Genomic DNA, 57,671 nt, shown 5'->3' with positions numbered 1-57,671 from the left:
CGCGATCCCAAAACTCACAGGAACCGCAATCACAAGTGCAATGACAGATGTAATAATGGTGCCGTAAATTGGAACGAGCGCACCAAATTGATCCATGGGCGCATCCCACTCTTTCTCCCAAAGGAAACGTAGACCAAATTCTTTAATACTCGGCAAGGACGCAATGATCAGCGAAAGCATAATGCCGGATAAGAGAATAAGAACAAAAATTGCCGCAGATTTCACGCTGAGCGCAAAGATCGTATCGGGAATTGCAGATTGTGGGTTTTTAATACTTTTCATTAAATCTCTTCTTTTAAAGTCTAATTTAGAGTCTGATTTTGAAGTGATATTTCTTGAGTAACACTTACTATTTTTTAATGATGGTGACTGAATTTCCGGATAAATATTGAAAAATCGTCACCCTCATTTTATGCCGAAAACCCAACCGAGAGTGACTGGCTCAACGATTGGGTTTAGGGACTAAATGGCTCTTGCTTTGCAGAGCATCATTCTATTTTATCTCAAGGTCTGATTTCAAAGACGATTGGATAATTTGTACAACATTTTCTGGTAATGGCGCGTAATCAAGACCTGTTACAATCTCTTGACCTTGCTTACCAAAGCCCCAGTTGAAGAAGTTTACGATCTCGTTCGCAACTGCTGGTTTATTTTGCTCTTTGTGAAGCAAGATAAAAGTTGTTGCCGCTAAAGGCCATGCGTTCACACCTGGTTTATCTGTTAAGTCTTGCGCAAAAGATTCTGTCCATTTCACTTCTTTTGCAGCAGCACTGAATGAATCAATCCCTGGGCTTACGATTTCGCCATCTTTAGAGATTAATTTTGTGTAGCTAAGGTTATTCTGTTTTGCATAAGCATATTCAACATAACCGATTGATCCTTCGATACGTTGAACGAATGCTGTTACGCCATCATTCCCTTTACCACCGATTCCGATTGGCCAGTTCACTGTTGAACCGCTTCCTACATTTTTGCTCCACTCATCATTCACTTTTGCAAGATAACCTGTGAAGATAAATGAGGTACCTGAACCGTCTGCACGACGAACTACCGAGATTGCTTGATCAGGAAGCGCTAAGTTTGGATTCAATTTTGCAATTGCAGGATCATTCCACTTTTTAACTTTACCTAAGTAGATATCACCAAGTGTTTCACCATCAAGCACTAATTCATTCGTTTTAATGCCTTCCACATTCACCGCTAATACCACGCCACCGATGAGTGTTGGGAATTGGATAAGACCTTTCTCTGCTAATTGCTCATCTGTTAAAGGCGCATCGGATGCACCGAAATCTACTGTACGAGCATCAATTTGCTTCACGCCTGCTGATGAACCGATTGATTGGTAGTTAATGCGATTTCCTGTTTCTTTCGCATAATCAGCTGCCCATTTTGCATATACTGGCGCTGGGAATGAAGCTCCGGCACCTGTTACAGATACGGAATCTTGCGCCATTGCTGTACCGCTGATTGCTAAACCAAGGGTCACTGCTGAAGTTAATTTTACGATTTTGCTCGTGATAGTTTTCATAATAGAAATGCTCCTAAGTGTACAAAGTTAAAATGGTTTTAAAGTTCATGATTTAAGGAGACGGGGCTGAATGTTGTACCCTCATTCCCGTGACTGAAGCTAGTATATAAACCGATTATGACAATGATGTAACAAAGGAGAAACATTCTATAATTTTATTGAATCAATCTATTTTATCTAAAAATTTATGAGGCAAGATCCATTTCAATATTATCGAGAAGCCTTGTATTACCCACCTTTGCGGCAACTAGGATAATAAGATTTCGATCTTTCTCTGTTGCGAGTTTTAATAACGATTGTTCCCTTATAGTGAGATAATCCACCTCAAAACCACTCGTTTGTAACAATTGTGACATCTTATTTTCTAACGCTTGATACTTTTGTGACACCATTTCTACCGTGGATTGATCTTGAGATTGATGAATATTCTGATGAATCGCTTCAATCTCCGCTTTCATCGCTTGTAAGGTTTGTGATAATTGCAAAGCATGGTTTTTCTCAGCATCGCTTAAATAGCCATTACGACTTGAAAGCGCTAACCCAGCCGCACTTCGCTCAATATCTACCGGTACAATTTGAATATTGAAGTTCAAGGCTTTCACCATTGCTTCTAGCACTTTAAGCTGCTGATAATCTTTCTTTCCAAAACAAGCAACTGTCGGATTCACAATATTAAAGAGCTTCGCCACAACCGTTGCAACGCCCTCAAAATGCCCGGGTCTATCTTTTCCGCATAAATCTGCGATCAAAGATTTTGGTGGCACAATGATAAACGGCTCATCTTCCCCATATAAAATCTCAGCAGTTGGCAAAAAGAGCGCTGAAACGCCGGCATTTGTGAGCTTTTCAATATCGACATCAATGGTTCTAGGATAGTTCTCTAGATCTTCGCCTTCCCCAAATTGAAGGGGATTGACAAAAATAGAAACAATCACGCTTGGTGCGCAACTGTGCGCTTTCGCCACAAGGGAGAGATGTCCTTCATGCAAGTTTCCCATCGTTGGCACAAATGCCACGTCCGATTGCGCATCTCTCCAAGCTCTTACTTCTTCAACAGTTTTTAAAATTTCCACAATGATTACCTTTTTTAAATCCTTTTAATATTCTGTTCATTTTAATCTAGTCATTTTGAATCATGTCGTCTGATTCTAGCTTTCTAAAGACACAAAAAAGGGATCTTTCAATCCCTTTTCCAAACGCCTTCTTTAAAATTTCTTCACTTAAAAGCTTTCCGCTTCTGAAGGGAAAATGCCGGCTTTTACTTGAATCACATAAGTTCTAAAAGCGCCTTGAATCGAAGCGCTTCCAAGTTTTGCACTTTCTGCGAGAAAGTTTTTCACAAATTTCGGAGAAACAGTACCTTTAATACCGAGCATATCGTGCATGACGAGCACTTGCCCATCTGTTTGTGCGCCAGCGCCAATCCCTATCACAGGAACAGAAAGTGCAACACTAAGCGCTTCGCCCACTTCTGTTGGCACACATTCCACCACGACTAATTGTGCGCCTGCCACTTGATGCGCTCTGCCATCTTCAATGAGTTTTGCCGCCATCTGTAATTCTCTTCCCTTTACAGAATATCCGCCATTAATATGCACAGATTGTGGTAAAAGACCAATATGAGCACAGACAGGAATTCCTCTCTCTGTTATGAATTGAGTAATTTCAGCGCTCTCTTTACCACCTTCAAGCTTCACCATTTCAGCACCCGCTTTCATCAAACGGCTTGCCGCATGAAATGCTTCCTCTTTTGAAGCTTCGTAACTTCCAAATGGTAAATCAGCAATAATGAGCGTTGATTGGTTTGCCCTTACCACATTTTCCGTATGGTAAATCATCTCCTCCAATGATACCGGCAATGTTGTTGAATGCCCTTGCACAACCATTCCTAATGAATCTCCCACCAAGACCACTTCTACACCCGCTAGATTCATCTCCTTCATAAAACTTGCATCGTAACAAGTGAGCATTGAAATTTTCTCTCCCGAGTGTTTCATTGCTTGAAGGTCTGTGACCCTAATTTTCTGCATATACGTATTCCCTAAATTCAGTTAGTTTTAGCGCTTTCATTATTGAAAATAGATTTCTAACGATTATTCTCAATAATTATGGCTACCCAATACTTCCCTTTTCTACGATTAATCTCTAATCGATTCCGTATAAATCTATTTTTATATCAGTTTTATCAATTAATACGGATCGTTATTATACACTATGAACGCTCTCCTGATAAGGGAAAGCAAGGAATAGAAATAGGAGAAAATATGCATAAAAAAGAGCCAAAAAGATTGAAAGAAAACTCAGCTTAGAACTTATAAAGATAATAACAAGTAAGATTAACCGCACGATTGTGATGTATGTTCTTTATAGGCGATATAGGCGATGAATATTTGCTACAATTTATCTTTCTTCCCCATCTCTTATTTCCCATTAATACGAATATACCGGTCATCTATAAAACAGTTATGCGTTATCAATACTTAAACTCTATTCATCCGCTCATTGATCAATATTTAGATCTTTTTATCAAACCTGATTCTGTCGTCATTGATGCAACACTCGGCAATGGCAACGATACTTTAAAAATTGCCCATAAAATGAATCATAAAGGCAAGATTTATGCGTTTGATATTCAAGCTTTAGCTATTGAAACGAGCCAACAACGATTAGCAGAATTGATTCAAAATGCCGAGCATTCCCCTGAAATAATCTTTATCCAAGATAGCCATGCGAATTTCAAAGCACATATTCAAGAGCCGATTGATTTTATTATCTATAACTTAGGATATCTTCCAAAAGGCGATAAAGAGATTACGACTTTGGCAGATACCACACTTGAAAGCGTGATTGCCGGCTTAGAGCTTCTAACGGGAAATGGTAAAATGCTGATCGCCGTCTATCATGGGCATGATGCCGGCAAGGAGGAAAAATCTGTTCTTGAAGCGTATCTGCAAGCGTTGGATCAATCTCAGTTCCATGTTTTTAAACAGCAATTTATTAATCAGAAAAATACGCCGCCCTTTATATATCTGATCGAAAAAGCAAAAACTCAGGTAGAATGCTAAGTTGCTTTTTTAAATTCTCCTGACAATGGATACCTTAAAACCATCATTGAAATATTTTTATTGCTGTGACACGTAACTTCATGAATCATAAAATTATCTTTATCATAGCGGTATTTTTAGTACTACTGCTACATTCTGGTACCGGAATTTTGATGATTCAGGATGAAAAAAATCGCATTAAAAAACACCAAACCATTGCGAACGTTACGCTGATTCCTACGGTTCCTGATTCTACAGAAGAAATAATTGCTGAAACTGAGCAAGAAAAAACCGAACAAGAGCAAGAACAAGAATTTGATATAGAACTTCCAAAAGAAGCGCAAACCTCTCCTCAAGCCGAAGAAACATCTGAAGAGAGTTCGGAACAAAAGGCTGAAGAGGAAACACAGGAACAAGAAGCTGAAAAGCCAGAAGATGTTCAGGAGGAAGAAACACAACAAGAACCAGAAGTAAAACCTCCTAGTTATCAGCAAAATCTCTCTCAAGAAGGCGAATCTTTAAAAAACAGCCTGCTTCCTCCTAGAGAAGATGGTGGATTTAGTCGTACTGTTTCTACAGAGAAAAATCCTTATGGAAAGATGGTTGATGAGGCGATTGCGCTATTAGCAGATACGCCATTTTTAGATGGAGATTGGAATCAGGAGCCGATTGGCGTAGAAGATTCTACCTATTTTTCTCCTGAGTTTTTAGATCATATTCGCAAAAGCAATATGGATGAGCCGATCAACAGAGAGGAGGTTGTAAAAGATGAACCGCCGGCACCTACGGAAGCGGAAATTGCAGAAGAAGATATTTTTGGAAGTGATCAACCCGTCACGATGATTGTCCATCATGTTTTATCGCCAGAAGAAAAAGCAACATTAGAGCAAGAAGCAAAAAAACAAGAAGAACTGCTTGAAGCCAAAAGAAGCACGAATATTATCAATACTGCCGGAAGCCAAATTCGCCGATTAGAATATAATCTCTCATTAGCATCAAATCAGTGCTTCGAAAAATATATTCGAAAGAGTAATCGAAGACATAGTATTACGCTCATTATCTTTGAATATCCCACCGGTGTCACAGTCAGAGTCGGAAGTGGAAATGCTGGATTAGATCAATGTATTGTTGAAATGACGGAGCAATTTATCGCTATTCCTGCTGAAATGGATCGCATTCGTAAATATGCACCAAGACTTACGGAAAGATCCTATCTTTTAAATGCGAATTTCTAAAATGACCTCAAAAATGATTACGATATTTATAAAGATATCTTATTGAAACACTTGATATGCACTTGAGTGATACTGACTTCCGCAATATTCTCTCTTCATACACAAATCTCTTTTGAATGAGGATAATCGAGTGATTCATCCGCATGATCATAGTGTCATGATTGATTTTAATGTACCAAATAAAAAAGGTTACGATTCAATATCGTAACCTTTTCATATCTACTCAAGAAGAGAATATTAGATTAACCCTCTGGCCAAATAAACCAACCTTTGGTTTCAGGATCATTTTCAATAAAATCTCTCATCTCATCAGATTGGAATGCTTTTCTCACATCTTCTGTCCATGGTTTATTCTCATCTGCTTTTTTAACTGTGACCATGAGCTCAAGATCAGGTAAAAATGTTTCATAAGCCAATGCATATTCAGAACCTACACCTGCTAAAAGCGCTACACCACCAGGCATTACTCCATAATCAATCTCATCTAATAAACGAGGAATAAGTGCTGAATCTACCTCTTTAAACTGAAGATTTTTAGGGTTACTTGTAATATCTCTTTTTGTAATCACGGCGAGATCAACATCTGGATTTAACGTAATCCAACCAATCTTTTGCAATAGCGCATAAGAACGTGCGGCATTCGATGGATCGTTAGGAATTAAAACCGTTTCCCCATTTTGAATACCGTCGATAGATTTTTCTTTGATGGAATAGATAAATGCCGGAATAGATGGCGTATGCACAATGGATACTAAGTCCTGTCCTGTTTCTCTGTTATATACATTCAAATACGCCTGATGTTGCGCCGTATGAAAATCAACACCACCTTCCACTAACGCCGTATTTGCATCTCGAAGTGTACTAAAATTCAAAAATGATACTTCATAACCCTGCGCTTCTAATTGTGGTTTGACCACTTGTTCTACCAAGACATTATGCGCACTGGGTGGCATTCCAACTCTTAATTTTTTCTGCTCTTCTCCACCATCATCTTGACCACATGCCGTTAATACGATACCGACACAAGATACGAGTAATAATTTCATGATTTTATTCATTATTTAAACTTCCTCTTATTGTTTTTATTTTCAAACACCATGCATGTCATCATGCTTTCAATAAATCATACCTAAAAAACATGTTAAGTATGATTTATTTTCGGAGAAACATCAATAAAAAAGTCTTAGACATCTCTATCTAAGACTTTATTTTATAATTTTAGAACTAGCAAATTATTCAGATTATCTTTTTTGTGGTTGATGCAAGATATCGATATATTGATTTTTATTATATTGAGATGGGTATAAACGGTATACATAATCCGTTGGTGTGACAGATGTATTTTCTACATCACGAGTAAATAGAACTTTACCATCTTTATCTTTAGCGACTAATGTTCTTGTTTTACCATCTTCACTAATGCTCCAATCCCCTTGGAGTTTTTGCACTCCTTCTGGTGTATGCATTACAAATTTACCATTGCGGTAATAATTCGCGGTTCCATAATATTGACTGACACGTGAATCATTTGCGCCAATACTACGAATATTATGATCTATTGCGTTAGTAGTCACCCAAGTTTTACCAACCATCACTTTTTCATGTTCATTTAAATCTTTGGTTGCACAAGCTGCTAAAACGGAACCCATTAATGCAACTGCGATAATATTCTTCATTTTTATCATATTGATTACCCTTAAGGACTGATTAATTAAACAATTTACTGTTCTAACTTACATCAAAAAGACATATCAAGCAACTGATTAAGCTTGTAATTTACTGATAAAAATGATAACAGTCAGATATTTTAGGATGTCTATGAAATTAGAAAAATAACGCCACTCAAATAAATGCCGGCATTTATCAAAATACGTGATTTCCAAAAATATTAAAAACTCAAAATCCTATTAGATATTATTGGATATTCATAATAACCACCAAAAATCGGCGCAAGATCTGCCAAATTCTTTATCTGCCTATTGCCAATTTTTGAATGTTTTAACTTTGTATTTTACTCCACCAAATACTGCCATAAATCATGGAATTGCTCTCGGCTCTCATCGATTCGATATCCTTGATTAATATCCATTTTCTCTCCTTTACTTTGAGCGTTTAGAATAAATTGACGATAGCTTTTAAAAGCTTTACTTAATTCATCTTCACTCATCTTATAAGAGTTTGTAATGCTATTCATAATGGAGTATTTCTGTGTATTAAAGGCATAACGAAGCGTATATTGCTCTAATCCTTCGGGATGTTCTCGAGGGTCTCTTCCCATATCTATAGATAGCAATAAATCATTATTCCATAATTTAAATAGAAGTCGCCTTTTGCTACGCCATTCCTCGAAAGTTAATATATAAGTAGGATCAATCACATTTCCAACCTGCTCTTGAATATGTTTTAAGTTATCCCGTACATCTATTCGAGAACCTCCGCTCGTTAAATCGTGCTGCCAGCCCTTTCTGTTAATCTCTTGCATCAATGCCACATATGCTTCATACGCGACTTCTTGCGTGACAAATTCTGCTTCATGTAATCTAGAGTTAATATCGATCCCCATGATGCCATCTTCTGCAAAGCGTCCATATTGAACGCCCATTGCCCTCATCACATTCGGAATTTCGATCTCGGCATTCTTACCAATGATCCGTAAATTCCCGGGATTCTTCTCGGAAAAATAGATACTGATAAAGCCCACTCCTGAAGGATGATTGTCGGCATTGTAGCTATAACACTGAAAATCCTTCACGCCTTCTTGTCCAAAATGCAATTCAACAAAGCCTTCCTGTTTCATCGATAGCTTGCAAAAAGGGTTTTTTCCTTCATATAAAATAATGGCGGCAAGCAGCGCCAAAACCCCTAATCCTAATAACAAATACCGTTTCATTGCGCTCCTTATAACACTTAAATCCCGCAAGCTCTCAGACAATTACTCCACCAAATACTGCCACAAATCATGGGATTGCTCTCGGCTCTCATCGATTCGATATCCTTCTTTCAGATATCTAGTTTCTCCCTTTTTTCTCGCATTTAGTAAAAATTGTCTCTTTTTTTCAAATGCTTCTCTTAACTCATCTTCACTGATTTTATGAGAATCTGTAATGCCATTCATCATGTAATACTTCTGCGTATTAAAGGCATAACGAAGCGTATATTGCTCCATTTCTTCTACATTATTTTTAGGCCTTCTATTAATTGTTATTCCTAAAAGTAAATCGTTATTCCATAAATCAAAAAACATCGTTCTCTGATCTTTCCACTCTTCAAAAGTTAAAATATAAGTAGGATCAATCACTGTACCAACCTGCTCTTGAATATGTTTTAAGTTATCCCTCACATCTATACGGGGTCTTCCGCTCGTTAAATCATGCTTCCAGCCTTTCTTATTAATCTCTTGCATCAATGCCACATATGCTTCATAGGCGACTTCTTGCGTGACAAATTCTGCTTCATGTAATCTAGAATTAATATCGATCCCCATAATGCCATCTTCTGCAAATACCCCGTATTGAACGCCCATTGCCCTCATCACATTCGGAATTTCGATCTCGGCATTCTTACCAATGATCCGTAAATTCCCGAGATTCTTCTCGGAAAAATAGATACTGATAAAGCCCACTCCTGAAGGATGATTGTCGGCATTGTAGTTATATCGCTTGAAATCCTTCACACCTTGTTTTCCAAAATGGAGCTCGATCTCTTTGGAAGTGCTGATGACATTTCCCGAGAAAATATCTCTTCCTACGAAGAATAACCAAGCAACAGTGACAAGAATACCCAATATGCCGTAACCAATTTTGTGTTGAAGTTTCATATCTTCCTTTCATACCTTTCAATATTTTTAGAAGGGATTTCTACTCGAAATTATTCCCAATATTCTGTGAGATACGATACGCTGTTTTGCGTTTTAATTAGTCAAGATATGAGAGTTTTCTCTCAATAAAAATTCTCAGAAAACAAAAAAGCCCTTAAAAAGGGCTTTTTATACGTTTCTTTTAATACTTCTTCAGAAAGATTTAAATCTCTGAAACTTTTGATGTTGAAAGATTAATTTACTCTAAAATAATTCTTTCGATTTTCGCACCTAAATTCGTAAGCTTCTGTTCAATAGAATCATAACCACGATCTAAATGATGGAGTGCGCCAATTGTCGTTGTACCATCGGCAACTAATCCTGCGAGAATCAGTGCCGCAGATGCTCTTAAATCTGTTGCCGTAACACTTGCGCCGGAAAGCTTTGGAACGCCTTCAATAAAGGCGATACGGTTATCAATTTTGATATTCGCACCCATTCTCACGAGTTCATTGGCATGCATAAAGCGATTTTCAAAGATAGTTTCCATAATTGTGGACGTACCTTCTGAAATCGCCGCCATCGCCATAAATTGCGCTTGCATATCTGTTGCAAAGAGCGGATATGGCGCTGTTTTGATGCGAAGTGCTTTGAGCTTTGGAAGGTTTGGATACACACGAATCGTATCTGTACCAACCTCCACATTCACGCCCGCTTGTTTCAGCATATGCGTTACAGATTCTAAATGCTCCGGAATACAATCTTCGATCACGATATCGCCAAATGTCATCGCACCGGCAACCATATAGGTGCCAATTTCGATGCGATCTGGCATCACGCTATATTCACCGCCGCCGAGTTTATCAACGCCGGTAATGGTTAAGCGATCTGTACCAATTCCTTCGATTTTCGCACCAAGCTGATTGAGCATCAGCGCAAGATCACTCACTTCAGGTTCTTTCGCACAGTTATCAAGAATCGTCACGCCATCAGCTAATACTGCAGCCATGAGTACATTTTCAACGCCGGTAACAGTGACCACATCAAATGCATGATGACAGCCTTTGAGTTTTGATCCATTCTTCACGGTTGCGTGCACGTAACCATTTTCAACACGAATATCAGCGCCTAATGCTTCCATTCCTAAAAGATGCTGATCGACAGGTCTGCTTCCAATGGCACATCCGCCCGGAAGCGATACTTCTGCTTCCCCAAATTTTGCTAATATTGGTCCTAAAACCAAAATAGAGGCGCGCATTTGGCTCACTAAATCGTGATTTGCACGTGTTTTATGAATGCCGGAAGGATCAATCGTCACTTGATCCCCTTTGATTTCCACTTTCGCACCCAAATCTTCTAAAATTTGGCACAAAACGAGAACATCTTGCAGTTTGGGAACATTCTTTAAAACAACCGGTTCACTTGCTAAAATCGTTGCTGCTAAAATGGGCAATACCGCATTTTTAGCGCCACTTGCACGAACGGTTCCTTTTAAAGGTCCATTTCCCTCAACTAATAGTCGTTCTTTATCAGCCATTATTTGCTCCATTCATCTGGAGTATAGGTTTTTAGCGCTAATGCATGAATCTCTTCAGTTTCAAGACGATTTCCAAGTGTTGCATAAACGAGTTTATGCTGTTTTAACATTGAAATACCTTCAAACTCAGGGCTTACCACAACCCCTTCAAAATGTACCCCATCTTCGCCTTTAATCTCGATGAAATCACACTTTAAACCTGCTTGAATTAATTCTTGAACTTTTTCTTTAGTCATCATGATGAGATATTCCTTACTCCAAATTGATTTAGTACGTTACATATCGTCTTACAAATTTTCTTCTTGAAATAGTAGATAAGCGATATACAACTTGGATAGCACAAAGATTAAAACGATCTAGCATTGTCCTTTCTACAAACGTTTCAATCTCCGAATTAATGTTCGTTATTATGCCATGATCTTAGAGAGATTTTCATATATTGATCAATTTGCCTATCAATTGTCTATCAATTTCGCTAATTCACGATTTCTAAAGCCTATTTGAGAAAAATGACAAGATTACTTCTACGAAAACGCTTCAAAATAGCGCCAAATATCACGCACAAAAAAAGCTCAAATGAATGAGCTTTTTTATGAATTGTCATTTTTCTACATGACGACTGTATATCGAATATCCGTCTTACGGTATATCGCAACTAATTAATAGTTTGTAATACCATCTTTAGAATTCTTCTGAATTCGATGGGCACTATACGCACTCACACAGCCTACGAATAGAACAAAAAGACAGATATAGATTGGGAAACCATCACTCCATGTCAACATAATTGCTGAAAGCATCGGCACGATACCGGCAACTAAGAAGCTTGGGAATTGATATACCACAGAGATTCCTGTGTAACGTACTTCTGGTCTAAAGAGTCCCGCATAAAGTGGCGCTTGTGGTCCAAAAATTCCCGCATAAAGTAGTCCAATTGGAATGATAAATGCCGGCCATAATAACCACGGATTATCCACACTCATATCCATGAGATAGAATGCCGGGAATACGCTAATTCCCGCTAATAAACTTGCTGTACTATAAACACGCGCACGACCAAATCTATCTGCAAGCTTGCCGCAATAGAGAATTGCCGGCGCCATCACTAATGCCGCAATCGTAATAGGAATAATCGCGCTCGTGCGATCCATGCCTAATCTTTGCGTTAAATAGCTGATCGAGAAAACCGCAAGAACGTTGAAGAAAACCCCATCAATCCAACGGCAACCTACGCCTAAAAGGATATTTTTTGGATAGTTTTTCAAAACAACCATAATTGGAAGTTTGACTTCTTCTTCCTCTTTTTTCTCTTGCGCTTTCACAAAGTCCGGCGTTTCAAGAATATTGAGGCGAATATACATCGCAATCGCAACAAGTACGATACTTCCTAAGAATGCAATTCTCCAGCCCCATTCCATGAACGCTTCATCTGTTAAGAAGTAAGAGAGCGCTGCTACTACTGCCGTTGCTAAGAATAGACCAATTGCTAAACCCATTTGCGGGAATGCCGCATAGAATGAACGCTCTTTCTCATCCGCATGCTCATACGCTAAAAGTACAGCACCGCCCCACTCTCCGCCTAAACCAAAGCCTTGTAATAAACGCATTAATTGCAACAAAATAGGTGCTGCGATACCAATGCTTGCATAACTTGGAATTAAGCCAATTCCAACAGTTGCCACACCCATAATTAAGAGTGTAATCACTAACACACTTTTACGACCATATTTATCGCCATAATGTCCGAAGATAAATGCGCCGAAAGGTCTTGCTAAATATCCAATGGCAAAGGTTAAATATGCCAAAATCGTTGCCGCTGAGTTACTAATATCAGGCGAGAAGAAGAGATGGTTAAAGACAATCCCGGCAACAACGCCGTAAAGGAAGAAGTCATACCATTCAATCGTTGCGCCTAGTAAGCTCGCAAGTGCGACTTTACGCATTGAGTTTTTAGGAGGTTGATTACTCATAAATAATTTTTGTACCTTTCTAATTTAAAATAAAATAAAGCATCAATTACAGCGCTAGTTATTGTTATTACTATCTATATCTATATCGCTATCTATATCACTGATCTGAATGTTCAGATCAGTAGGATATTCAGGTTTATTCAGGATTGACGGAGCCTACAAATTTATAAGGGCCCGCAAATGTGGCTTGTGAAGGGATTTGGCAAACATGAGAATTACACTGCCCTTCATGCCAGTGATGAATCATATATCCCGGCGTTTCCATTCTAAATGCATCGCCCCCTTCCGGCGTTAAATCCATGGCAATTTGCATAGAAACCGCCGGTGCCGTCACCATCACGTTATTCCCAAATGTGGAAGTAATCGGGCGATGAATATGACCACAGCAGAAACGAACATTCGAGTATTTCGTTAAGATCTCTTTTAACTGCTCGCTATTCTCATAAGGCTCATCCATTTCACCAAAGCCTGTTAAAAATGGGACGTGATGAGAAAAGAGTAATGTCGGCGTATCGGGTTTTTCCGCTAAGGTTTTTTCTAACCAAACGGCCACTTCCGGATGCAGATGCCCTGAATGGGAACCCGGATGCGTGCTATCAAATACCACAATACGCATCGGCAATTCTTCATAGGTATAACAGATATACGGCGCCATCTCTGACTCAGTTGGGCAATACTCTGAAAGGTATTTCAAAATCCCTTCTCGTCTATCATGATTTCCCGGAAGCACAAAAAGAGGTGCCGGCAATCTTTTTAATTCTTCTTGTAATAACTCATAAGCATCCGGCGCACCGCTATCTGCTAAATCTCCGGAGATGACAATCGCATCCGGCGTCCAATCTAAATTGCAGATATGATCAATACAATCACGAAGCATTTTCGGCGTATCAACCACACCAAAAGAGAGTTTTCCATCACCTCGAACATGAGGATCTGAAAGTTGTATCACTTTCATAATTTACCTACCCATAAAACTTTATAAGTTTATTTAACGTTTATTACCGCAGAATCACGAATTATATCAAATAAAATATTATCCTTATATTTCGCCAATTATTTGCGCCTCTTTTTCCGTTTTAATATCTCTCTGCAATCTATCTAAATACCGATCAGATGGCGCCGTTCAGCTCCTTAAAAAGGAGCAAAGCGTAGTATCACAGGCGAATAAGACAAAAAGATAACAGCATTCTAAATTTGTAAAAATTGCGTAAAATATTCTCATTGATAGACAGAATTTCAATCACTTCATCGTGACAACAGATGTTATAAACCTTATACAAAGCTTATGTAACGCTTATATAAAACTTACATAACACTTTTGTAACATTCCTTATCACGACAAACTTCCCCTATATATATCTATTCTATAAAATCGTTATCACGCGCCCCATAAAACGACTACAAAACTCTGATGAGATTACTATAAAACACCTCATAAAATATCTGTAATTGTTGTTTTTTATGAATGATAAACAGAAAGATTCAATATCTTAAATTAATCATTTTCAGGGCCATTTTCCCATATAAAATGTCTGTCACATTACCTCTTTACAATTTTATAATTTATTTTCAGTTGTCATAAATTCGTCACATATCCTTTTTATACTGCCTTCCATCTTTCGATTAATAAGAATGAGGATTCGCACATGAAAATTCGTAGACAACTAGGTAAAAAATTAGCATTATCCACAGCGCTTTTTATGTCACTAGGATTAACGCTAGCAAATGCACAAAAAGAAACGCTCACGGTTTATACGGCATTTGAAGTCGATCAGCTGAAAGAGTATCAACGTGAATTTAATAAAGTACATCCCGAAATTGATCTTCGCATTGTGCGAGATTCAACCGGCGTCATTGCGGCGAAACTCCTTGCGGAAAAGAATAATCCTCAAGCAGATGTGGTTTGGGGCGTTGCGATTACAGGCTTAGGTGCGCTGAATGCTGAAGGGTTATTAGAACCTTATGCACCTGCGAATATCGATAAGATTGATCCAAAATTTAAAGATTCCCAAGAAGTACCTAATTGGTGGGGCTTAGATGTCACCGGCGCTGTGATCTGCTTTAACACACAAGAAGCGGCGAAAAAGAATCTTCCTGAACCTAAAACATGGAATGATCTCCTCAATCCTGTTTACAAAAACCAAATCGTGATGCCAAATCCTAGCTCTTCCGGCACAGGATATCTCAACGTGATCGGCTGGATGAGCATGTTTGGCGAAGAGCAGACTTGGGAATATATGGATGGATTACATGAAAATGTTGCGCAATATACCCATTCAGGTTCAAAACCATGCAACATGGCGGCAACGGGCGAATATCCTATTGGTATCTCTTTTGAATATCGTGGACATTCCAACAAAAAACGTGGTGCGCCGATTAATCTTGTCTTCCCACAAGAAGGTTTAGGTTGGGATGTGGAAGCATTTGCCATCATGAAAGGTACTGACAAACTCGAATCTGCGAAAAAGCTTGCAGATTGGGCTTCAAGCACCGATGCAATGAAACTCTATGCGAAAAACTTTGCTATTACCGGCGAGCCAAATGTGGCACCTCGTTTAGAGAATATTCCTGATAACTATGAAGATCTATTAGTAGAGATCGATTTTGATCAAGCGGCGATTGATCGTGGAGAAATTCTCGAAAAATGGAACAGCCGTTACGCAAATAAATCAGAAGGAAAATAGTCATGAATCAGTCCTACTTGCAATTGAGTGGTATTCATAAGCGCTTTGGGAATTTTACAGCGCTCAAAGAAATCGATTTATCGTTAAACAGAGGAGAATTGATCTGCTTTTTAGGTCCTTCTGGTTGCGGTAAAACAACGCTTTTACGCATTATTGCCGGCCTTGAAACTCAATCAAGTGGGATGATTCATCAAGATGGGCGTGACATTAGTCACGCGCCTATCGAAAAGCGAGATTACGGCATTGTGTTTCAATCTTATGCCCTTTTCCCAAATCTGACGATTTATCAAAATATCGCTTACGGTTTAGTGAATCAAAAAATGCCGAAGAAAGCGATTAAAGCACGTGTGACGGAACTGTTAGAAACTGTGGGGCTTTCCGGCAGTGAAAATAAGTATCCCGCACAGCTTTCCGGCGGACAACAGCAACGCATTGCCCTTGCAAGAGCGCTTGCAACATCGCCAAACTTACTGCTATTAGATGAGCCATTATCAGCGCTCGATGCTACCGTTAGAACGCATCTTCGCCAAGAGATTTGCCATCTACAAAAAAAGCTCGGCATTACCACCATTATGGTCACTCACGATCAGGAAGAAGCGCTCTCCATTGCCGATCGAATTGTCGTGATGAATCACGGGAAAATCGAACAAGTGGGAACGCCTTTTGAGATTTATAGCAATCCTGTGTCGCCGTTTGTGGCAAGCTTTGTCGGCAGAGTGAATCAAATTTCCGGCAAAAGCCTTGGTAATCGTCGATTTCAATTTGGAGAGCAGACGGTTTCTCTTCCAGATAATTCTGAAAATAACGAAAACCCTGAAAATATCCCGCAAGGCGACAATGTCATGGCATATATTCGCCCAGAAGATTATGAGATTGTGGCAGATCAACAGAGCAATCAAACAGAAGGATTTACCGGCATTATCGAAAATCTGGAATTTTTAGGAAGCCACACGTTAGCCACCTTTAATACGCCGGAAAATGATACACCGCTGACGCTACTATTTTCGTTACAAGATAATTTAAAGCATCAAATTAGTATTGGGAAATCTCTCAAAATCCGATTCCCTGAATCAAAAATGAATATTTTTAGGAGCGCTTAACTCCATGAGTCTGACTTCTTCACGTTTACCTTCATCTTCATCTACATCTTCGCCGGCAAGTTCTTCTGCCCATTTTTTAACAAAATTCACGCCAAATAGAATGATTGTGGGCGCATTAACGCTCATCATCACCATCTTCTTTCTACTCTTTTTGGTGGCACCTTTAAGCACTGTTTTTGAAAACATCTTCATTACCGATCCTGCTTTTGCTGAAAGCACCGTGCTTGAGAGATTGCTCGCTTATTTTCATCAGCCTTCTCTTTTAACGAGCCTTAAAAATAGCCTTTCGGTGGCGCTGTTAGTCACCATCATCATTATCCCCATTGCCTTTATTTTCGCTTACGGATTAACGAGAAGTTGCATGCCCTTTAAAGGAATGCACCGCTCAATCTCGCTCATTCCGCTCTTAGCACCTTCCTTGTTATCGGCAATTTCCCTCATTTACTGGTTTGGGAATCAAGGGATTGCGCTAAAGTTTTGGCAGTTTTTAGGATTTGAATCCATTTACGGCATGTCCGGCATTGTCTTAGCGGAACTTTTTGCGATTTTCCCTCATGTTTTGATGATTCTCACCACAACCTTAACCATTGCCGATGCGCGTCTTTATGAAGCGGCGGACACGATGGGAACTTCAAGCGCTCGAAAATTTTTCACCATCACATTACCCGATTGTAAATACGGTATTATCTCGGCGGCAATGGTGGCATTCACCCTCACAATCACAGATTTCGGTGTACCAAAAATTGTCGGCGGCAACTTTGATGTCTTGGCAACGGATGTCTTTCGTTTAATGATCGGTCAACAAGATTTTCAGCAAGGTGCACTTGTAGCCCTTCTCCTTCTCTTGCCGGCAATTTTCACATTCTCTATTGATCTCATCATTCGCCGGAAAAATGCCGCAACGTTAAGTGCAAAATCCGTGTTATTAGTGCCGAAAAAATCGAGCCGCTTTGATATGGCAATGTTCTCTTTCTGTTCCATCATTAGTCTGCTCATGCTAGCCATGTTACTCATGCCAATCTATGCATCTTTCGTGAGCTTCTGGCCTTATAACTTAGAATTGAGCCTTGTAAATTATCGCTCTATCTTAGTGGAATCTGATCTTGCGCACACAATCATGAATACTTTAACCCTCGCAAGCTTTACGGCAATTTTTGGGGTGATCACGATCTTTATCGCCGCTTGGCTTATTGAGAAAACTTCCGGTTTTGCCAAAATTAAAGGCTTACTTCGTCTATTTGCCATGTTGCCGATGGCAGTTCCAGGACTCGTATTAGGCATTGGTTATATTCTCTTTTTCAATATGCCGGATAATCCGCTAAATGGCTTATATCACACAATGACGATTTTAGTGATCTGTACCATTATCCACTTCTTCAGCACGAGTTTTATCTCCACAAGTGGCGCGCTGAAAAGCATTGATAGCGAATTTGAATCAGTGGCATATTCTCTCAAAACGCCGGTTTTAAGGACGCTTTGGACAGTCACATTACCGATTTCTCTGCCAACATTAGTGGACGTTGCGAGATATCTCTTTATCAATGCGATGACAACGATTTCGGCAGTGATCTTTATCTACTCGCCAGAAACAGAACTTGCAGCAGTTGCCATCTTAAACCTTGATGATGCCGGAGATGTTGGCGGTGCTACGGCAATGGCGGTGATCATTACAACGCTCTCCGTACTTGCGCTTCTCTTCTTCTCTTTAGTAGAAAAGATCGTTTTCAACAGAACCCAGCAATGGCGATCGGCATAATTGAGGTGATTATGATGATTCAATATCAGATCAAACATCTCATCAGTTTCAGCAGATTCAATGGCAATACAGAAACTGATTTACATAAGCTGATTTGTAGTTGGTGCGAATGCTTGCATTCTTATAAAGATCACGCGCCAACAATATTGATGCTTTTCAATTTCAAACCAAACTGACGAATTACTTCATTCAATAGATATCAAGAAAGTAATCGAGCACTTAGGAAGTAAAAACCAATCGGATCATCACTTTTTTAACAAGACTTTAAAGGGATTAATACTGCGGGCGAGAAATAGCTCAAAGCATGCAAACATTCTCTCCCGCTGCAAATCAGCCTTTATCACGAATATATAACCCATCATTCATAGCAACAGACAACTCTCTCAATCCATACTTTCCATTTAAGGCTTATTCAAGGAGCACTTCATGAGTCGCGATAAAATCTTATTAACACCCGGTCCTTTAACCACTACACTTCGTACGAAATTAGCGATGTTAAACGATTGGGGTTCTTGGGATGAAGATTTCAAAAAAGTCACTGCTAACCTGCGTGAATCCCTTCTCAAAATCATTCAAAACACCGGCGATTACACGGTTATTCCCATGCAAGGAAGTGGTACATTCTCCGTAGAGGCGGCAATTGGTACCGTGATTCCGCAAGAAGGGCACATTTTAGTTCTCGATAACGGTGCATATTGCAAAAGAATGGCAACCATTAGCGAAAGACTTGGACGAAAAACTACATTGCTCTCGTTTCCAGAATCTGAAAGCGTCAATCCTGAAGCAGTCAAAGAAGCTTTACAAAATGATCCTTCCATTACTCATGTCGGTTTAATTCACTGTGAAACCGGCACCGGCATTATTAATCCGCTACAAGAGATTAGCGATATTTGTAAAGCTTCTAATGTGGGATTAATCGTGGATGCCATGAGTTCATTCGGCGCATATCCCATTGAAGTCACCTCTTTGCAATTTGATGCGCTCATTGCCGCAAGTGGTAAATGTTTAGAAGGCGTTCCGGGAATGGGTTTTGTGTTCCTTCGTAAAGCGATTATCGAATCTTGCAAAGATAATAGCGCCTCTCTTTCGCTCGATCTTTATGATCAATATCATTACATGGAGAAAACAGGTCAATGGCGCTTTACGCCGCCAACGCATGTGGTGGTTGCGCTTCATGAAGCCGTTATTCAATTCTTTGAAGAAGGCGGACAACCCGCCCGTTTTGCCCGTTATCAAGAAAATTCCAATGTGTTACTCGAAGGCATGCGTGCTTTAGGAATTGAGCCTTTCTTAAATGAAGCAGATCTTTCGGCAATTATCATCACATTCTTAGCACCACAAAGCGACAAATATGATTTCAAAACCCTCTATGATGTGACAAAAGCAGAAGGCTTTATGCTCTATCCCGGCAAACTTACGGAAGTGGATACTTTCCGTGTAGGTTCCATCGGCGCAATTGATGCGTTAGAGATGCGCCAAGCGGTCAATGCTATTGGTTTTGCCTTGCAAAAAATGGAAGTTTAACAGTTGTTTTAACAATGATTACTGAAGCATCATTTCAATGGTAAAATTACTTCAATGATAAATACAACGATCTCTCATATAGAAAATGGGAGATCGTTTTTTATATTCTCTTTCATAGTATTCTCCTTCGGCATATCCGTTGTATATTTAAGAGGTAATAATACAAGAAATATTTTTGAATTTTTAATACAAAACTTCCAACAAACAGCCACTTCCTCAGCACTTCATCATTACTTTAAAATCTATCCCTATGTTTTTATAAAACTTCTTTGTTACAATATATAGTCTTTGCCTAAAACATTTATCTAAAATAATTTCAAACTGAGAATATATGATTAATCACAAAAGATCTTTCCCTTCCCTATTTAGCATCATTGCTTTCCTGATTTTAGGATACTTCTCTTATGCTCAAGAAATCGACGATACCGTGATTCCACCGAACGTTGAGTGTTGTGATATCTTAGAATCTGCAGAAATGTCTATTGAGGATATTCAAACAAAAATCACAGCATTAAAAATAGAGCTTAAAAATGCCGGCACACAAGAAACAAAAATAGATATTGAAGAGCGTATTAATCAATTACAAGCAAGACTGATCCAATCACGCCATGAATTTGAAAAGTTTGCATTGGGTGGCATCGATATTAACTTCCTCACTAAATCCGATAATGAAGAAGATCTCAATTACGATTGGCAAGCAGAATTACTCCAAATTGTGCAACCCGTTTTCTCGGAGATTCAACGCTTAACGAAAGCTACTCGAGAAAAAGAGATTGTAAACCGCGATCTACAATTAACAAATGAAAAAATTGAAGTCCTCAAAAGTGGGCTTGCTTACTTAGCGGCAATTCCTAGAGAAGAACTTAATCACACAACGCTACTGCGCTTAGAAACTATTGAGGATAGCTGGGAGCTCTTCTTACGAGATCTTTTACGAGATCGAGATCGTTATACTAATCTCCTAAGTGCCATGACAACCGATAAGTCATTTATGGAATCTCTCAAAGATGGCGTGATTGATTTCGTAAAAGGCCGAGGATTAATTCTATTTACCTCATTTGCCACCTTTATCCTAGTGCTTTATAGCCTGACTAAACTGATGGATATTTTTATCCAAAGATCACAAAAGAAAACTCGTGGTCAGCAAAAAGTTAATCTTAAACGCAGATTATTTATCCTTACTTATCGCGTCATTTCGATTATCGCATCCGTCATTGCATTTCTGATTGTTCTGCATTCTATGGGAGATATGGTCTTATTTGGAATTGCGATACTCATTCTATTAGCACTCATCTTTGCATTTAGAAACTATGTTCCCAAATACTTTTCAGAAATTCGTCTGTTCTTAAACCTCGGTTCAGCAAGACAAGGCGAGCGAGTTATTTATCGTGGTATTCCTTGGATGATCGAAAGAATTACGCTCTATAGTGCAACGCTTCACAATCCTGCTCTTGATAATGGCCGTATTCGTTTAATGCTTCCTGAAATCGCAAATCTGATTTCTCGTCCATTAAATAACGATGAAATCTGGTTCCCGGCAAAAGTGGGAGATAGTTTTATTTTACCAAGTGGCGCCTTTGGAGAAGTGAAACGACAAACGCCAGAATCTGTTTATCTCAATTCTTTTAATAGCACCATTATTTATCCAACAGCGGACTTTATTGCCGGTGCCCCAACGAATCTCTCATATGGCTACTATACTGTTGCAGATTTTGGGTTGTCATATAAACACTTTAATACGCCCGTCGATGAGATATTCACGAAACTCAAAGCATATGTCATTGAGTTTTTATCTCACACAGATCTGCATGATCAATACAATTCGATTAGTGTAGAGTTTAGAAAAATTAATGAAGGAATATCTCTTGTATATACCGTTATTCTTTCAATGAAAGGTTCTTCTGCTGCTTATTACTTCCAATCAGGACGATTAGTTCAGCAGGCATGTTTACGTTGTGCCCAACAGGAAGGTTGGAGCATGCCATTTACGAGTATCGAAATGCGCAATAGCCAGAACCAAGTGATTTCACAGTAAATTATGACCACTTAAAGGTAGCATCTGCTTTTACTCTGAGTACTTTGTTTAAAAATAGATAAGTGTATGCAAAAAGGAGATCGTTATGATCTCTTTTTTTATGGATGTTTCCCCTATCATTTTTAGAAGATCGTTTTTATAGAAAATTTCTGTCTACTTCCTGTTTAATTATTCTCAGTTCATAGTGAAATTGATTTAAGAAAGTTCCCTTGTGAAGTATAGGCTGATTCATCGCTAGGTCGAATGCTTGTATTCTTTTGCAAATCTCGTGCCAGCAGAATTCATTCTTTTTAGAGTTTTAAGTAAAACGAAATAACTATAATAGTCTAAAATACAACATTCCTAATATACGATTTTAAAAACATAGACTTTCACTGGCATCATATAGCAGTCCATTTTTCTGAACTAAATCTTGCTAATCCAATTTCACGACATAAAACAAGCACTATAAATATGTAATCGCCATAAACTAAACGGGCATAAAAAAAGAGCTAGTGAATACTAGCTCTTGTACTTTATCTATCATCAATATAGAAAATAGATATTAGTGTCTTGCTACCATTAATTTCTTAATCTCTGCAATTGCTTTAGCAGGATTTAAGCCTTTAGGACAAGTGTTTGTACAGTTCATGATTGTGTGGCAACGATAAAGCTTGAATGGATCTTCAAGTTCATCTAAACGCTCACCTTTATATTCATCACGTGTATCAGAAATAAAACGATACGCTTGAAGTAATACCGCAGGACCTAAGTACTTATCAGCATTCCACCAGTAGCTTGGGCATGATGTTGAGCATGATGCACAAAGAATACACTCGTAGTAACCATCTAATTTACGGCGCTCTTCAATAGATTGTAAACGCTCGCGTGGTGGTGTTGGAGTATCTGCTTGTAACCATGGTTTGATCGATGCATATTGCGCATAGAAGTGTGTTAAATCCGGAACTAAGTCCTTAATCACATGCATATGTGGAAGTGGATTAATCGATACTTCTGTTGCAGTTACTGCACTAATCGCTTTAGTACATGCTAATGTGTTTGTACCATCAATATTCATCGCACATGAACCACACACACCTTCACGGCATGAACGGCGAAGTGTCAATGTAGGATCCATTGTGTTCTTAATAAGCAATAATGCATCAAGAATCATAGGACCACACGCATCAAGATCTACTTCATAACGATCATAACGTGGATTTTCACCAGTATCTGGATTCCAACGATAAACTTTGAATACTCGTTTGTTAGTCGCATTTTCGTTTTTAAAGAACTTTCCTTCTTTAACAACCGAATTTGCGGGTAATTTAAATTCAGCCATAATATTTTCCTTTTATTTTAACCTGTTACTCATCAGCATTCGCCAATTAGTAAGTACGTTCTTTAGGTTCGATATACGCAACTTCATCCGTCAATGTATATGTATGAACAGGACGATAATCGATAGTGACATCTCCATTTTCATCAATCCATGCAAATGTATGTTTCATCCAATTCACATCATCACGATTTGGATAATCTTCACGAGCATGCGCACCACGAGATTCCGTACGGTTTACAGCTGATTTAACTGTTGCAACTGCACAAACTAAAAGGTTTGAAAGCTCAAGTGTTTCTACTAAGTCTGAGTTCCAGATTAAGCTTCTATCATGAACTTTAATATCATTGAATAATCCAAATGCTTCATCAACACGTCTAACACCATCTTCGAGCGTTTCTTGCATACGGAATACAGCAACATCTTCCTGCATTGCACGTTGCATTTTATCGCGAAGATCCGCAGTTGAGATATTTCCATCCGCATGACGGATTTTGTCAAAGCGATCTAAAATATCAATCACTTTTTGATCATCCATTGCTTTATGATCTGCATTTGGTTTTAAGATTTCTGCTGCACGATTTGCTGCTGCACGACCGAATACTACTAAGTCGAGTAATGAGTTAGAACCTAAACGGTTCGCACCATGTACAGATACACACGCCGCTTCACCAATTGCCATAAGACCTGGAACGATGTAATCAGGATTACCATCTTTAAGTGTCACAACTTCACCGTGATAGTTCGTAGGAACCCCACCCATGTTGTAGTGAACTGTTGGAATTACAGGAATTGGTTCTTTACGTACATCAACGTCCGCAAAGATTCTTGCGCTTTCCGCAATACTTGGAAGACGATCTTCGATCACTTCAGGACCTAAATGCTCAAGATGCAAGTAGATATGATCTTTCTTAGGACCAACGCCTCGACCTTCACGAATTTCAATTAACATTGAACGTGAAACAACGTCACGTGATGCTAAGTCTTTCGCATTTGGTGCATAACGTTCCATGAAACGCTCACCATTAGAGTTTGTTAAATAACCACCTTCACCACGAACACCTTCAGTGATTAAACAACCTGCACCGTAGATTCCTGTTGGGTGGAATTGTACGAATTCCATATCTTGAAGTGGAAGGCCTGCACGCGCAACCATTCCGTTACCATCACCTGTACAAGTATGTGCAGATGTTGCTGAGAAGTAAGCACGACCGTAACCACCTGTTGCTAATACAACCATTTGTGAACGGAATACATGCATTGTTCCTTCAGCTAGATCCCAAGCAACCACACCACGGCACTCGCCATTGTCCATTAAAAGGTCAACTGCGAAATATTCGATGTAGAATTCTGCTTTATATTTTAAAGATTGCTGATACAAAGTATGCAACATTGCATGACCTGTTCTATCTGCTGCCGCACATGTTCTTTGTGCTTGACCTTCACCAAAGTTAGTGGTCATTCCACCAAATGGACGCTGATAGATTTTACCATCTTCAGTACGTGAGAATGGTAAGCCATAATGCTCAAGTTCTAAAATTGCAGGAATTGCTTCACGACACATATATTCGATTGCATCTTGGTCGCCTAACCAGTCAGAACCTTTAACTGTATCGTACATATGCCAGCGCCAATCATCTTCACCCATGTTACCAAGTGCCGCTGAAACACCACCTTGTGCTGCAACTGTATGTGAACGTGTTGGGAAAACTTTAGTCACACAAGCTGTTTTTAAACCTTTTTCTGCCATGCCGAGTGTTGCACGAAGACCTGCACCACCTGCACCTACAACAACAACGTCATAAACGTGTTCTTGAATTTTATAATCTTTATACTCTTTTAAGTTACTCATCAATAAAACTCCGAGAATTTTTATTCTATTAATTAAACAGGTTCTAGCCCATCATTGTGGTAAATGTTGAAACAGTTGCTCCAACACGAATAATCGCCCATACAATGCCAAGACCGATGATTGTTAAAATCACTTTCATTGCGCTTAAAAGAACAATACGCTGACATGTTTTACTCACGTAATCTTCAATCACAACTTGAAGACCAAGAATTGCGTGATAAAACGCCGCTACAATGAAGACAATTAAAAGAACCGTATTAATCGGTGTTCCAACCCACATCATTACTTCTTCATAACTTTTGCCATAAAGTGCTGCAAAGCTAAAAGCAAACCAAAGGAAAAACACAGCGAGTACCACTGCTGAAACTTTCTGTGCTAACCATGAGCGTGATCCTGAATGTGTAGATCCTAAGCCTTTAACACGACCTAATTCTGATTGATATCTTTTCATGATTACCCCTTAGAATGAAAAACCAACGATAATAATCAAAACTGCTAAAACTGGTGCTACGATTTGCACCATTTTTGCACTCTTTTTCGCTGATTCAATATCAACACCTTTGCCTGCATCCCAGAAAAGATGACGAATACCATTACAGAAATGGTAACAAGCAGCAAATGTTCCAGCGATCACAAGAATAATCACAAGCGGGTTTGTTAAAACGCTTGTCATAGTCTTGAATGCTGCTGGACCTGCCGCTAAGGATGCAAACCATGCTCCGATTACAAATAATACTAAAACTAATGCAATTCCCGATAAACGATGTAAAAAACTCATTACTGACGTAATTTGTAATTTATAGCCGCTACCGAGCATAAATGGCGATATCGGCCGTTTATTTTGACTCATAGATGGACTCCAATAATTAATAATATTTACATACAGATTAAACCTAAGTTGCATCAGTTTGCCAACTTATGACAAACTTTTCAATCTTCCTGTTACAAATCGGTAAGATATTAAGCAAATTGTTACTCTTTCATCTCTAAGAGCGCTCAAGAGCCTCTATTGGCGCTAAGTCTGCAGCCTTCTTCGCAGGGAAATAACCAAATAATATTCCTATAAAAAAAGCAGCCAAAAAAGAAAATACAATAGAAGGAATTGAAAAGCTCAGAGGAATAAAATCACCTGCTTGCTGAATTAAAAGACCCACAGCTAATGCAAAAGATACCCCTATTGCTCCTCCCAACAAACAGACCAAGATTGCTTCTATAATGAACTGCTGGGAAATATCGCTTTTTCTCGCGCCAACAGCCATTCTCATCCCTATCTCTCTTCTTCGCTCAGCCACTGATACTAACATAATATTCATCACTCCAATACCTCCAACTAATAAAGATATGAGCGCAATCGAGGTAATTAAAACCCTAAGGATCAAAGTAGTTGATTCAACCATCTCTTTTATGGCATCCGCATTGTAAATAAAAAAATCTTTTTTGCCATGTAAGACTGTTAATGTATCTGTAATGCTTTTTTCTGCTAAAGAGATTTCCACATTATCTTTAACACGAATCGTAATATTCCTAAAAGAGGTTCCTCCGGTCATTCGCTTCATGGCACTAGAATAAGGAATCCAAATAGACATATTCTCACTACTAAATAATCCTTGCGATTTCGATGCCGCAACGCCGATAATCTTGACAGGTAATTGTCCTAAAATAATGACTTGTCCAATAGGATTCTCTCCATTACCAAAGAACGTTTTCACGGTATTTTCATCCACAACCGCTTCTAATGCTAAAGAGTCCTCGCTAGCTTCATCAAACGCAATTCCCTGGGTAATATCATAACCCTGCACATCAAAAAATTGAGAGCCAACGCCTTGCACTTGTGTACCCACTGCTGAAATATTCCCAAAGCGTGCTTCCACTACTGCTGAAATTACAGGTGTGACACTATGAATAAAGGGTTGCTCTTTTAAGATTTCAACATCACTGGGCTGAAGCGATTGAATGCTTTGAGATCGCCGATCCCCAAATCCTGTACCGGGATATACCGTTAAGGTATTCGTTCCCATCAAACGAATATCTGCAATAATTTGATCTGTCGATCCACGGCCTAAAGCAATCACTAGAACCACTGAAGATATTCCGATAATAATGCCAAGCATCGTTAAAAACGTGCGCATTCTTTGCATTTTCATGGAAATAATCGCCATTTTAAAGGCATTAGAGACCCGTTGAGATATCTGTGATATTCCTGAACTCTTCTTCCATCCTAACGTTTCATTCACATACTCTTTTTTTAATGGTGGTTCTGCTGAGTTGATTCTATCCGCAAGAATCTCCCCATCCTTAATCTCTATAACGCGATTTGCATGTGCGGCAACATCAGGATCGTGTGTGACCATAATGATCGTATGGCCAGCATCATTCAGCTCTTTTAAGATTTCAAGAACCGCTTTCCCGCTTTCACTATCTAACGCTCCGGTGGGCTCATCCGCCAAAATAATATCCCCACCGTTCATGAGCGCCCTTGCGATACTTACGCGTTGCTGTTGCCCACCGGATAATTGTGTAGGGTAATATTCTACCCGCTCTTCAAGCCCTAAACGGCGAAGCAGTTCTACAGCTCTCTGATGACGCAAATGTACCGGCATTCCCGAATAGATTGCCGGCATTTCAACATTTCCTTCCGCCGTTAAACTATTTAGAAGGTGATAGCGTTGAAAGATAAATCCAAAATTCTCACGGCGAAGTTCTGCAAGCTCATCTTCACTATATTGTGAAATTTCACGACCATTAAAGTGATAACTCCCGCCGGTAAGATAATCTAACCCGCCGATGATATTCATCAGAGTCGATTTTCCTGATCCGGAAGCTCCCATAATCGCAATAAATTCGCCTTTTTCAATTGTAAGAGTAATCCCCTTAAGGACTTCAACTTCCAGATCTCCCGACTGAAATGACTTTTGAAGATCTGTTAATTGAATGATAGGTGTTTGAGGCTGATCCATTATCGTCTTCTACCTCCACTACTTGGCATTGCCGCAATAGTTCCCGAAGATTCCGCCGTAATCACTTTATCTCCTTCTTGAAGCCCTGATAATACCTCTATCATAATATTATTAGAAACTCCTACTTCTATCTCCCGAGGAGAGATCTCGCCAGTTAATTCATTATCGAGCACCCAAACTTGCCGATGATCACCTTTCGAAACTGTCTTTTCTTCAACATGACTTGGTTGATATCTTAAAGCTGAAACGGGGATTGTCAGGACATCTTTTTGATCCTCCAAGACGATATACACTTGGGTAGACATTCCAATATAAAATTTTTGATCCGGATTTTGCACATCAAACAGACCATTATAGTAAACGGCTTCTGTAAAATTGGTAACCGCATTTCCGATAGTAGTTTGAAAGGTTTCCGTTGCAGGTTCAATCTGTCTCAAGACAGCTTCATAACGTTTATTCGGCTCCCCTAAGATGGAAAAATATGCCGGCATTCCTACCGTAAGTTTCGTCACATCTGCTTCCGAAATTTGCGCTTTAATGGTCATCACGGATAAATCCGCCACTTTGACAATCGTTGGAGCTGTTTGTGTGGAGTTTACGGTTTGCCCTTCTTTTACAACGGTTGCTACAACAATGCCATCTATAGGCGATGTAATTTTAGTATAAGTAAGATCAATTTCAGCGGTATCGAGCGCAATTTGTGATTGGGCAATTTGAGCGATGAGAGCATCTAATTCTGCTTCATATACTTTCAAATTTGCTTCAGCCGTATCCACCTCTGAACGAGTTGTAGCGCCATTTCGAATTAATTTTTGTTGTCTTTCCAAATGAATACGAGCATTGAGTAATTGCGCTTCTTTCGCAACTTTAGAAGCAATGGCATTTTTTAAGCGTGCATCACTATCTTTGACCGAGTTCTGCTGAGGTAAATCATCAATTTCAACTAATAATTCTCCTTTTTCAACCGAATCTCCTAGCGCAACATACATATTTTTCACTTGCCCTGAAACCTGAGCTCCCACATCCACTTGCTGAGAAGCCTCCATTTTTCCATACGCTAAGATATTGACTTCTATATCTTCTCTAGCAATTGGAGATGTTAGATAATCGATTTTTTTAGTCGTCGATGAAGAAAAATATAATCCTCCTATAATGATGAGTAAGATCAAAAATAGAATTCTTTTCTTATATTTTTTTATACGCATAAATTATCCTTTACAGTTACCATCAGCCCATCATCTCCCACTATGAAAGTTAAAAAAAGACATTATAAACCACTTAAATAAAAACTAACTCATTGAATAATAAATATTAATGGTATATAGTTTTTGACAATATATTATTAATTAATATATTAACCTCCATATTTACAATTTATTAAAAAGGAATATATTATGTTTCAAGGCATTTTAGATTTAGTATACGGTTTTATGACTGCTTTAGGTGCGCTTTTAGGCTTCTAAATCCATAACCGATCAATACTTAAGCCGACTACGACCTCCGAAGTCGGCTCTTTTTACTAATTTTTTCGTTATTCATAAGCTTCATTCCTGATGTACAGCCGACTTCTTCCCACTCTATCCATACATCTCAATAAACATTAAATATTATTTTTGAGTACGCTTTCTATTTACCTTCAAGTTTATATCTCGTCAAAATAGCAGTCTAAAACGTATTACTTAAATTAATCTTAAATGAAATTACTAGAACTACAGTGATCATTGGAATTCGCCATAGTAGAACGTATAATGCTTCCTAAACTTTCTCAATTTAGCATTCATTATATAAGGCAAAAGCAAAAGACTCATGGAAAATAATTTACGAACCCTTGATCTTGCAGTTGTAATTCAGCATGCAGCGAAACAAGAAGATCAGCCTATCTATCTTAATAAAGATGAAGCAACAGAATTATTACAAACAATTGGGCAAAATATTGCACAATATTATCCCCAAATTCAAAATTACGGTCTGATTGGTGTTGGTTCAATTTATCATCTTCATCAAATTATTCGCCCTAACTTCCCCATTTATGCGCAATTATTTGAACTCTCAAAAATTCGTTTTAGAGCCAATCATTTTGAACCATCCATTATCGGTATTGGGACAGAAGATCAATTTGATGTCACCCATTTCAATAAAGAAACCAATGACTTTGCAGATGTGTTGCAAGTTCTTCCTTTCACAATTGTGATGCCGGAAAATGAAGATTCTGAGAAATTCATTAAACTTCTTGAATCTGAACTCATTACGAAAGCGCATTTAAATGGTAAGGTTGTTGAAGATTTCAACAACGCGTTTGATCAAGATATCATGAATATGTCGATCGTGACGTTAGCCGATCTCAATGGTTTATTTGCATCGCAATTAATTCAAATCGGATTAGAAGAGCTCTGGGAAATCCTACAAGCAGTGATTTTCGATCAGACAGAAAAACTGAATACGCTTGGTAGTGGTCATATCATGTATTGGAAGCTTGATGAAGTTGCTTTCTATACAGCACATCAATCTATTTATGATGAAGCGATGAGCGATTATGTTCAAGATTATGAAACGTATGCACTCACAACAATGCGTTTAGAGCATCTCTTCAAAATGCATAAGATCCCTTACAGCAAAATTGAAGTCATGGATCTTGAGTTCTTTAAAGGCTCAATGAGTATTGATAAAGCAAGAGCTCAACTCACTTCTCACATTAAAGCTCTATAGTATTAAGGAACATACTACAAACAATCTTATAAACTACTTTATGAATGTTTGTCACGATAATTTCAAATACAACAAAAAACCTCAATCTATGACAGATTGAGGTTTTATTTTTGGTTTCCCAAATGAATCTAAACTCTTTATCTCAGTACTAAGCCCCTAAAACATAGAGCTTAAATTTTCCCGTGACAGTTTTTGAATTTCGCACCTGAACCACAAGGGCATTCATCATTACGACCCACATGGAATAAGTCATGCTCTTCTTCTGTTAGAACAATCGCGCCATGACAAGCTGAATATGGCTTGCCTGAACCACAAGGGCACGCTTCTTCATATTCATCTTCTTTAATATTGCCGATCTCATCTGCTAAACGCTCTAAATCTTCTAAGTTTGTGATTGAACCTTCAATCAATTTCTCTTCATATTTAGTAGGTGCATCTAAAGTTTCTTTGACTTCTTCCGGAGATTCAACACGAATCACAACATTACTTAAGAAACGAATCGTTTTGTAATGGATTTGATTAAGCATCTCTTCAAAAAGTGCAAATGATTCACGCTTGTACTCTTGTTCAGGACGGCGTTGACCATATGCACGAAGCTGAATTCCTTGACGCAAGTAATCCATTGCCGCTAAATGCTCTTTCCACTGTCCATCTAACACTTCAAGCAATACCGATTTCTCAAAACGTCTAAATTGCGTTGGATCGGTCGCAACACCCGCCTGCTCTTCTTTTTCAGCATACAGTCTTTCACTCTCTGCAAGAACTGCATCATAAATAGCTTCTTCTGTCAGATTTGGATCTTCTGCTAATTGTTTTTCAAAATCAAGATCAATACGGAATTCTGTACTCAAGACTTCCGTTAAGCCTTTTAAATCCCACTGTTCTGCATAGCTTTGTGGCGGTACATATTTGGCAACCACATCACCAAATACTTCTTCACGCATCATTTTGACAGCATTTGTAATATCACTTGCTTTCAAAATATCATCACGTTGCTGATAGACAATTTTACGTTGATCATTGGCAATATCATCATATTGAAGAAGGTTTTTACGCATATCAAAGTTATGCCCTTCTACTTTACGCTGTGCATTTTCAATGGAACGTGTAATCATGCGATGCTCAAGCGCTTCGCCATTTCCCATTCCAAGGCTTTCCATAATGCCACGCATTTTTGGATTCATGAAGATACGCATTAAATGGTCATCTAATGAGAGGTAGAAACGTGAAGAACCCACATCTCCTTGACGTCCCGCACGACCACGAAGCTGATTATCAATACGGCGAGATTCGTGTCTTTCCGTACCAATAATATGCAATCCACCTAATTCTAAAACTTCTACTTGACGCTCTTTCGCGCGATCTCTCAATGCTTGCAGATCCGCTTCTGTTGCATTTGGATTTGCTTCAAGTAATGCTTCTTCTTCAAGCGCAACGTTTCCACCAAGTACAATATCCGTTCCACGTCCTGCCATGTTCGTAGCAATTGTAATCGATCCCGGAACACCAGCACGACCCACAATATACGCTTCACGTTCATGTTGTTTTGCGTTTAATACTTCATGCGGAATATTTTGCGCTTTTAAAAGCTCTGCAATTAATTCAGATACTTCAACAGATGCCGTTCCTACCAATACCGGTTGCTTGCGCTCATGACAATCTAAAATATCTTTAACGATTGCTTCATATTTCTCTTTCTGCGTTAAGTAGATGAGATCTCCGAAATCCTTACGTTGAATCTGACGATTTGTTGGAATCACAACTACTTCAAGACCGTAAATTTCTAAGAATTCCGGTGCTTCAGTATCTGCTGTTCCCGTCATTCCTGATAATTTGTCATAAATACGGAAGTAATTTTGGAATGTGATAGATGCAAGCGTTTGGTTCTCAGGCTTCACTTCTACGCTTTCTTTCACTTCAATTGCTTGATGTAAACCATCTGACCAACGGCGACCGGCAAGGGTTCTTCCTGTATGTTCATCAACAATCACAACTTCGCCATCTGCCACAATATAATCTACATCGCGCTGGAAGATATAGTGCGCACGTAAGCAGTTATCAACATGATGATAAAGCTTTAAGTTATGGCTATCGTAAAGGCTATCGCCTTCATTCAGAAGACCTGCTTCTGCAAGTAACTTCTCTAGATGCAAATGCCCTGTTTCTGTCAGGTTTACTTGCTTATCTTTTTCATTAATCTCAAAATCCACCGCGCCTTCGGCATTCGGTTTCGTGAGCATTGGGATAATTTTATTCACCGCATGATAGAGCTCTGCACCGCCTTCTACAGGTCCTGAAATAATCAGTGGCGTTCTTGCTTCATCAATTAAGATGGAGTCAACTTCGTCAATCACGGCAAAATAAAGAGGTCTTTGCACTTTTTGTGACAGATCAAACACCATGTTGTCACGAAGGTAGTCAAAGCCTAATTCGTTGTTTGTGGCATAAGAGATATCTGCTTCATACGCGGATTTTTTCTCAGGAAGAGATTGATTCGATGCCACAACCCCAACTGATAATCCTAAATAATTATAAACTCGTCCCATCCACTCAGCATCACGCTTGGCTAAGTAATCATTGACCGTTACAACATGAACCCCTTTCCCAGCAAGTGCATTGAGATATACAGCGAGAGTGGCAACTAAGGTTTTCCCTTCCCCTGTTCTCATCTCGGCAATACGTCCTTTATGGAGCATATATCCACCAATCAATTGCACATCATAATGGCGCATACCCATTACTCTGCTTGAAGCTTCACGCATCGTTGCGAATGCTTCCGGCAATAGATCATCTAATGTTTCTCCATTCTTTAGACGCTCTTTAAAGAGATTGGTTTGTCCCTTTAATTCCTCTTCCGACATCGCACGCATTGTTTCTTCTAATGCATTAATTTGTACGACATAACGCATCGCTTCTTTGATCATACGATCGTTACGTGTACCAAAGATTTTTCGGATCAATTTATTAATCATCTGAGACCTTTAACCAATTCAAAGTTGTAATAATTATTATTTTTTAAAATTATTTCGTATTATTTCGCAATAAGCCATTATTTTATAAGCGTACTATAGTACATTATTTTGCTCGTAAACTTAACGGCTAATTATCAATATGGGGAGAAATTATTGAGTTTCAACCCAATTATTGCGGTGGATTAATTCATCGGCAATTATATAGCCTAATTTATCGGCAATATTATGGGATGCTGTTTTCAAAATACTTTCCACTTCAAGTGCATGATAATTGGTAAGTCCTCGACCGATTTCACGGCCAGATTCATCTAAACAGACAATGATATCGCCACGATCAAATGCACCATCCACCGCAATCACTCCGATTGGCAATAAACTTTTCCCATCTTCCAAAAGCGCTTTTACGGCTCCATCATCAATAGTAATACGTCCTTTGATCTGCTTCTGCCCTAAAATCCAACGTTTTTTCGCCGTAATACGTGAGCCATCGGCATTGAGCTTTGTGCCCACTTGCGTACCTTGCGCAATAGAGAGAAGTGCATTTTCACGATCGCCTTTCACAATATACGTCGTTGTTCCAGAGGTTGCGGCAATATGAGATGCCATGATCTTGGTATACATACCACCCGTTCCAAAACGGCCGCCTTCACTTGTCACCATTCCAAGGAGTCGTTCATCATGCGCATCGGCTTCTGTAATCATCTTCGCATCTGGATTTTTACGAGGATCAGCTTCATACACACCTTCCTGATCCGTTAAAATCACATAGACATCTGCTTCAATCAAGCTTGCCACTAATGCGCCGAGCGTATCGTTATCGCCAAATTTAATTTCTGAAAATGAAATGGTGTCATTTTCATTAATTACCGGCACTGCGCGATATTGAAGGAGTGTGTTGATGGTATTTTTAATATTGAGATAACGCTGACGATCAGATGCGTCTTCATGGGTTAATAAAATTTGCCCAACATTTAAGCCAAACGGAGAAAACCCACTGCTCCATGCATTCACAAGCGCTGATTGTCCGACTGAAGCGGCAGCTTGAAGTTCATTTAAGAATTGAGGCCTCTCATTCCACTCTAAAAGCTTCATGCCTTCAGCAACTGCGCCGGATGACACAATTACCACATCAATGCCGAGCTCTTGCAACGCATGAATTTGCTCACACCAATGATTCACGCGTGCTTCATCCACGCCTTGCCCATCATTTGTGATCATTGCGCTACCAATTTTAATGACCCATGTACTTTTATCGGTACTCTTTTCCGTACTTCTTTCTGCCGTTCTTGCCATAAATAATCAACACTCTTACAGTTATCAATTCGTTTTATACTAAATGTTCTGCGCTATTCTAGCACCTTGGTAATTTTATCTGTTAATATAATCAGAATGTATACAGATGTTGTATCAGAGTTATAAAAATGATGAAAAATTGTTCGAATTCTGCACTACGATAAGCCCATTTGATACTGATTTCTTACCAGAAATAACCAGTTTAAAATCTCCCCAAAAGAGAGATTTATAAGCACTATCTTCATAAAAGACCGCTTTCCATAAGACTTATCTCTTTTAATAGGTTCACAGGTTCCTTGAGCCATGAAAACGATATTCGTGAATCATCACGAACGAGCGTTTTTGGTTGCTTGATAGTTCTCGTTTGCAGATATTCTTCATTCTCATATTTATATAACTTAAACTTTATTTGAGGTTTACAAGCATTACGCTAGAGTAATAACCCTCACCAATATAAGAAGATAGTGGATATAAAAATGATAGCAAAAACACTTTACGAAAAGATTTGGAATGATCACGTTGTCCGTACTGAAGAAGATGGCACAGCGCTCCTTTATATTGATCGTCACATCATTCACGAAGTTACTAGCGCACAAGCATTTGAAGGTCTTGAAAAAGCAGGACGCAAACTCTGGCGCAAAAACTCAATCGTCGCAATGGCAGATCACAATACACCAACAACGAGTGATATTGACAACATTGCCGATCCTATTGCACGACTTCAAGTGGATACGCTTCATAAAAATGCAACAGAACATAACCTTGCATATTTCCCAATTGGCGATGCTCGCCGTGGAATCGTGCATGTTGCCGGCCCTGAACAAGGCGCAACATTGCCGGGAATGACCATTGTTTGTGGAGATTCTCATACAGCAACGCACGGCGCTTTTGGTGCGATTGCTTTCGGAATCGGTACAAGTGAAGTTGAACATGTGATGGCAACGAGTTGTCTTGTTCAGAAAAAATCAAAAACCATGAAGATTGATGTGGTGGGTAAACTTGCGCCAAATGTCACGGCGAAAGACCTAATCCTTGCGATTATCGGAGAGATCGGTACAGCCGGCGGTACAGGTTATGCCATTGAGTTTAGCGGCGAAGCTGTGAGAAATCTTTCAATGGAAGGCAGAATGACCATGTGTAACATGGCAATCGAAGCCGGCGCTCGTGTTGGGCTTGTCGGCGTTGATAATACAACGATTGAATATGTAAAAGATCGTCCATTTGCGCCAAAAGCGGAAGATTGGGAACAAGCGGTTGCATACTGGAATACGCTTCATACAGATGAAAATGCAGAATTTGATAAAGTGATTACCATTGATGCCAGCAAAATTGAGCCACAAGTAAGCTGGGGAACAAGCCCTGAAATGGTGATCGGCATTAATGAACTCATTCCTGATCCTGCAAAAGCGAGCAATCCTGTGCAAAAAGAGAGCATTGAGAAAGCGCTTAAATATATGGGCTTGGAAGCAAATCAATCTCCGAAAGATATCAAGATTGATAAAGTTTTCATCGGTTCCTGCACAAACTCACGTATTGAAGATATTCGTGATGCGGCAAAAATGGTAAAAGGTAAGAAAAAAGCGGATAACGTGAAGCTTGCAATGATCGTTCCGGGATCCGGTCTTGTGAAAGCGCAAGCGGAACAAGAAGGCTTAGATCAAATCTTTATTGATGCCGGCTTTGAATGGCGTGAACCAGGTTGCTCAATGTGTTTAGCGATGAACCCTGATCGCCTCGAACCTTACGAGCATTGCGCTTCTACTTCAAACCGAAACTTTGAAGGTCGTCAAGGCGCTGCTGGCCGTACGCACTTAGTGAGCCCTGCGATGGCAGCTGCTGCCGCAATTGCCGGTCATTTTGTTGATATTCGTGAATTAAACTAGTTTTAGGAGTAAAAATTATGCAACCTTTTGTCACTCATACAGGAATTGTTGTTCCGCTTGATCGTGCGAACATTGATACTGATGCGATTATTCCTAAGCAATTTTTAACAAGTATCTATAAAACAGGATTTGGCCCAAATCTATTCGATGAATGGCGTTACATGGATCGTGGCGCGCCGGGAATGGATAATAGTAAGCGTCCGCTCAACACGGAGTTTTCACTTAATCAACCTGAGTATTCTGATGCAACCATTTTGCTTGCTCGTGATAACTTTGGCTGTGGATCTTCCCGTGAACATGCGGTTTGGGCATTAACAGATTATGGTTTCCGCTCTGTGATTAGCTCAAGCTATTCAGATATCTTCTTCAATAACTGCTTTAAAAATGGCTTCTTACCCATTCGTTTAACAGAAGAAGAAGTCGATCAGCTCTTTCAATTAGCAGCGCAATATTCTGATTTAGAAATTACGGTGGATCTTCCAGCGCAGAGCGTAACCGCTCTACAAAATGGCGAAGTGAAAGCAGGTCCTTTTAACTTTGATATTGATGCCTTTCGTAAACATTGCATGATTAATGGCTTAGATGACATTAGCTTAACGCTAGAACATCAAGATGATATTCGTGCTTATGAAGCAAAACGCGCACAAGAAGCACCATGGATTTTTAAAGATTAGTAAACCCCATCACTTTTAATAAAATTTCATGAAAAAATGCCGGTATTGTCATTCAATGCCGGCATTTTTATTGTTCTGTTTTATGTCTTATGTTTTCTGATACTCGTATTTGCTTATATCAATTGCAACAACTGATAAATCGGCAACGTCTTCAGCAAAAACTCATTGACAAGCGTTTCTAGCTTTTCAAGATTTTCAGCTTCCGTCTTTAAAGTTTCTCCATCGTGCATCAACAATTGATTATTTTTTTGTAGCACTTTCCATACAAACGGAACGATATCCGCTGTTTCATGACAACCATCGAGATAAGCGAGAATCATCAAACGATCTAGTCGCCCAACTTGTACAGCTCCGCCACTCACAGGACTTACTAAGTAACTAATCTCCATCCCCGTTAAGCTATGCTCGATAATATATTTATTAAGCAATTGACAGCTTTTTCGGCTACTGTCGATAATCTGCTCTTCTTGTACAACCACGATTTTTTCCATGGCATGTAAAATGGCGAGCGCTTGCCCAATATTCTCTAAATTTTCATTCGGCAAGACAGCTTCTATCTCGGAAAAAGTATGAATATGATGATCCGAAAGCAGATTGGCAATAGGTTCATAAATCCCCGGTAATAATGTCACAGAGCGATAACTGGCAATATCAAGCTTCTCCGGCAATTCTGTAATCGCGACAAAACGAAGTTGCTGCCATAACTTTTCTATCTGTAACTGCGGTAATTCTCTCGGGCCTTTCATCCAGATATCGGTTCTAAATTGAGTATTTAACAGATAATCTTTCACTAATTGCGCAAACATCGGATCTTTAATTCCCTGCCAAAACTCCCGTTGCTCAGGAGAAAATAATCCCGGCGCAAAATCTTGCACGAAATTAGAAGAGCAAACATAACTAATCTTGGCAGATTCTAAGTAACTTCCCATATCTGAAAAATACATCGGATCCCAATCTCGATTAAAATATTCATGGGCTAAATAGTGAGGATCTTGACCTGCAATTCGCTCTACTTGCTCGGCAATAGAGGCATTTTTTCGGGTTAGGTTTTCACTCAAATGGATCAATTCTTTGGTAAAACTGACTGCATCATTGACCTTATTGACAGTTCCTTGCCCTTTAGATCCCATGATATGCGCATGCTCTGCCAACATATGGCGTACCGGCATTTTTGCAGACCAGCCTGGTAATGTGTTGTAGCTCACATATAAAATGCCACCGATCTTGAGTTTATTTCGAATAAAATTCACGAGCACTTTACGATTCTCATCTGAAATCCACGACCAAATTCCATGCAGACAGATAAAATCAAAATCAGGAAGATCTTCTCTGTGACAAAACTCTTCAAAAGTTTGATCAAAAAGATGAATATCTTCCTGTGATTGATGTGCTAACTCTTTCGCAAAACTGGCATGAGAAGGATTAAAATCTGTTCCCCACCATTCAATCTCACTATTAGCGGCCGCATGCGCATTAATTGAAACGCCTTGCCCAAACCCCAACTCACAGGCTGTTTTAATATTAGGCAGTGCCATATTCTTCACTAATAGTGGCAATAGCAAGTTGTTGGGATTCAATCCTGAATAATATCCATACGTATAACCAATATCACTAATATATCCATCTGACCAATTCGACATCACTATCTCCACAGCGCTATAAGATTAATAAATAAAAATTAATTAAAAATATGATTATTACAATATAATATATGTAAATTATTTACATTTTATTTTATATATTCGTAATTATATTTTTCATAGATCTGTTTTCGAATGAATCTCATAAGCTTTGCAAAACCAAGGATGACGATGAGAAATAGGAAATAGGACATGATCTAAAGATATGCCATTTCCTAGCCTTTCATTCCCTTTTCTAGTCTTTCATAGCTTTCCTATCCTTTAAAGCATTTAACGAACCTGTAATGCTACTGATAGCATTACGACAAGCTTGTAAATTTGAAATCAAAAAAAGCCGACAAGCTGATGCTGTCGGCTGTAATTGTATAAATTAGAGCTCTAGATTCTTAACTAGATTCTACTTACTCGTAAACATTTCACTCGTAAAATCCACTTCGCCTGTTTCTACTTTATAGAAAGCGCCGGCAATACCGATTTCACCATTTTCATACATGGTTTTTAATACTGAACTCTTATCTAAGATATGCCCAATCGTATGTTCTACATTATGAAATGCAACGAGATCCACCGCTTCTTTAGACTCGATATCAATGCCTTTATGGGTTTCTTTTACATGCTTGATAGATGGTTTCACTTTCGCTAATAGATCCGTTAAATGCCCAAGCTCCGTGCCACAACAAGCGCCGGTAATGGCGCCACAATGAGAATGCCCTAAAACCACAATAAGCTTCGATCCTGCAAGTTTACACGCAAATTCCATCGAACCAATAATATCGTCATTTAATACATTACCGGCAATTCTTGCACTAAAGATATCGCCCAAGCCTTGGTCAAAGATAAGCTCTGCTGAGGTTCGGCTATCAATACAACTTAAAATAATCGCAAACGGAAACTGCCCTGTTTTCGTTTCATTCACTTGTTCTAATAAATTACTATGCGCTTTTAAGTTCGCAACAAAGCGTTTATTCCCTTCTTTTAAAAATTTAAGGGCTAACTCCGGCGTTAAAGATTGCTGGTCTTCCGTATTATGTAATCTCATTATGTAGTTTCTTCTTTGTTTGATCGATTCATCACATAACTTAAATTGTTATTAAATTATGCAGACAGTTGAGCAGTTTACTCTGATTTTGCCTAAAAGATGAGAAATTGAAAAAAATTACTGCAATTTTTGCTCAAAAAACTATCACAATTAGATCGTAATTCCATGAATCAATCCATGCTAATCTATTTTAAATAACTGAAATAGCCCTTAACGCTGACATAAATTTCAAATTTCAGCGCTAAACGGTTAAAATTGGTAAGATTGATTTCTTAGTGATTCATTCCGCTGTTTACATTGACTGTAAATATCTCGTTGAATGAATCACAATCCGCATGACAATAGAGATCACGCACTTACGAAACACATTTTAATATGATTGAAATGATTAAAAGATGCTGTTAAAAACGTTGATAACTTCACATTTTTACGGCATTTTTTACGATTATTTCTACAACCATAAAGTATAAAGATTCCATGAAGACTAATGAAATTCGCCGTAAATTTATAGACTTCTTTGTGAGCAAAGGCCACAAAGAAGTTGCTTCGAGCTCTCTGCTCCCTGCAAATGATCCGACACTTCTATTCACAAATGCCGGTATGAATCAGTTTAAAGACTGTTTTCTTGGCCTTGAAAAACGTGATTATGTGACAGCTGCCACATCACAAAAATGTGTGCGTGCCGGCGGTAAACATAATGACTTAGAAAATGTGGGCTTTACTGCTCGCCATCATACTTTCTTTGAAATGCTCGGTAACTTCAGCTTCGGCGATTACTTCAAAGAGAAAGCAATTGCGTATGCTTGGGAACTTTTAACAGAAGTCTACAAATTACCGGCAGAAAAATTATTAGTGACGGTTTATCACACAGATGATGAAGCGTTCAAAATTTGGAATGAACAGATCGGCATTCCGGCAGATCGTATTATTCGTATCGGCGATAAGGAAGATGGCTCTTCAGATAACTTCTGGCAAATGGGCGATACAGGTCCTTGTGGTCCTTGTTCTGAAATTTTCTACGATCACGGCGATCACATCTGGGGCGGCCCTCCAGGATCAGCTGAAGAAGATGGCGACCGTTTCATCGAAATTTGGAACCTTGTTTTCATGCAGTTTAATCGTGATGAAGAAGGCACACTCCATCCACTTCCAAATCCATCGATTGATACAGGAATGGGTCTTGAGCGTATTTCGGCAATTTTACAAAACGTTCATAGTAACTATGAAGTTGATATCTTTGTCAAACTCCTTGCAGCATCAGCGGCAGCCGTTGGTACAGAAGATTTAACGCATAACTCTCTGAAAGTATTAAGCGATCATATTCGCTCCGTTTCTTTCTTAATTGCCGACAACATTCTTCCTTCAAACGAAGGTCGTGGTTATGTGCTTCGCCGTATTATTCGCCGTGCGATTCGTCATGGTTATAAATTAGGTCAAAAAGATCTCTTCTTCTACAAAATTGTTCCGGCACTTGTGGCAGAAATGGGCGATGCGTATCCGCAATTGCAAGAGAAACAAGCTTTCATCATCGAAACCATTAAAGATGAAGAAAAACGCTTCTCAACAACCCTTGAGCATGGTTTAAAACTACTTGAAGCAGATATCAAAGCGCTTAATGGTGCAACTGAAATTCAAGGCGAAACCATTTTCAAACTCTATGATACTTACGGTTTCCCTGTTGACTTAACCAACGATATCGCTCGTGAACAAGGCTTAACGCTCGATATGGAAGGTTTTGAAAAATGCATGGAAGAACAACGTGAACGCGCTCGTGCAGCAAGTAACTTCGGCGCTGAAAAAATGCTCGATCTTCAACATGCTGATAAAACCACATTCCACGGTTACGACAAAGTTGAAACGCCGGCATCTATCGCATCTATTTTAGTTGCGGGCGAAGTTGTACCGGCAATTGCGGAAGGTACGGAAGCGATCTTGATTCTTTCCGAAACACCGTTCTACGGCGAATCAGGTGGACAAGTGGGCGACACGGGAATTATCAAAGGCGACAACTTTGAATTCTTAGTCAAAGATACGAAAAAACAGCAAGATGTTTTCCTTCATATTGGTGTTGTAAAATCTGGTGAAGTGAAGGCAGATGCAGCAGTAACAGCAATCATTGATAACGAGCGCCGTGAACTCATCAAAAAGAATCACTCGGCAACGCATTTAATGCATGATGCGCTTCAAGAGCTTTTAGGTTCACATATTGAACAGAAAGGTTCTTTGGTAACAGATGATCGTCTTCGTTTTGACTTCTCACACAATAAACCTGTGTCATTTGAAGAAATTCAAAATATCGAGCGCATGGTGAATGAAGCGATTCGTCAAAACTCCCCAATCGACATTAACGAAATGGCGATTGATGATGCGAAAGCAAAAGGTGCAATGGCGCTCTTTGGCGAAAAGTATGGCGATGTGGTTCGTGTGGTTGAAATGGGAAGCTCTATTGAACTTTGTGGCGGAACGCACGTTTCGGCAACGGGCGATATTGGTCTTTTCAAAATCACGCAAGAAACAGGAATTGCTGCCGGCGTTCGCCGTATTGAAGCGGTCACTGGCGGACAAGCCGTTGAAATTATGCTTGAACAAAGTGCAACGCTTAATGAGCTTGCAAGCACCTTGAAAACCGACAATGCGCACATTCTGGCAAAAGTAGATGCTTCCCTTGATGAGAGCAAAGCGTTTCGTAAAGAGCTTGCAAACTTACAATCGAAATTAGTATTTGCAAATCGCGGCGAAATCATTGCAAAAGCTTCTGATATCAATGGCATTAAAGTCATCGTCAGTCGTATTGATGGCGCAGATAATCGCTCACTTCGTGAACTTTGCGATAACTTGCAATCAGAAACTAAAGGCATCACGCTCTTAATCGCTGAAGTAGATGGCAGAGTTGCACTGGTAACAAGTGTTGATAAAGCACTCACTTCACAGCTGAAAGCCGGCGAGTTACTCAATGTTGCGGCAACAGAAGTTGGCGGAAAAGGTGGCGGTCGCCCAGATTCTGCAACAGGCGGCGGTACTGAACCTGCTAATATTCAAAAAGCGATTGATAGCGCACTTAATTGGATTAAAACAAAAATCTAAATTTCGATTTTTTAGTTAATTCAATGAGATAAAAATAAGAGCGATTATGTAGTGATCAGATTTCTCAATCATAGATCATCGCAAAGCTCAGAAACGGCATTGTAAGCTATACAATGCCGTTTTTTATCGCTACTATAAATCATCGAATGTATCATCAAATTCAAACTTTAAAAATTCTTGTAAAAACATATATCCTGAAATCAGTTTGAAATACTTTATTGCACAAAAAAGACTGATATGTGGCTGGAGCGAATGCTTGCATGCTTCCGAATATCGCGCGCCAGCAATGTAGATTCTTTTAAATTCTGACCGATTGCACGATATATCAATAAATACATTAAGAACATTACTAAACCTCATAAAATCTATCCCAGAATAGAGCGTTGCCAAGAAATCTAAGGAAACTATTCATGTCGATTATTCAAAAAGAAGCCCTTCTCGCTTACGAACCACAGCTTATTCAATATCGCCGGTATCTGCATCAATATCCGGAACTCTCCTTTGAAGAGACGAAAACTCGCGAATTTATCACTGCTGAGATAGGAAAACTGGAACATGCAACGATTTCTCATCCGGTTGGTAATTCCGTATTAGTGCGTTTTATTACCGGCAAACCAGGCCCTAAAATTGGGCTTCGTGGCGATATTGATGCATTAGCCATTGAAGAAGAGCGTGATGATATCGATTTTGTTTCTAAAAATCCCGGTAAAATGCACGCTTGCGGACATGATGCGCATACGGCAACCTTAATGATGGCATGCCATTATTTTAATGAGCATTTCGATGAACTTACCGGCGAAGTTTGGGCGATTTTCCAACATGCCGAAGAATTATTGCCGGGCGGTGCGCAAGAACTTGTGGCAACGGGACTTTTCCATGAGTTAGATTTTATGTATGGTCATCATTTGTGGACGTTGCTCCCAACCGGTACTATTGATCTAAAGGATGGCGCTGTGACTTCTAATACCGATATCTATACGGCAAAAATCTTTGGAAAAGGTGGACACTCTTCTGAACCACAAAACTGTATCGATCCTGTGGTGATTGCTTCCCATATCGTGACGCAGATGCAAACGGTTGTTGCTCGCCAAGTCGCACCACTTGAAGCCGGCGTATTAAGTAATACTTATATTAACGGCGGTCGTAAAAATGCGCTTAACGTCATTCCAAGTTATGCGGAAATCGGTGGAAGCGTACGTTCTACAACGCCGGAGATGCGAAAACTTTTCAAAAAATCAATTGTGCGCATTATTGAATCCAACTGTGAAAATTTCAACGCAACGTGTGAAATCGATTACCAATTCGGTTACGGCATGACTGATAACAATCTTGAGAAAACAGCTTTTGTCAGATCCCTTGCCGAGCAATTTACAGATGCCAACGTAATTGCCAATCCAACCTACTTAGCCGGCGAAGATTTCAGCGCCTTTGCCGAAATCATCCCTGCAACCTTTGCTTTTATCGGCGTTGGGAATGAAGAGAAAGATTGTATCTATCCGCACCATCATCCTAAATTCAATCTCGATGAAGATGGATTATTGCTCGGATTACAGATGTTTGTGAACGTTGTGATGAATTATCCAAAAGCATTCAAATAGGCTTCAAACAGGTTAATAACAAGATTTCAAATAAATAAATCTCTATAAAGTCATAAAAATCTGAACCTAAAACAGAAAAACTCCAAAGAACCTCTTGTTCATTTGGAGTTTTTTGATTTTAAAGAATAAATCTTATTTCCTTAATACATCTAAACTAGAATGCTCAACATTATCTAAAACGTTGCCATCACGATTTCCCCATCAATAAACGTGAAGATGGGATTGTAAGAACGATATCGCCTTTGATACAAATTTTGCCATTGAATCGGGGAATAGAGTGTTTTTCTTTTCTCATTCAGACGAAAAAGCTTTCCGTCCGCATAGATCTCTAAATCAAAATCATCGATCCCTAAATCACTAACGGGAGACCAGATATCTCTCTTCAAATCAAAATAAGGTTGGATTAATTGATCAAAAATAATTGCAAAATGTTGCTCAGGATCTTCGCCTTGATGCTGTGCGATATCGGTATTTCCTGGCTCAACTAATTTACGAATATCACGCCGACTCTTCCCGGCAAGTGCCCTTTTAATTTCTTGATACTTATTCCATAACTTCTGTTTATTCTCAGGCGTATCTTCAAAAGGCGTCGATCGATGAATCCAACTAAAGGGTTGAGAATGATGAACCATAAATTCTCGAGTTGCTATTTCCCTCCTAATCTCTCCCGTTCCATCTGATAATGAAGGTGCTTTTTCTGTATCAATCAAAGAAGAAACCATCTCATCTTGTTGATCTTTTCTAGATTCCTCCAAACTAAGAATCCAGCGATCATAATGATTAGTACTCTCTTTATTATCAACATACGTATAACGAATATGACTAACCTCTTTAGATTCTATTTCACCGGTATCTGGATTCTTAACTATTGCAATAATATTCAGATCACAATATCCACTCTTCATCGAATCATCGACAATTCCGGAAAGATTATCGACTTTAACAGCTAATACATTCCGATCAATATCTACAACGTTACCGATAGATTGAGTATATGAAAGTCCTTTGGGAACTCCATCCATTAAATCCATAGAATCAATCAGATAAACTCCATTAAGATGAGCCTGACAACCCATATTGTTAGCACTAAAATTCATCTGATAATGTACCGGCGTTTGCGTATTCGCCACACTCATTCCCATCATTGAAACCAGCAGAACACATATTCTTAAACCAAAAGATAATTGTTTTATCTTCATAAATCATTCCTTCATTTGCAGTAGAACCTTTAAATTTCTAAAAGAACCTTCACAACTAGCATTATTAATAGAATGGCGGAGAGAAGCCTATTAAAACGTTGCCATAACGATTTCTCCATCAATCAACGTGAAGATGGGATTGTAAGTACGATAAAGTCTTTGATACAAGTTTTTCCATTGAATCGGGGAATAGAGTGTTTTTCTTTTCTCATTCAGACGAAAAAGCTTTCCGTCCGCATAGATTTCTAAATCAAAATCATCGATCCCTAAATCACTAACGGGCGACCAGATATCTCTCTTCAAATCAAAATAAGGCTGGATTAATTGCTCAAAAATAATTGCAAAATGTTGCTCAGGATCTTCGCCTTGATGCTGTGCGATATCTGTATTTCCTGGCTCAACTAATTTACGAATATCACGCCGACTCTTCCCAGCAAGTGCCCTTTTAATTTCTTGATACTTCTCCCATAACTTCTGTTTATTCTCAGGCGTATCTTCAAAAGGCGTCGATTGATGAATCCAACTAAAGGGTTGAGAATGATGAACCGTAAATTCTCGAGTTACAAATTCTCTTTGTAGCTCTTTTTTATCTTTTAAAATATAGGATTCCAATGACTCCACTTGAATAAGTAAATTCGCTAAATCTTCATCTTGATCGACACGAGATTCCTTTTTACTTAATAACCATCGATTCTGTGCAATATCGGCGTCATCTTGAACATAAGTATAACGAATATGAGAAACTTCCTTAGAATCTATACTTCCCGTATCTGGATTCTGAACTTTCGCAGTAATATCGATATCACAGTAACCATTTTGAGGATCAGTCACTAAGTTAGATAAATTATGCACCTCTAACGTCAGTGTATTGAGATTTTCATCTACAAAGTTACCTATAGATTGTGTCAAAGAGACCGATTTTGGCACACCTTTCATCAAATCCATCGTATGGATTAAATACATTCCATTTAACTTTGCTTTGCAACCCATATTGTTAGCACTAAAATTCATCTGATAATGTACCGGCGTTTGCGTATTATTCGCCATACTCATTCCCATCATTGAAACCAACAGAACAGATAATCTTAAACAAAAAGATGCTTTTATTATTTTCATAAATATCCTTTTAATAATAAACATAACATCATGATTATAATGATTCTTCACAAGAAGTGTTTTATCATCTACTTTTTTCTAGTTTCTCTTCAAAATAAAAAACTCCTAGTAAGTTCTAGGAGTTAGTTTTATGACGTATAACCCGATTTTAATCGTCTAAAAATCAAGTCTTAAATTTTATAGTGAAATCAGTTTAAAAACAGAATCATCCAAAGGTTAAGTCCCCACTCATTTGAAGGCTTGTACCGTATTCTTTTAAATATTCCAAGCCAACAATACTGACCTTTTTAATATTTTTAAACCGAAATCCCTATATTTTAAAATCACCGCAGTAGCAGAATCAGGACTAATCCCCACAGCGTGAGAAGCGTGTTACTCACGGCATATGGAACCGTATATCCGAGCATGGGCACATTACTGTCGGCAACTTCCGCAACCATTGCGACGGATGCGGTACTTGTTCTCGCACCACCGCAGCAACCTAAGTTAATTGCCGGATCAAATTTGAAGATATATTTCCCGATTAATGGCGCCATTAACATCGGCACGCTCGTTGCGAATAATCCCCAGAAAAAGATCTCAAATCCAACATTCTTCACGCCGGCGATAAAGGTTGGTCCTGCTGTGATTCCCACAACGGCGATAAAGACGTTGAGTCCCACAGAGTTCATAAACCACAGCGTAGATGCCGGTACGTTCCCAAAGTTAGGATGAAAGCTTCGAAGCCATCCACAAATCAGCCCCGAAATCAGTGCACCACCTGCCGTTGAAAGCGTCATTGGTAAACCGCCCACAGGAATAACGATTGCACCGAAAAGGCCGCCGAGCACAACACCGATTCCTACTAATACCATATTCGCGCTTTCCATTGGTTTATCAATGTATCCTGCAAGTTTTGCTGCAGCATCGACATGCTTTTTACTGCCGGTAACATTGACAATATCCCCACGATGAATCACTGTTTGCGCTTTTACCGGAATTTCAACGCCCATTGATCCTCGGCGAATACTTTTTATATAAACACCTCGTGTTTCCTTAATTTTGGAAATTTCTAGCAAGGTTTTATCGTTAAAACTCTTATTGGTAATCATGATATCCGCTGTTTCCATCTGAATCTGTAACAGCTCACGATCCGCAATTTCGTCTGCCATATGAGAGATTTCAACAAGGGCTTCATTATCTCCTGAAATTGCAATCACATCATATAATTCCAGTACAGTATCATCATTAAAATCAATAATCTTTTCGCCACGGCGAATACCTTCTACAAAAAGACGTTCCCCTTTGGCTAAAGATTCCACCTGTAAAACTGTTTTTCCCACTAGAATTTTAGGATCTTCTAATCTAAAAGCGCGCATTGTATATTGATTCCATGCCGATTGAATCCCTTCAACAGGGCCACCCACTGACATCTCTTTCTCATATCTTGCACATTCTTCTTTAATATTCACTCTTAAGAGTTTTGGTCCTATGATAGAAATAATCCAACCTGTTCCAACAGTTCCAAAGAGATACGTAATCGCATACGCCACCGGAATGTTATCTAGTTCTTTTTGAATCGTATCACCACCAATATCAAGTTGCGTAATGGCATCTGTGGCAAGTCCGATAGATGCTGAGATGGTTTGCGATCCAGCAAGAAGCCCTGCTGCTAACCCCGGACCATAACCTGCAACGATCACTGCAATATAGACACAAGCTAAACAGAGAATAGAGATTACCACTGCAAAAAGCGCTTGCGGTAAACCATCATTGGCAATCCCTCTGACAAATTGCGGTCCGACGCCAAATCCGACTGAAAACAGGAACATAATAAAAAAGATCGATTTAATTTGGGAAGAAATATCAATGCCGATCTGTCCAATGACAACACCGGCTAACAATGTTCCCGTTACCGAACCTAAACTAAAGCTCTTAAATTTTAGCGCACCAACCCAATATCCCACACCTAATGCCAAGAATATGGCTAATTCAGGGTATGTCCGAAACGTATGCTCTATCCATGACCATAATTCCATTTCCCTAACTCCTTATCTATCATTCATTTATGACTGGTAAAATTCACAATGACTATAATCTTAACTCGTAAAAAGAGGCTGAATAATCAGCCTCTTCATATACGTCATATCGTGATCATCAATACAATCAACGGTTAGTTTCTGCCACTGTGATCGTGATAGTTATTTACTTCATCCGCAGTCTGTACAACAGCTACTGGATGCTTCTCAAAGTAATCGAGTGCTCGTTGTACGTCTTCAATAAAGAGGTCTGCCATTTCATAACTGAAGCCGTGACGCAATACAAGGCGCATAATAACTGTCTCTTGCATATTTGGTAGCATTGAATATGCAGATACCTGCCATCCTCTCATTCTGAGACGATCTGATAAATCATAAAGGCTATAACCTGCGTTCTCTTTCTCTAACGTCCATGAAATTGCTGGAATTCCTTTTGTTGGATCGCCATCAAAGAAGAGTTTGAAGTCTCCTAATGCAACCATTGCTTTACCGATATGCTGTGCACTCTTGTAAAGGTTCGTCATAATTTCACGATAACCAGACTTTCCTTGACGGAGAAGGAGGTAATATTGTGAAGCGATTTGTCCGCCTGGTCTTGAGAAGTTCAAGTTAAATGTTGGCATGTTTCCACCAAGGTAGTTTACCCAGAACACTAAGTCTTTTGGTAAATCATCAAATGATCTCCAGATGATCCAACCCACACCAATAGGTGCTAAACCAAATTTATGACCTGAAGAGTTAATCGATACAACTCTTGGCAATTGGAAATCCCACTCAATTTCTGGAGCTACGAATGGTACAAGGAATCCACCTGATGCACCATCTACGTGTACAGGAATATCCCAACCTTTTTCTGCTTGAATTTTATCAAGCGCTGCACAAATTTCCGCTACCGGCTCATAAAGTGCGGTAAAAGTTACCCCCATTGTTGGTACTACACCAATGGTATTTTCATCTACGTAGTCCGCTAAAATGCTTGCATCAAGACCTAAACGATTTGGTTCGATCGGAACTTCACGTAATTCCACGTCAAAGTAACGTGCGAATCTATGCCAACATACTTGAACAGGACCTGTCACGATATTTGGTTTATCGTAAGGTTTTCCTTCAGCTTTACGCTTATCGCGCCAGCGGAATTTCAATCCAAGACCACCAAGCATTGCCGCTTCACTTGATCCTGTTGTAGATGTTCCTGCCGTATTTTTCGCATCTGGAGAGTTCCAGAGGTCTGCAATCATATGCACACAACGGCTCTCAATTTCTGCTGAAGCTGGATATTCATCTTTATCCATAATGTTAATACCAATACACTGATCCATTAAGTCATGAACATATGGATCTGACCATGTTTGGCAGAATGTAGAAAGGTTTTGGCTTGCATTACCATCTAATATTAAAACGTCTTTTACAAGGTTAGAAGCTACTTCTGGCTCCATTCCTTCTTCAGACATTTTATATTTAGGAAGCGAGCTGCCAGCTGCATCAGTCGCGAAAACATCTTTAACAATATGAATTGCCATAAATAATATCCTTTATCAGTTATAAAAATATACTTATTGAAACAAATACAAATATTACTAATACAAATTAAAATATAAACCTACAAAGATTTACAAAAACTACAGGTATAACAATGGCACAAACTTATATATATTAAAAGAAATTTAATAAATAATATTTAAACAAACCAATTCAAATCAATAAACACCCTACATTAATCAACCAAGCATAAAATGATTTAAATAAATATTATCAATGAGTTGCATAAGTTTTAACCACAACCATGGAAAATTATTTTAAATTTTTATTTCATTATTTCTAATTACGGTTTCATGGAAATTTAATGAAAACCTTAATGCTTCACATGCTAAAAATTAATGATGTCCATTTTTATACCTCTTTTCAGATACTTTTATTCATCATCACAATCTAATCTCATTTCTCCTGAAAATAAAAAATAGTGCTAAAAGAGAGGGTTATCTTTTTTAGGGATTGCGTTAGGTCAGGAAGATAAGGCTTTCTCCCCGAATGGCTCGCAAGAATGCTCAAAAGTGGCTAAGCTAATAGATATTGATTAATTTTTAATAAATCTAAAACTAAATTACAAAATCATTACTTTTATTGAATTTTATATTTCCGCTTTAGATTTTAAGCAATTTTTATTAGATTTTTGACCGAAGGTTTTCAAATGCAAAAGAGCAATCGTAAAAAATATATTATTGGTGGCGTTGTCATCGTTGGGCTGATTATCCTTGCCAATTACTTTTTGAACCATGATGAAACAGAAGGTTTTATTAAAAGTAATGGCCGAATTGAAGTCACGCCCTTAGATATCGCCACAAAACTTCCCGGTAGAATCGATACTATTTTGGTCGATGAAGGCGATTATGTCGATGAAGGTCAGCTCCTTGCCGTCATGCAACTCGATTCCTTAGAAGCGCAATTAGCAGAAGCAAAAGCGTATCATCAGCAATCCATTCATCATGCCAATTCCGCAGAAGCCATCATTAAAGCCCGTGAAAGCGATAAAGTTGCCGCAAGCGCTGCTGTATCTGCCGCTGAAAGTAAACTTTATGCCGCGGAAAAGAAACTGAGCCGAATTCAAACCCTCGTGAAAAAAGGCGCCACAACAGAACAAGAATTAGATGATCAAGAAGCGTATACTCGCGTTTTAAAAGCGGAAGTGGCGACGGCAAATTCCCAAGTTTTAGCAGCGCAATCTGCAATTGATGCCGCAAAAGCGCAATTCGTTGCGGCGCAATCTCAAGTAACGGCATCAGATGCCACGATTAACCGCGTACTTGCCGATATTAGCGATGCAAACTTAGTCGCGCCTGTGGAAGGTCGCATTCAATACCGAATTTCTGAACCTTCAGAAGTTCTCGGCGCCGGCGGAAAAGTCTTGAATCTCCTTGATCTCTCTAAAGTTTATATGACGTTCTTCGTACCGACTGAATACACCGGTCTTTTAGTCGAAGGACAAAAAGATGGCACAGAAGTCCGCATCATATTAGATATCGCGCCAGATACGCCGATTCCAGCTCGTGTCACTTTCGTATCATCAGAAGCGCAGTTTACGCCGAAAACGGTAGAAACTCAGAGCGAGCGTCAAAAGCTCATGTACCGCGTGAAAGCGCAGATTGATCCTGAACTGTTAGATCGTTACCGCAAATATATTAAAACGGGCGTGACTGGCGAAGCATATATCAAAGTCGATCCTGATAAGAAATGGCCGGCATTTTTAAATGGCGAACTCATTGAAGAAGCAAATGCGAAGTAGTTCATTGCGATTCAATTACGATTGCATTGCGATAAACCATCATTTCTCCATTTGGGATAATTTTTAGATGCTTGAAAAGCAGATGTGAAAAAAGATTGAAAGGAATCTAAGAATAGCTGATTCATTGCGGGATAGAACGATTGCACTCTTTTAGCAATCTCTCGCCCGCAGTTAGAATCCTTTCCCTTATCTTCATAAAATCCCATCAAAGAGAAAATACTAAAACTCCTTCATTCTCTATCAAATCAGTTTTCAACAAGGAATATTTGATGTCGAATCATGCCGTTGTATCGGTCAAAAATGTCTCTTTCAATTACAAAAAAATCTCGGCGATTGAGCATCTTTCTGTAGATTTCCCGAGCGGAATTATTACGGGAATGATTGGTCCGGATGGCGTTGGGAAATCCACGCTTCTTTCCCTGATTTCCGGCGCTAGAGCGATTCAAAGTGGCGAAGTCATCGTTCTTGGTGGCGATATGCGAAACAAAGAGATTCGCGAAACGATCTGCCCTCGTATTGCGTATATGCCACAAGGTTTAGGGAAAAATCTCTATCCCACATTATCTGTGGAAGAGAATCTGCAATTTTTTGGACGACTTTTCGGACACGATGAAACAGAGCGCCGGCGTAGGATTGATGATCTGACAAAAAGTACCGGTCTTTTCCCCTTTCTAGATCGCCCTGCCGGCAAACTTTCCGGCGGTATGAAGCAAAAACTCGGCTTATGTTGTGCGCTGATTCATGATCCCGATTTGCTGATTTTAGACGAGCCGACCACCGGCGTTGATCCCCTTGCTCGCTCGCAATTTTGGGATCTGATTAATCGTATTCGCCTTGAACGCCCTTCTATGAGCGTGATTGTGGCAACGGCTTATATGGATGAAGCGGAACGATTTGATTGGCTCATCGCCATGGATGATGGAAAAATTCTCGCCACCGGCACCACGGAAGAGCTCTTACTTCGCACCGAAACTAATAACTTAGAAGAAGCGTTTATCTCGCTACTTCCAGAGAGTAAAAAAGAGGGTTACGAGCCGATTATCGTGCCATCTTTAGAAATCACCGAAAATACGCCGATTGCCATTAAAGCCGAAGATTTAACCATGAAATTTGGGGATTTTACGGCCGTTGATAATGTCAGTTTTGAGATTCAAAAAGGCGAAATCTTCGGTTTTTTAGGCTCAAATGGTTGCGGAAAATCCACAACGATGAAGATGCTCACAGGTTTATTGCCGGCAACGAGCGGTAAAGCGTGGCTTTTCGGGCAAGAGATCGATTCAGAAGATATCAATACACGAAAACGTGTTGGTTATATGTCGCAAGCATTCTCCCTTTACGGCGAACTAACGGTGCTTCAAAACTTAGAGCTTCACGCCAAACTATTCCATGTACCGAAAGATCAAATTGATGAAAGAGTGCATGAGATGGTGGAACGTTTTGGCTTAAAAAATGTTCTCGATAAATTGCCGGATGATCTGCCCCTTGGCATGAAACAGCGTTTATCTCTTGCCGTTGCCATGGTGCATAAACCAGAGCTTCTGATCTTAGATGAACCCACTTCCGGCGTTGATCCTGTAGCACGAGATCACTTTTGGCGTTTACTCATTGAGCTTTCCCGTAAAGATGGCGTGACGATCTTTATCTCCACCCACTTTATGAATGAAGCCCTTCGCTGTGATCGCATGTCGATGATGCATGCCGGCAAAGTGCTCGATAGCGATACGCCTTACAATCTCATTATTAAACAGCAGACAGAAACTCTTGAAGAAGCGTTTATTAAATATCTGTTAGATGCCGGCGCCGGCGATGATATACCGAAAACAGAAAGCAACATTCCTCAAAAGGCGCATCACTCACTTGAAGAAAAAATAACCCAACAAGAAGACAAGTCGGAAAAAACGAAAGAAACTGACATCCTAGAATCTGAAATCTCAGAATTATCGGAAGCCGTAGAAACCCTTAAGAATCCTGAAATTTTAAAAGAAGCACTCACGCCGGAAGATTCACCAAAACGGGAACGCTTTAGTTTACAAAGACTACTTAGTTACACTTGGCGAGAAACATTGGAACTGCGCCGAGATCCTGTCAGAGCAACCCTTGCGCTACTCGGATCCCTCATTTTAATGGCGACCATTGGCTATGGCATTACCATGGATGTGGAAGACCTTCCCTACGCTATTTTAGATCGAGATCAAACGGCGCTCAGCACAAGTTATGTCAATAATATCTCCGGTTCTCGCTACTTTGTGGAGCATGAACCGATACTCAATTATGACGAGCTTGACCATCGCATGCGAAGTGCCGAAATTGCGTTTGCGATTGAAATTCCGCCCAATTTCGCGCGAGATATTGCGAAAGGCTCGCAGGTTGAAATTGCCGTTTGGATTGATGGCGCAATGCCGCAACGTGCGGAAACGATTCGTGGTTATGTGCAAGGAATGCATGCTGATTGGCTGCAAAAAGAGGCGAAATATCGCTATGGAATCGATCTTGAGCCGAAGTTTGATACTGAAATCCGCTATCGTTATAACCCTGATGTGAAGAGTTTAATGGCGATTGTGCCGGGCGTGATTCCCATTATGCTTCTGCTGATTCCGGCAATGCTGGCGGCGCTTTCTGTCGTGCGTGAAAAAGAGCTTGGTTCCATCATTAATCTCTATGTGACGCCGGTCACAAAGTTTGAATTTTTAGTAGGAAAACAGCTGCCTTACATTATGATTTCCATGCTCAATTTCCTCTTAATGATTCTTCTCGCCATTGTCATATTCGGCGTTCCCATTAAAGGTAGCCTGATGACGCTTACGATTGCCACATTCTTCTTTGCCATCTTTTCAACGGGCTTTGGGCTCTTTGCGTCAAGCTTCACAAGTAGCCAAATTGGCGCCATGTTCTTTACTATTATTGGGACGTTAATTCCGGCGGTACAATTTGCGGGAATGCTCAATCCTGTGAGCTCTATGGATGGCATTTCTCGCCTTATTGGCGAAATCTATCCGGCATCGCACATGCTGACTGTTTCAAGAGGTATTTTCAGTAAATCGCTCTACTTTAGCGATCTTACAGGAGAACTCTTTATTCTCATGCTCGGCGGCCCGCTCATTGTCCTTTGCAGTATCCTTTTACTCAAAAAACAGGATTCGTAAAAATGGTCAAACATATTCAAAATATCTACAATCTTGGCGTCAAAGAGATTTGGAGCTTAATCCGAGATCCTATTCTCCTCATTCTCATCGCTTTTACTTTTACCGCTTCCGTTTATACGGCCGCAACGGCAGTGCCGGATGGCTTACAAAATGCGAGTATTGCTATTGTTGATGAAGATCGCTCTACAATTTCAGAGCGAATTCAAGGCGCTTTTTATCCACCAAAATTCACGCTTCCTGATGAAATTACTCTGAGCGAAATGGATTCCGGTTTAGATCGTGGCGATTACACATTTGTGCTCAATATTCCGCCCTCTTTTCAACAAGATCTACTCGGCGATCGAACGCCGACCATTCAGCTCAATGTCGATGCAACGCGCATGACGCAAGGATTCACCGGAAGCATGATGATCAACAATATCATCAATGCCGAAGTTCAAGAATATCTTGCAAGAATTCGTGAAAAGCAGGAATTGCCGGTCAGTATTACGGAAAGAATGCGCTTTAATCCGAATCTCACAGCTTCTTGGTTTGGTGCGCTTAATGAAGTGATTAACCTTGTGACAATGCTCTCCATTATCTTAACGGGCGCAGCCGTGATTCGTGAACGAGAACGTGGCACCATTGAGCATCTTTTAGTGATGCCGTTAACGTCTTTCGAGATCATGATTTCCAAAGTATGGGCGATGGGATTAGTGGTTTTAATCGCCGCTTCCCTTTCGCTGATTTTTGTCGTAAAAGGTGCGTTACATGTGCCCATTGAAGGATCGCTCACGCTCTTTATTATGGGCGCTGCGCTCAACTTATTTGCGACAACTTCTATCGGTATCTATCTCGCAACCATCGCTCGAAATATGCCACAATTTGGAATGTTATTGTTACTGGTATTATTACCCCTGCAAATGCTCTCCGGCGGTATGACCCCAAGAGAAAGTATGCCGGGAATCATTCAATACTTAATGCTCGCATCCCCAACGACGCATTTTATTGAGCTAGGCAAAGCAATTCTCTTTCGAGGCGCCGGCATTACCATTGTTTGGCCATCCATGCTCTACCTCTTTATCATCGGCGCATCCTTCTTCTTTTTCGCACACAGAAGATTTAGAGCCACCATTGGGCAGATGGCGTAATCCACAAAAAACTCAGCGTCATTATCACAGTAAATCTTTCGTGATAATGACGCTGAGCGGAGGAGTTCTTTAATAGGTATCTTTAATAAGTATATTTAAATATGTCTTAGATCCTAGTGTGAATATTTCTAATATGCTTTAGATCCTAATATAAATATTTAAATACAGCTATCTAACTAATGCCTATCCGTTACTCATCATAACGAACACCCGGCAATACACAGAGCATTTCAAAAAGAAGATTAGCGCCTAAAACTGCAGTAGTGCCAAAGGGATCATAAGGTGGAGAAACTTCGACAAGATCCGCTCCAATAATATTCAGTCCTTTTAATCCACGAACAATCTCTAAACCTTGCGGCACTGTTAAACCACCAATTTCAACCGTTCCTGTTCCCGGCGCATATGCAGGATCAAAGCTATCAATGTCATAGCTCAAATATACAGGGCCATCTTTCATCAGCTCTCTGATTTCAGCCATTAAAGGGGTTAAGGATTTATGCCAGCACTCTTCTGCCGGAATCACTCTAAAACCTTGCTCTGTTCCCCAATCAAACTCA

General features: G+C 39.5%; 42 protein-coding genes (2 of these 42 cut by a window edge). 15 read left to right on the top strand and 27 right to left on the bottom strand.

The genetic code is table 11. From position 1 onward, the window contains the following. The 4 genes from pstC to panB form a co-directional block, all read right to left on the bottom strand. On the bottom strand, window positions 1-282 hold the beginning of the coding sequence (pstC, locus tag ACYSN2_RS02595) for a phosphate ABC transporter permease PstC (RefSeq protein ID WP_461748706.1). It extends 654 nt beyond the left edge of the window; the window shows 282 of its 936 coding nt (coding positions 1-282); it begins with the start codon at window positions 280-282; its stop codon lies beyond the left edge, outside the window. Window positions 283-493: 211 nt separating this feature from the next. Next, entirely contained in the window at window positions 494-1,531 is a 1,038-nt protein-coding gene (gene pstS / locus ACYSN2_RS02590; RefSeq protein ID WP_461748705.1) for a phosphate ABC transporter substrate-binding protein PstS, read from the bottom strand. 185 nt (window positions 1,532-1,716) lie between these two features. Beyond that, entirely contained in the window at window positions 1,717-2,604 is an 888-nt protein-coding gene (gene panC, locus ACYSN2_RS02585) for a pantoate--beta-alanine ligase (RefSeq protein ID WP_461748704.1), read from the bottom strand. Between the two features lie 147 nt (window positions 2,605-2,751). Beyond that, the gene (gene panB, locus ACYSN2_RS02580) at window positions 2,752-3,561 is read right to left on the bottom strand and encodes a 3-methyl-2-oxobutanoate hydroxymethyltransferase (RefSeq protein WP_461748703.1); all 810 of its coding nucleotides are present in this window, start codon (window positions 3,559-3,561) and stop codon (window positions 2,752-2,754) included. A 360-nt stretch (window positions 3,562-3,921) separates the two neighbouring features. On the opposite strand from panB, the gene mnmM reads away from it, so the two are divergent. Both mnmM and ACYSN2_RS02570 read left to right on the top strand, forming a co-directional pair. Continuing rightward, window positions 3,922-4,596, top strand: a complete 675-nt coding sequence (mnmM, locus tag ACYSN2_RS02575; protein WP_461748702.1) for a tRNA 5-(aminomethyl)-2-thiouridylate-methyltransferase MnmM — start codon at window positions 3,922-3,924, stop codon at window positions 4,594-4,596. Window positions 4,597-4,676: 80 nt separating this feature from the next. Further along, on the top strand, window positions 4,677-5,810 hold the full coding sequence (locus tag ACYSN2_RS02570) for a hypothetical protein (protein ID WP_461748701.1): 1,134 nt from the start codon (window positions 4,677-4,679) through the stop codon (window positions 5,808-5,810). Between the two features lie 242 nt (window positions 5,811-6,052). On the opposite strand, the gene ACYSN2_RS02565 is transcribed toward ACYSN2_RS02570, so the two are convergent. The 8 genes from ACYSN2_RS02565 to ACYSN2_RS02530 all read right to left on the bottom strand — a co-directional run bounded on the left by ACYSN2_RS02565 (window position 6,053) and on the right by ACYSN2_RS02530 (window position 14,068). Beyond that, a complete protein-coding gene (locus tag ACYSN2_RS02565) occupies window positions 6,053-6,868 on the bottom strand; it encodes a MetQ/NlpA family ABC transporter substrate-binding protein (RefSeq protein WP_461748700.1) in 816 nt (271 codons plus the stop codon). Between the two features lie 183 nt (window positions 6,869-7,051). Continuing rightward, complete coding sequence (locus tag ACYSN2_RS02560) at window positions 7,052-7,495, bottom strand: DUF4822 domain-containing protein (protein ID WP_461748699.1); 444 nt, start codon at window positions 7,493-7,495, stop codon at window positions 7,052-7,054. 326 nt (window positions 7,496-7,821) lie between these two features. Further along, window positions 7,822-8,700 (bottom strand): hypothetical protein, encoded by an 879-nt coding sequence (locus tag ACYSN2_RS02555; RefSeq protein WP_461748698.1) that lies wholly within the window; start codon window positions 8,698-8,700, stop codon window positions 7,822-7,824. Window positions 8,701-8,742: 42 nt separating this feature from the next. Beyond that, window positions 8,743-9,627: a hypothetical protein gene (locus tag ACYSN2_RS02550; RefSeq protein ID WP_461748697.1), complete on the bottom strand. Its 885-nt coding sequence runs from the start codon at window positions 9,625-9,627 to the stop codon at window positions 8,743-8,745. Window positions 9,628-9,865: 238 nt separating this feature from the next. Beyond that, on the bottom strand, window positions 9,866-11,143 hold the full coding sequence (gene murA / locus ACYSN2_RS02545) for a UDP-N-acetylglucosamine 1-carboxyvinyltransferase (RefSeq protein WP_461748696.1): 1,278 nt from the start codon (window positions 11,141-11,143) through the stop codon (window positions 9,866-9,868). Next, on the bottom strand, window positions 11,143-11,382 hold the full coding sequence (locus ACYSN2_RS02540) for a BolA family protein (RefSeq protein WP_461748695.1): 240 nt from the start codon (window positions 11,380-11,382) through the stop codon (window positions 11,143-11,145). Before ACYSN2_RS02540 ends, murA begins: the two co-directional genes overlap by 1 nt. Window positions 11,383-11,802: 420 nt before the next feature. Beyond that, complete coding sequence (locus ACYSN2_RS02535; RefSeq protein WP_461748694.1) at window positions 11,803-13,113, bottom strand: MFS transporter; 1,311 nt, start codon at window positions 13,111-13,113, stop codon at window positions 11,803-11,805. Window positions 13,114-13,249: 136 nt separating this feature from the next. Further along, entirely contained in the window at window positions 13,250-14,068 is an 819-nt protein-coding gene (locus tag ACYSN2_RS02530; RefSeq protein ID WP_461748693.1) for a phosphodiesterase, read from the bottom strand. Between the two features lie 691 nt (window positions 14,069-14,759). Here ACYSN2_RS02530 and ACYSN2_RS02525 point away from each other — a divergent pair. From ACYSN2_RS02525 to ACYSN2_RS02505, 5 genes are all read left to right on the top strand, one after another. Beyond that, window positions 14,760-15,797 (top strand): putative 2-aminoethylphosphonate ABC transporter substrate-binding protein, encoded by a 1,038-nt coding sequence (locus tag ACYSN2_RS02525; protein WP_461748692.1) that lies wholly within the window; start codon window positions 14,760-14,762, stop codon window positions 15,795-15,797. Window positions 15,798-15,799: 2 nt separating this feature from the next. After that, the gene (locus tag ACYSN2_RS02520; RefSeq protein WP_461748691.1) at window positions 15,800-16,897 is read left to right on the top strand and encodes a putative 2-aminoethylphosphonate ABC transporter ATP-binding protein; all 1,098 of its coding nucleotides are present in this window, start codon (window positions 15,800-15,802) and stop codon (window positions 16,895-16,897) included. 4 nt (window positions 16,898-16,901) lie between these two features. Next, window positions 16,902-18,653 carry a putative 2-aminoethylphosphonate ABC transporter permease subunit gene (locus tag ACYSN2_RS02515; protein ID WP_461748690.1) on the top strand — a complete coding sequence of 584 codons (1,752 nt, stop codon included), beginning with the start codon at window positions 16,902-16,904 and terminating at the stop codon, window positions 18,651-18,653. 426 nt (window positions 18,654-19,079) lie between these two features. Continuing rightward, window positions 19,080-20,177, top strand: a complete 1,098-nt coding sequence (locus ACYSN2_RS02510) for a 2-aminoethylphosphonate--pyruvate transaminase (protein ID WP_461748689.1) — start codon at window positions 19,080-19,082, stop codon at window positions 20,175-20,177. 331 nt (window positions 20,178-20,508) lie between these two features. Continuing rightward, complete coding sequence (locus ACYSN2_RS02505; protein ID WP_461748688.1) at window positions 20,509-22,212, top strand: hypothetical protein; 1,704 nt, start codon at window positions 20,509-20,511, stop codon at window positions 22,210-22,212. Window positions 22,213-22,756: 544 nt separating this feature from the next. Here ACYSN2_RS02505 and ACYSN2_RS02500 read toward each other — a convergent pair. The 6 genes from ACYSN2_RS02500 to ACYSN2_RS02475 all read right to left on the bottom strand — a co-directional run bounded on the left by ACYSN2_RS02500 (window position 22,757) and on the right by ACYSN2_RS02475 (window position 29,544). After that, a complete protein-coding gene (locus ACYSN2_RS02500) occupies window positions 22,757-23,533 on the bottom strand; it encodes a succinate dehydrogenase iron-sulfur subunit (RefSeq protein ID WP_461748687.1) in 777 nt (258 codons plus the stop codon). Between the two features lie 46 nt (window positions 23,534-23,579). Continuing rightward, entirely contained in the window at window positions 23,580-25,382 is a 1,803-nt protein-coding gene (gene sdhA / locus ACYSN2_RS02495; protein ID WP_461748686.1) for a succinate dehydrogenase flavoprotein subunit, read from the bottom strand. Window positions 25,383-25,425: 43 nt separating this feature from the next. Then, window positions 25,426-25,833, bottom strand: a complete 408-nt coding sequence (gene sdhD, locus ACYSN2_RS02490) for a succinate dehydrogenase, hydrophobic membrane anchor protein (RefSeq protein ID WP_461748685.1) — start codon at window positions 25,831-25,833, stop codon at window positions 25,426-25,428. Window positions 25,834-25,842: 9 nt separating this feature from the next. Further along, the gene (gene sdhC / locus ACYSN2_RS02485; RefSeq protein WP_461748684.1) at window positions 25,843-26,232 is read right to left on the bottom strand and encodes a succinate dehydrogenase, cytochrome b556 subunit; all 390 of its coding nucleotides are present in this window, start codon (window positions 26,230-26,232) and stop codon (window positions 25,843-25,845) included. A gap of 136 nt (window positions 26,233-26,368) precedes the next feature. Next, a complete protein-coding gene (locus ACYSN2_RS02480) occupies window positions 26,369-28,339 on the bottom strand; it encodes a MacB family efflux pump subunit (protein WP_461748683.1) in 1,971 nt (656 codons plus the stop codon). After that, entirely contained in the window at window positions 28,339-29,544 is a 1,206-nt protein-coding gene (locus ACYSN2_RS02475; protein ID WP_461748682.1) for an efflux RND transporter periplasmic adaptor subunit, read from the bottom strand. The genes ACYSN2_RS02480 and ACYSN2_RS02475 overlap by 1 nt, the downstream gene beginning before the upstream one ends. A gap of 601 nt (window positions 29,545-30,145) precedes the next feature. On the opposite strand from ACYSN2_RS02475, the gene ACYSN2_RS02470 reads away from it, so the two are divergent. Beyond that, complete coding sequence (locus ACYSN2_RS02470; RefSeq protein ID WP_461748681.1) at window positions 30,146-31,045, top strand: hypothetical protein; 900 nt, start codon at window positions 30,146-30,148, stop codon at window positions 31,043-31,045. 170 nt (window positions 31,046-31,215) lie between these two features. On the opposite strand, the gene secA is transcribed toward ACYSN2_RS02470, so the two are convergent. Together secA and proB are read right to left on the bottom strand one after the other, a co-directional pair. Continuing rightward, window positions 31,216-34,017, bottom strand: a complete 2,802-nt coding sequence (gene secA / locus ACYSN2_RS02465) for a preprotein translocase subunit SecA (protein WP_461748680.1) — start codon at window positions 34,015-34,017, stop codon at window positions 31,216-31,218. 150 nt (window positions 34,018-34,167) lie between these two features. Next, window positions 34,168-35,310 carry a glutamate 5-kinase gene (gene proB, locus ACYSN2_RS02460; protein WP_461748679.1) on the bottom strand — a complete coding sequence of 381 codons (1,143 nt, stop codon included), beginning with the start codon at window positions 35,308-35,310 and terminating at the stop codon, window positions 34,168-34,170. A 476-nt stretch (window positions 35,311-35,786) separates the two neighbouring features. On the opposite strand from proB, the gene leuC reads away from it, so the two are divergent. Together leuC and leuD are read left to right on the top strand one after the other, a co-directional pair. Next, window positions 35,787-37,193: a 3-isopropylmalate dehydratase large subunit gene (leuC, locus tag ACYSN2_RS02455; protein ID WP_461748678.1), complete on the top strand. Its 1,407-nt coding sequence runs from the start codon at window positions 35,787-35,789 to the stop codon at window positions 37,191-37,193. Window positions 37,194-37,210: 17 nt separating this feature from the next. Next, window positions 37,211-37,867 (top strand): 3-isopropylmalate dehydratase small subunit, encoded by a 657-nt coding sequence (gene leuD, locus ACYSN2_RS02450; protein WP_461748677.1) that lies wholly within the window; start codon window positions 37,211-37,213, stop codon window positions 37,865-37,867. A gap of 113 nt (window positions 37,868-37,980) precedes the next feature. Here the strand turns inward: leuD and ACYSN2_RS02445 are convergent, their stop codons facing one another. Both ACYSN2_RS02445 and ACYSN2_RS02440 read right to left on the bottom strand, forming a co-directional pair. Next, complete coding sequence (locus ACYSN2_RS02445; protein ID WP_461748676.1) at window positions 37,981-39,507, bottom strand: methyltransferase regulatory domain-containing protein; 1,527 nt, start codon at window positions 39,505-39,507, stop codon at window positions 37,981-37,983. Window positions 39,508-39,904: 397 nt separating this feature from the next. Continuing rightward, complete coding sequence (locus ACYSN2_RS02440; RefSeq protein WP_461748675.1) at window positions 39,905-40,546, bottom strand: carbonic anhydrase family protein; 642 nt, start codon at window positions 40,544-40,546, stop codon at window positions 39,905-39,907. Window positions 40,547-41,023: 477 nt separating this feature from the next. On the opposite strand from ACYSN2_RS02440, the gene alaS reads away from it, so the two are divergent. Continuing rightward, window positions 41,024-43,630 carry an alanine--tRNA ligase gene (gene alaS / locus ACYSN2_RS02435; protein WP_461748674.1) on the top strand — a complete coding sequence of 869 codons (2,607 nt, stop codon included), beginning with the start codon at window positions 41,024-41,026 and terminating at the stop codon, window positions 43,628-43,630. A gap of 410 nt (window positions 43,631-44,040) precedes the next feature. Further along, the gene (locus ACYSN2_RS02430; RefSeq protein ID WP_461748673.1) at window positions 44,041-45,228 is read left to right on the top strand and encodes an amidohydrolase; all 1,188 of its coding nucleotides are present in this window, start codon (window positions 44,041-44,043) and stop codon (window positions 45,226-45,228) included. Between the two features lie 173 nt (window positions 45,229-45,401). Here the strand turns inward: ACYSN2_RS02430 and ACYSN2_RS02425 are convergent, their stop codons facing one another. The 4 genes from ACYSN2_RS02425 to ACYSN2_RS02410 all read right to left on the bottom strand — a co-directional run bounded on the left by ACYSN2_RS02425 (window position 45,402) and on the right by ACYSN2_RS02410 (window position 51,081). Next, a complete protein-coding gene (locus ACYSN2_RS02425) occupies window positions 45,402-46,427 on the bottom strand; it encodes a hypothetical protein (RefSeq protein ID WP_461748672.1) in 1,026 nt (341 codons plus the stop codon). Between the two features lie 90 nt (window positions 46,428-46,517). Then, the gene (locus ACYSN2_RS02420; protein WP_461748671.1) at window positions 46,518-47,543 is read right to left on the bottom strand and encodes a hypothetical protein; all 1,026 of its coding nucleotides are present in this window, start codon (window positions 47,541-47,543) and stop codon (window positions 46,518-46,520) included. 323 nt (window positions 47,544-47,866) lie between these two features. Continuing rightward, entirely contained in the window at window positions 47,867-49,561 is a 1,695-nt protein-coding gene (aspT, locus tag ACYSN2_RS02415; protein WP_461748670.1) for an aspartate-alanine antiporter, read from the bottom strand. Between the two features lie 134 nt (window positions 49,562-49,695). Next, on the bottom strand, window positions 49,696-51,081 hold the full coding sequence (locus ACYSN2_RS02410; RefSeq protein ID WP_461748669.1) for a glutamate decarboxylase: 1,386 nt from the start codon (window positions 51,079-51,081) through the stop codon (window positions 49,696-49,698). 668 nt (window positions 51,082-51,749) lie between these two features. On the opposite strand from ACYSN2_RS02410, the gene ACYSN2_RS02405 reads away from it, so the two are divergent. The 3 genes from ACYSN2_RS02405 (at window position 51,750) to ACYSN2_RS02395 (ending at window position 57,114) form a co-directional block, all read left to right on the top strand. Beyond that, on the top strand, window positions 51,750-52,841 hold the full coding sequence (locus tag ACYSN2_RS02405) for an HlyD family secretion protein (RefSeq protein WP_461748668.1): 1,092 nt from the start codon (window positions 51,750-51,752) through the stop codon (window positions 52,839-52,841). A gap of 269 nt (window positions 52,842-53,110) precedes the next feature. Further along, the gene (gene rbbA, locus ACYSN2_RS02400) at window positions 53,111-55,984 is read left to right on the top strand and encodes a ribosome-associated ATPase/putative transporter RbbA (protein WP_461748667.1); all 2,874 of its coding nucleotides are present in this window, start codon (window positions 53,111-53,113) and stop codon (window positions 55,982-55,984) included. A gap of 2 nt (window positions 55,985-55,986) precedes the next feature. Further along, window positions 55,987-57,114, top strand: coding sequence for an ABC transporter permease (locus tag ACYSN2_RS02395; RefSeq protein WP_461748666.1), 1,128 nt, complete (start codon window positions 55,987-55,989; stop codon window positions 57,112-57,114). A 190-nt stretch (window positions 57,115-57,304) separates the two neighbouring features. Here ACYSN2_RS02395 and speB read toward each other — a convergent pair whose 3' ends face one another. Then, window positions 57,305-57,671 carry the end of an agmatinase gene (speB, locus tag ACYSN2_RS02390; protein ID WP_461748665.1) on the bottom strand. The gene runs 590 nt beyond the window's last position, so 367 of the gene's 957 nt are visible here — the last part of the coding sequence; its start codon lies off the right edge, out of view; its stop codon occupies window positions 57,305-57,307.

The sequence above is a fragment of the Ignatzschineria sp. LJL83 genome (genome assembly GCF_054871845.1).
Note: the sequence above shows the minus strand (reverse complement) of the source record. Positions and strands in the feature narration are given on the sequence as shown.

Coding starts and splice junctions, on each gene's coding strand:
- ACYSN2_RS02530 (WP_461748693.1), bottom strand. CDS start 14,068: ATGAAAGTGATACAACTTTCAGATCCTCATGTTCGAGGTGATGGAAAA.
- ACYSN2_RS02405 (WP_461748668.1), top strand. CDS start 51,750: ATGCAAAAGAGCAATCGTAAAAAATATATTATTGGTGGCGTTGTCATC.
- ACYSN2_RS02570 (WP_461748701.1), top strand. CDS start 4,677: ATGAATCATAAAATTATCTTTATCATAGCGGTATTTTTAGTACTACTG.
- pstS (WP_461748705.1), bottom strand. CDS start 1,531: ATGAAAACTATCACGAGCAAAATCGTAAAATTAACTTCAGCAGTGACC.
- alaS (WP_461748674.1), top strand. CDS start 41,024: ATGAAGACTAATGAAATTCGCCGTAAATTTATAGACTTCTTTGTGAGC.
- ACYSN2_RS02430 (WP_461748673.1), top strand. CDS start 44,041: ATGTCGATTATTCAAAAAGAAGCCCTTCTCGCTTACGAACCACAGCTT.
- ACYSN2_RS02395 (WP_461748666.1), top strand. CDS start 55,987: ATGGTCAAACATATTCAAAATATCTACAATCTTGGCGTCAAAGAGATT.
- ACYSN2_RS02525 (WP_461748692.1), top strand. CDS start 14,760: ATGAAAATTCGTAGACAACTAGGTAAAAAATTAGCATTATCCACAGCG.
- ACYSN2_RS02475 (WP_461748682.1), bottom strand. CDS start 29,544: ATGCGTATAAAAAAATATAAGAAAAGAATTCTATTTTTGATCTTACTC.
- ACYSN2_RS02500 (WP_461748687.1), bottom strand. CDS start 23,533: ATGGCTGAATTTAAATTACCCGCAAATTCGGTTGTTAAAGAAGGAAAG.
- ACYSN2_RS02515 (WP_461748690.1), top strand. CDS start 16,902: ATGAGTCTGACTTCTTCACGTTTACCTTCATCTTCATCTACATCTTCG.
- ACYSN2_RS02510 (WP_461748689.1), top strand. CDS start 19,080: ATGAGTCGCGATAAAATCTTATTAACACCCGGTCCTTTAACCACTACA.
- ACYSN2_RS02555 (WP_461748698.1), bottom strand. CDS start 8,700: ATGAAACGGTATTTGTTATTAGGATTAGGGGTTTTGGCGCTGCTTGCC.
- ACYSN2_RS02425 (WP_461748672.1), bottom strand. CDS start 46,427: ATGAAGATAAAACAATTATCTTTTGGTTTAAGAATATGTGTTCTGCTG.
- sdhC (WP_461748684.1), bottom strand. CDS start 26,232: ATGAGTCAAAATAAACGGCCGATATCGCCATTTATGCTCGGTAGCGGC.
- ACYSN2_RS02480 (WP_461748683.1), bottom strand. CDS start 28,339: ATGGATCAGCCTCAAACACCTATCATTCAATTAACAGATCTTCAAAAG.
- ACYSN2_RS02470 (WP_461748681.1), top strand. CDS start 30,146: ATGGAAAATAATTTACGAACCCTTGATCTTGCAGTTGTAATTCAGCAT.
- proB (WP_461748679.1), bottom strand. CDS start 35,310: ATGGCAAGAACGGCAGAAAGAAGTACGGAAAAGAGTACCGATAAAAGT.
- ACYSN2_RS02420 (WP_461748671.1), bottom strand. CDS start 47,543: ATGAAAATAATAAAAGCATCTTTTTGTTTAAGATTATCTGTTCTGTTG.
- ACYSN2_RS02560 (WP_461748699.1), bottom strand. CDS start 7,495: ATGATAAAAATGAAGAATATTATCGCAGTTGCATTAATGGGTTCCGTT.
- ACYSN2_RS02410 (WP_461748669.1), bottom strand. CDS start 51,081: ATGGCAATTCATATTGTTAAAGATGTTTTCGCGACTGATGCAGCTGGC.
- ACYSN2_RS02565 (WP_461748700.1), bottom strand. CDS start 6,868: ATGAATAAAATCATGAAATTATTACTCGTATCTTGTGTCGGTATCGTA.
- leuD (WP_461748677.1), top strand. CDS start 37,211: ATGCAACCTTTTGTCACTCATACAGGAATTGTTGTTCCGCTTGATCGT.
- ACYSN2_RS02540 (WP_461748695.1), bottom strand. CDS start 11,382: ATGATGACTAAAGAAAAAGTTCAAGAATTAATTCAAGCAGGTTTAAAG.
- ACYSN2_RS02520 (WP_461748691.1), top strand. CDS start 15,800: ATGAATCAGTCCTACTTGCAATTGAGTGGTATTCATAAGCGCTTTGGG.
- ACYSN2_RS02445 (WP_461748676.1), bottom strand. CDS start 39,507: ATGTCGAATTGGTCAGATGGATATATTAGTGATATTGGTTATACGTAT.
- rbbA (WP_461748667.1), top strand. CDS start 53,111: ATGTCGAATCATGCCGTTGTATCGGTCAAAAATGTCTCTTTCAATTAC.
- murA (WP_461748696.1), bottom strand. CDS start 11,143: ATGGCTGATAAAGAACGACTATTAGTTGAGGGAAATGGACCTTTAAAA.
- sdhD (WP_461748685.1), bottom strand. CDS start 25,833: ATGAAAAGATATCAATCAGAATTAGGTCGTGTTAAAGGCTTAGGATCT.
- sdhA (WP_461748686.1), bottom strand. CDS start 25,382: ATGAGTAACTTAAAAGAGTATAAAGATTATAAAATTCAAGAACACGTT.
- ACYSN2_RS02505 (WP_461748688.1), top strand. CDS start 20,509: ATGATTAATCACAAAAGATCTTTCCCTTCCCTATTTAGCATCATTGCT.
- aspT (WP_461748670.1), bottom strand. CDS start 49,561: ATGGAATTATGGTCATGGATAGAGCATACGTTTCGGACATACCCTGAA.
- leuC (WP_461748678.1), top strand. CDS start 35,787: ATGATAGCAAAAACACTTTACGAAAAGATTTGGAATGATCACGTTGTC.
- ACYSN2_RS02550 (WP_461748697.1), bottom strand. CDS start 9,627: ATGAAACTTCAACACAAAATTGGTTACGGCATATTGGGTATTCTTGTC.
- ACYSN2_RS02440 (WP_461748675.1), bottom strand. CDS start 40,546: ATGAGATTACATAATACGGAAGACCAGCAATCTTTAACGCCGGAGTTA.
- secA (WP_461748680.1), bottom strand. CDS start 34,017: ATGATTAATAAATTGATCCGAAAAATCTTTGGTACACGTAACGATCGT.
- ACYSN2_RS02535 (WP_461748694.1), bottom strand. CDS start 13,113: ATGAGTAATCAACCTCCTAAAAACTCAATGCGTAAAGTCGCACTTGCG.
- panB (WP_461748703.1), bottom strand. CDS start 3,561: ATGCAGAAAATTAGGGTCACAGACCTTCAAGCAATGAAACACTCGGGA.